Origin of the sequence: Sedimenticola hydrogenitrophicus (genome assembly GCF_029017505.1) — a bacterium.
Classification (GTDB): Bacteria; Pseudomonadota; Gammaproteobacteria; order Chromatiales; family Chromatiaceae; genus Sedimenticola; species Sedimenticola hydrogenitrophicus_A.
This window is the reverse complement of the sequence record NZ_JAQGEI010000008.1, coordinates 57,672-113,867: the sequence shown is the minus strand read 5'-3', so window position 1 is coordinate 113,867 and position 56,196 is coordinate 57,672. Positions and strand designations below refer to the sequence as shown.

57 protein-coding genes, 1 tRNA gene and 1 pseudogene (2 of these 59 running past the window's edge) are annotated in these 56,196 nt (G+C 61.2%); 17 read left to right on the top strand and 42 right to left on the bottom strand.

Features of this window, described 5'->3' with window-relative positions:
* The 3 genes from O9K64_RS06805 to O9K64_RS06795 form a co-directional block, all read right to left on the bottom strand.
* On the bottom strand, positions 1–76 hold the 5' end (the start) of the coding sequence (locus O9K64_RS06805) for a hypothetical protein (RefSeq protein ID WP_275097320.1). Its footprint begins 863 nt before the window's first position; the window shows 76 of its 939 coding nt (coding positions 1–76); it begins with the start codon at positions 74–76; its stop codon lies beyond the left edge, outside the window.
* Complete coding sequence (locus tag O9K64_RS06800) at positions 73–1,908, bottom strand: VWA domain-containing protein (protein WP_275097319.1); 1,836 nt, start codon at positions 1,906–1,908, stop codon at positions 73–75. Before O9K64_RS06800 ends, O9K64_RS06805 begins: the two co-directional genes overlap by 4 nt.
* 531 nt (positions 1,909–2,439) lie before the next feature.
* Positions 2,440–3,342: a lysophospholipid acyltransferase family protein gene (locus O9K64_RS06795; protein ID WP_275097318.1), complete on the bottom strand. Its 903-nt coding sequence runs from the start codon at positions 3,340–3,342 to the stop codon at positions 2,440–2,442.
* Between the two features lie 82 nt (positions 3,343–3,424).
* Between O9K64_RS06795 and O9K64_RS06790 the strand changes: the two genes are divergently transcribed.
* Complete coding sequence (locus tag O9K64_RS06790; protein ID WP_275097317.1) at positions 3,425–3,853, top strand: rhodanese-like domain-containing protein; 429 nt, start codon at positions 3,425–3,427, stop codon at positions 3,851–3,853.
* A 126-nt stretch (positions 3,854–3,979) separates the two neighbouring features.
* On the opposite strand, the gene rmuC is transcribed toward O9K64_RS06790, so the two are convergent.
* Positions 3,980–5,401 (bottom strand): DNA recombination protein RmuC, encoded by a 1,422-nt coding sequence (gene rmuC, locus O9K64_RS06785; RefSeq protein ID WP_275097316.1) that lies wholly within the window; start codon positions 5,399–5,401, stop codon positions 3,980–3,982.
* Between the two features lie 536 nt (positions 5,402–5,937).
* Between rmuC and mtaB the strand changes: the two genes are divergently transcribed.
* Complete coding sequence (gene mtaB / locus O9K64_RS06780) at positions 5,938–7,224, top strand: tRNA (N(6)-L-threonylcarbamoyladenosine(37)-C(2))-methylthiotransferase MtaB (RefSeq protein ID WP_275097315.1); 1,287 nt, start codon at positions 5,938–5,940, stop codon at positions 7,222–7,224.
* Positions 7,225–7,377: 153 nt separating this feature from the next.
* Entirely contained in the window at positions 7,378–8,109 is a 732-nt protein-coding gene (locus O9K64_RS06775) for a phosphatase PAP2 family protein (protein WP_275097314.1), read from the top strand.
* On the opposite strand, the gene O9K64_RS06770 is transcribed toward O9K64_RS06775, so the two are convergent.
* Together O9K64_RS06770 and xthA are read right to left on the bottom strand one after the other, a co-directional pair.
* Positions 8,102–8,470 carry a hypothetical protein gene (locus O9K64_RS06770; RefSeq protein WP_275097313.1) on the bottom strand — a complete coding sequence of 123 codons (369 nt, stop codon included), beginning with the start codon at positions 8,468–8,470 and terminating at the stop codon, positions 8,102–8,104. The genes O9K64_RS06775 and O9K64_RS06770 overlap by 8 nt on opposite strands.
* A gap of 6 nt (positions 8,471–8,476) precedes the next feature.
* On the bottom strand, positions 8,477–9,292 hold the full coding sequence (gene xthA / locus O9K64_RS06765; RefSeq protein ID WP_275097312.1) for an exodeoxyribonuclease III: 816 nt from the start codon (positions 9,290–9,292) through the stop codon (positions 8,477–8,479).
* A gap of 277 nt (positions 9,293–9,569) precedes the next feature.
* On the opposite strand from xthA, the gene O9K64_RS06760 reads away from it, so the two are divergent.
* Positions 9,570–10,367: a TatD family hydrolase gene (locus O9K64_RS06760; protein WP_335342248.1), complete on the top strand. Its 798-nt coding sequence runs from the start codon at positions 9,570–9,572 to the stop codon at positions 10,365–10,367.
* Here the strand turns inward: O9K64_RS06760 and O9K64_RS06755 are convergent.
* On the bottom strand, positions 10,351–10,698 hold the full coding sequence (locus O9K64_RS06755) for a hypothetical protein (RefSeq protein WP_275097311.1): 348 nt from the start codon (positions 10,696–10,698) through the stop codon (positions 10,351–10,353). The genes O9K64_RS06760 and O9K64_RS06755 overlap by 17 nt on opposite strands.
* Positions 10,699–10,847: 149 nt before the next feature.
* Here O9K64_RS06755 and O9K64_RS06750 point away from each other — a divergent pair, with 149 nt between their 5' ends.
* The 3 genes from O9K64_RS06750 (at position 10,848) to O9K64_RS06740 (ending at position 12,643) form a co-directional block, all read left to right on the top strand.
* On the top strand, positions 10,848–10,988 hold the full coding sequence (locus O9K64_RS06750) for a hypothetical protein (protein WP_275097310.1): 141 nt from the start codon (positions 10,848–10,850) through the stop codon (positions 10,986–10,988).
* Between the two features lie 233 nt (positions 10,989–11,221).
* Positions 11,222–11,710 (top strand): hypothetical protein, encoded by a 489-nt coding sequence (locus O9K64_RS06745; protein ID WP_275097309.1) that lies wholly within the window; start codon positions 11,222–11,224, stop codon positions 11,708–11,710.
* Positions 11,711–11,899: 189 nt separating this feature from the next.
* Positions 11,900–12,643 (top strand): Crp/Fnr family transcriptional regulator, encoded by a 744-nt coding sequence (locus O9K64_RS06740; RefSeq protein WP_275097308.1) that lies wholly within the window; start codon positions 11,900–11,902, stop codon positions 12,641–12,643.
* Between the two features lie 348 nt (positions 12,644–12,991).
* On the opposite strand, the gene O9K64_RS06735 is transcribed toward O9K64_RS06740, so the two are convergent.
* The 16 genes from O9K64_RS06735 to O9K64_RS06660 form a co-directional block, all read right to left on the bottom strand.
* Positions 12,992–13,067 (bottom strand) — tRNA-Lys (locus O9K64_RS06735).
* A 57-nt stretch (positions 13,068–13,124) separates the two neighbouring features.
* Positions 13,125–14,387 carry a YeeE/YedE family protein gene (locus O9K64_RS06730; RefSeq protein ID WP_275097307.1) on the bottom strand — a complete coding sequence of 421 codons (1,263 nt, stop codon included), beginning with the start codon at positions 14,385–14,387 and terminating at the stop codon, positions 13,125–13,127.
* A gap of 134 nt (positions 14,388–14,521) precedes the next feature.
* Complete coding sequence (gene queC / locus O9K64_RS06725) at positions 14,522–15,190, bottom strand: 7-cyano-7-deazaguanine synthase QueC (protein WP_275097306.1); 669 nt, start codon at positions 15,188–15,190, stop codon at positions 14,522–14,524.
* Positions 15,191–15,448: 258 nt separating this feature from the next.
* Positions 15,449–16,090, bottom strand: a complete 642-nt coding sequence (queE, locus tag O9K64_RS06720) for a 7-carboxy-7-deazaguanine synthase QueE (protein ID WP_275097305.1) — start codon at positions 16,088–16,090, stop codon at positions 15,449–15,451.
* 42 nt (positions 16,091–16,132) lie between these two features.
* Positions 16,133–17,038 (bottom strand): tol-pal system protein YbgF, encoded by a 906-nt coding sequence (ybgF, locus tag O9K64_RS06715; protein ID WP_275097304.1) that lies wholly within the window; start codon positions 17,036–17,038, stop codon positions 16,133–16,135.
* A 20-nt stretch (positions 17,039–17,058) separates the two neighbouring features.
* Positions 17,059–17,595 (bottom strand): peptidoglycan-associated lipoprotein Pal, encoded by a 537-nt coding sequence (gene pal / locus O9K64_RS06710; protein ID WP_275097303.1) that lies wholly within the window; start codon positions 17,593–17,595, stop codon positions 17,059–17,061.
* Entirely contained in the window at positions 17,592–18,920 is a 1,329-nt protein-coding gene (tolB, locus tag O9K64_RS06705; protein WP_275097358.1) for a Tol-Pal system beta propeller repeat protein TolB, read from the bottom strand. Before tolB ends, pal begins: the two co-directional genes overlap by 4 nt.
* 8 nt (positions 18,921–18,928) lie before the next feature.
* Positions 18,929–19,936, bottom strand: coding sequence for a cell envelope integrity protein TolA (tolA, locus tag O9K64_RS06700; protein WP_275097302.1), 1,008 nt, complete (start codon positions 19,934–19,936; stop codon positions 18,929–18,931).
* Between the two features lie 7 nt (positions 19,937–19,943).
* The gene (gene tolR, locus O9K64_RS06695; protein ID WP_275097301.1) at positions 19,944–20,369 is read right to left on the bottom strand and encodes a protein TolR; all 426 of its coding nucleotides are present in this window, start codon (positions 20,367–20,369) and stop codon (positions 19,944–19,946) included.
* Between the two features lie 33 nt (positions 20,370–20,402).
* The gene (gene tolQ, locus O9K64_RS06690) at positions 20,403–21,077 is read right to left on the bottom strand and encodes a protein TolQ (protein ID WP_260291366.1); all 675 of its coding nucleotides are present in this window, start codon (positions 21,075–21,077) and stop codon (positions 20,403–20,405) included.
* Positions 21,077–21,481 carry a tol-pal system-associated acyl-CoA thioesterase gene (gene ybgC, locus O9K64_RS06685; protein WP_275097300.1) on the bottom strand — a complete coding sequence of 135 codons (405 nt, stop codon included), beginning with the start codon at positions 21,479–21,481 and terminating at the stop codon, positions 21,077–21,079. The genes tolQ and ybgC overlap by 1 nt, the downstream gene beginning before the upstream one ends.
* Positions 21,482–21,560: 79 nt before the next feature.
* On the bottom strand, positions 21,561–22,601 hold the full coding sequence (gene ruvB, locus O9K64_RS06680) for a Holliday junction branch migration DNA helicase RuvB (RefSeq protein ID WP_275097299.1): 1,041 nt from the start codon (positions 22,599–22,601) through the stop codon (positions 21,561–21,563).
* Positions 22,602–22,603: 2 nt separating this feature from the next.
* Positions 22,604–23,212 carry a Holliday junction branch migration protein RuvA gene (ruvA, locus tag O9K64_RS06675; RefSeq protein ID WP_275097298.1) on the bottom strand — a complete coding sequence of 203 codons (609 nt, stop codon included), beginning with the start codon at positions 23,210–23,212 and terminating at the stop codon, positions 22,604–22,606.
* Positions 23,209–23,727: a crossover junction endodeoxyribonuclease RuvC gene (ruvC, locus tag O9K64_RS06670; protein ID WP_275097297.1), complete on the bottom strand. Its 519-nt coding sequence runs from the start codon at positions 23,725–23,727 to the stop codon at positions 23,209–23,211. Before ruvC ends, ruvA begins: the two co-directional genes overlap by 4 nt.
* A 109-nt stretch (positions 23,728–23,836) precedes the next feature.
* Positions 23,837–24,583 carry a YebC/PmpR family DNA-binding transcriptional regulator gene (locus O9K64_RS06665; RefSeq protein WP_275097296.1) on the bottom strand — a complete coding sequence of 249 codons (747 nt, stop codon included), beginning with the start codon at positions 24,581–24,583 and terminating at the stop codon, positions 23,837–23,839.
* A gap of 364 nt (positions 24,584–24,947) precedes the next feature.
* Positions 24,948–25,595, bottom strand: a complete 648-nt coding sequence (locus tag O9K64_RS06660; RefSeq protein ID WP_275097295.1) for an alpha/beta fold hydrolase — start codon at positions 25,593–25,595, stop codon at positions 24,948–24,950.
* A gap of 428 nt (positions 25,596–26,023) precedes the next feature.
* On the opposite strand from O9K64_RS06660, the gene O9K64_RS06655 reads away from it, so the two are divergent.
* The 4 genes and pseudogenes from O9K64_RS06655 to O9K64_RS23650 all read left to right on the top strand — a co-directional run bounded on the left by O9K64_RS06655 (position 26,024) and on the right by O9K64_RS23650 (position 28,847).
* On the top strand, positions 26,024–27,448 hold the full coding sequence (locus O9K64_RS06655) for an HDOD domain-containing protein (RefSeq protein WP_275097294.1): 1,425 nt from the start codon (positions 26,024–26,026) through the stop codon (positions 27,446–27,448).
* Between the two features lie 77 nt (positions 27,449–27,525).
* Positions 27,526–28,128 (top strand): TatD family nuclease-associated radical SAM protein, encoded by a 603-nt coding sequence (locus tag O9K64_RS06650; protein WP_275097293.1) that lies wholly within the window; start codon positions 27,526–27,528, stop codon positions 28,126–28,128.
* An 80-nt stretch (positions 28,129–28,208) separates the two neighbouring features.
* Positions 28,209–28,550 (top strand): annotated as a pseudogene (locus O9K64_RS23655) (gamma-butyrobetaine hydroxylase-like domain-containing protein); the annotation flags it as partial.
* Positions 28,530–28,847: a MoaD/ThiS family protein gene (locus O9K64_RS23650; RefSeq protein ID WP_335342250.1), complete on the top strand. Its 318-nt coding sequence runs from the start codon at positions 28,530–28,532 to the stop codon at positions 28,845–28,847. The pseudogene O9K64_RS23655 and the gene O9K64_RS23650, both read left to right, overlap by 21 nt.
* A 217-nt stretch (positions 28,848–29,064) precedes the next feature.
* Here O9K64_RS23650 and O9K64_RS06640 read toward each other — a convergent pair whose 3' ends face one another.
* The gene (locus O9K64_RS06640) at positions 29,065–29,688 is read right to left on the bottom strand and encodes a response regulator transcription factor (RefSeq protein WP_275097291.1); all 624 of its coding nucleotides are present in this window, start codon (positions 29,686–29,688) and stop codon (positions 29,065–29,067) included.
* Between the two features lie 32 nt (positions 29,689–29,720).
* On the bottom strand, positions 29,721–32,267 hold the full coding sequence (locus O9K64_RS06635) for a PAS domain-containing sensor histidine kinase (RefSeq protein ID WP_275097290.1): 2,547 nt from the start codon (positions 32,265–32,267) through the stop codon (positions 29,721–29,723).
* A 243-nt stretch (positions 32,268–32,510) separates the two neighbouring features.
* On the opposite strand from O9K64_RS06635, the gene O9K64_RS06630 reads away from it, so the two are divergent.
* The 5 genes from O9K64_RS06630 (at position 32,511) to O9K64_RS06610 (ending at position 39,571) form a co-directional block, all read left to right on the top strand.
* On the top strand, positions 32,511–32,924 hold the full coding sequence (locus O9K64_RS06630) for a hypothetical protein (RefSeq protein ID WP_275097289.1): 414 nt from the start codon (positions 32,511–32,513) through the stop codon (positions 32,922–32,924).
* Positions 32,921–34,576, top strand: a complete 1,656-nt coding sequence (locus tag O9K64_RS06625; protein WP_275097288.1) for a methyl-accepting chemotaxis protein — start codon at positions 32,921–32,923, stop codon at positions 34,574–34,576. Before O9K64_RS06630 ends, O9K64_RS06625 begins: the two co-directional genes overlap by 4 nt.
* Positions 34,577–34,639: 63 nt before the next feature.
* Complete coding sequence (locus tag O9K64_RS06620; RefSeq protein ID WP_275097287.1) at positions 34,640–35,092, top strand: hypothetical protein; 453 nt, start codon at positions 34,640–34,642, stop codon at positions 35,090–35,092.
* Positions 35,093–35,246: 154 nt separating this feature from the next.
* Positions 35,247–36,137, top strand: a complete 891-nt coding sequence (locus tag O9K64_RS06615) for an ethylbenzene dehydrogenase-related protein (RefSeq protein WP_275097286.1) — start codon at positions 35,247–35,249, stop codon at positions 36,135–36,137.
* Between the two features lie 206 nt (positions 36,138–36,343).
* Complete coding sequence (locus O9K64_RS06610) at positions 36,344–39,571, top strand: EAL domain-containing protein (RefSeq protein WP_275097285.1); 3,228 nt, start codon at positions 36,344–36,346, stop codon at positions 39,569–39,571.
* Between the two features lie 74 nt (positions 39,572–39,645).
* Here the strand turns inward: O9K64_RS06610 and O9K64_RS06605 are convergent, their stop codons facing one another.
* From O9K64_RS06605 to O9K64_RS06595, 3 genes are all read right to left on the bottom strand, one after another.
* The gene (locus tag O9K64_RS06605) at positions 39,646–41,289 is read right to left on the bottom strand and encodes a diguanylate cyclase (protein ID WP_275097284.1); all 1,644 of its coding nucleotides are present in this window, start codon (positions 41,287–41,289) and stop codon (positions 39,646–39,648) included.
* A 34-nt stretch (positions 41,290–41,323) separates the two neighbouring features.
* Positions 41,324–41,878 carry a heme NO-binding domain-containing protein gene (locus tag O9K64_RS06600; protein WP_275097283.1) on the bottom strand — a complete coding sequence of 185 codons (555 nt, stop codon included), beginning with the start codon at positions 41,876–41,878 and terminating at the stop codon, positions 41,324–41,326.
* A gap of 135 nt (positions 41,879–42,013) precedes the next feature.
* Positions 42,014–42,496, bottom strand: coding sequence for a bacteriohemerythrin (locus tag O9K64_RS06595; protein WP_275097282.1), 483 nt, complete (start codon positions 42,494–42,496; stop codon positions 42,014–42,016).
* 161 nt (positions 42,497–42,657) lie between these two features.
* Here O9K64_RS06595 and O9K64_RS06590 point away from each other — a divergent pair, with 161 nt between their 5' ends.
* Complete coding sequence (locus O9K64_RS06590) at positions 42,658–42,903, top strand: hypothetical protein (RefSeq protein ID WP_275097281.1); 246 nt, start codon at positions 42,658–42,660, stop codon at positions 42,901–42,903.
* A gap of 126 nt (positions 42,904–43,029) precedes the next feature.
* Here the strand turns inward: O9K64_RS06590 and O9K64_RS06585 are convergent, their stop codons facing one another.
* From O9K64_RS06585 to O9K64_RS06520, 14 genes are all read right to left on the bottom strand, one after another.
* Positions 43,030–43,608 (bottom strand): hypothetical protein, encoded by a 579-nt coding sequence (locus O9K64_RS06585; RefSeq protein ID WP_275097280.1) that lies wholly within the window; start codon positions 43,606–43,608, stop codon positions 43,030–43,032.
* Positions 43,605–44,390, bottom strand: a complete 786-nt coding sequence (locus O9K64_RS06580; protein ID WP_275097279.1) for a cytochrome c3 family protein — start codon at positions 44,388–44,390, stop codon at positions 43,605–43,607. The genes O9K64_RS06585 and O9K64_RS06580 overlap by 4 nt, the downstream gene beginning before the upstream one ends.
* Before the next feature lie 30 nt (positions 44,391–44,420).
* Entirely contained in the window at positions 44,421–44,954 is a 534-nt protein-coding gene (locus O9K64_RS06575) for a hypothetical protein (RefSeq protein WP_275097278.1), read from the bottom strand.
* Between the two features lie 83 nt (positions 44,955–45,037).
* Positions 45,038–45,520: a bacteriohemerythrin gene (locus O9K64_RS06570; RefSeq protein WP_275097277.1), complete on the bottom strand. Its 483-nt coding sequence runs from the start codon at positions 45,518–45,520 to the stop codon at positions 45,038–45,040.
* A gap of 168 nt (positions 45,521–45,688) precedes the next feature.
* Complete coding sequence (locus O9K64_RS06565) at positions 45,689–46,888, bottom strand: ligand-binding sensor domain-containing protein (RefSeq protein WP_275097276.1); 1,200 nt, start codon at positions 46,886–46,888, stop codon at positions 45,689–45,691.
* 3 nt (positions 46,889–46,891) lie between these two features.
* The gene (locus O9K64_RS06560; RefSeq protein ID WP_275097275.1) at positions 46,892–48,043 is read right to left on the bottom strand and encodes a ligand-binding sensor domain-containing protein; all 1,152 of its coding nucleotides are present in this window, start codon (positions 48,041–48,043) and stop codon (positions 46,892–46,894) included.
* Positions 48,043–48,564, bottom strand: coding sequence for a tetratricopeptide repeat protein (locus O9K64_RS06555; RefSeq protein WP_275097274.1), 522 nt, complete (start codon positions 48,562–48,564; stop codon positions 48,043–48,045). Before O9K64_RS06555 ends, O9K64_RS06560 begins: the two co-directional genes overlap by 1 nt.
* A gap of 58 nt (positions 48,565–48,622) precedes the next feature.
* Entirely contained in the window at positions 48,623–49,996 is a 1,374-nt protein-coding gene (locus O9K64_RS06550) for a sigma-54-dependent transcriptional regulator (protein WP_275097273.1), read from the bottom strand.
* A gap of 2 nt (positions 49,997–49,998) precedes the next feature.
* Positions 49,999–52,272: a PAS domain-containing sensor histidine kinase gene (locus O9K64_RS06545; protein ID WP_275097272.1), complete on the bottom strand. Its 2,274-nt coding sequence runs from the start codon at positions 52,270–52,272 to the stop codon at positions 49,999–50,001.
* A gap of 3 nt (positions 52,273–52,275) precedes the next feature.
* Positions 52,276–52,812 (bottom strand): TlpA family protein disulfide reductase, encoded by a 537-nt coding sequence (locus O9K64_RS06540; RefSeq protein ID WP_275097271.1) that lies wholly within the window; start codon positions 52,810–52,812, stop codon positions 52,276–52,278.
* A 1-nt stretch (position 52,813) separates the two neighbouring features.
* The gene (locus tag O9K64_RS06535; RefSeq protein WP_275097270.1) at positions 52,814–53,440 is read right to left on the bottom strand and encodes a tetratricopeptide repeat protein; all 627 of its coding nucleotides are present in this window, start codon (positions 53,438–53,440) and stop codon (positions 52,814–52,816) included.
* Positions 53,433–54,761, bottom strand: coding sequence for a hypothetical protein (locus O9K64_RS06530; protein WP_275097269.1), 1,329 nt, complete (start codon positions 54,759–54,761; stop codon positions 53,433–53,435). Before O9K64_RS06530 ends, O9K64_RS06535 begins: the two co-directional genes overlap by 8 nt.
* On the bottom strand, positions 54,761–55,570 hold the full coding sequence (locus tag O9K64_RS06525) for a cytochrome c biogenesis protein (RefSeq protein WP_275097268.1): 810 nt from the start codon (positions 55,568–55,570) through the stop codon (positions 54,761–54,763). Before O9K64_RS06525 ends, O9K64_RS06530 begins: the two co-directional genes overlap by 1 nt.
* A gap of 1 nt (position 55,571) precedes the next feature.
* Positions 55,572–56,196 carry the 3' portion of a cytochrome c biogenesis protein ResB gene (locus O9K64_RS06520; RefSeq protein WP_275097267.1) on the bottom strand. The gene runs 410 nt beyond the window's last position, so 625 of the gene's 1,035 nt are visible here — the last part of the coding sequence; its start codon lies off the right edge, out of view; it ends in the stop codon at positions 55,572–55,574.

Sequence of the window (56,196 nt, the reverse complement as noted above, 5' to 3'; positions counted from 1 at the left end):
TGCCGACGGCATAGAGAACGCTCAACAGGAGCAGCTCGCCCATTACCAGCAACAGCAGTTTACTCACCTCGATCATTGAGCCGATTCCTCCGCAACCGCCTGATCATCCTCCTCAACCAACTGAAACTCAGCCTCTTTTTTACCTCGCCGCACGATCCATACGGCAACCCCGACCAGGATGATCAGTACCAGGTTGATAACCCCGAATACCGCCACCTGAAACGTAAACGCTTCTTCTTGCGGCTTGGGCTGGTGCGGCACGGGGGTCCGCGACACCGGCGCCTCCTGCTCGGCCGGCGGTTCGACAACCGGTTTGGCCGGCGCCGGGGGGGGAGTCGCCGTGCCCCGCACCGCCACGGTGTCGAGTGTCAGGTCGAGCTCAGAGCCGGCATGGGTTTTTCCGCTGACCGAAACCGACAGGCTCCAGTCACCCTGCAGCTCCTGTGTGGCGATCCGCGCCTCCCGCACCCCCGCTTCCACACCGGGCAGCAGCATCACCGGCTGCTCTTCACCCGACTGTGAAACCAGGTTCGCCTTGAACTCCAGTGTCTCCAGGTCCACCAGTTCGCCGTCCGGCTGCACCTGCACCCGCAACTCCGCGCCCTCCTGGCCCGTCTCAACCTGCAGGCTTACCGGATCGGCCAGCTCGAAGGTCTGACGCTGTTCACGCTGGAAGGTTTTACCCTGGGCCAGGATCACCAGTTCAACCTGGCCGGCGGCCAGGCCCGGGCCGACCTGGAGCGTGAACTCGCCGTCTCCCGCCGTCTCGTCCCCATCCTGGCCATTATCGAATAGCGGCCGCGGTTCACCGCTACCGTTGCTATCCGTGTGGCCGCTCTGCAGATTCACCACGTCGAGAAAATCCTGGCGGATGATCTGTTTTCCCTGGTTGGTGAACAAGACCGTCACCGGCAGCACCTCACCCAGGACAAAGCGACTGGGCAATTGGCTGCTGCGCATTTTCAGGTCCGTCACCACGATGACCCGGTTATCCGGGTCCATCGCGGCCTGGATACGCCACTCACCGGTCTCCGGGTGGGAGACGGTCAACAGGTCATAGCCGATATCCCGATGCCAGCTGACATTCGATGGCGCGCTCTTGGCGTCAAACTGCGCCCCGGAGGGCGTGATGACACGGGTCGGTTCAGCTTCCTCCTTGCGAAACACCAGCAGGGTCACCTCCTGGATGCTGCTGTCGACCAGGAACTTGTTGTCTTTCAGCGGCACGGTATCCGGGCGCCCCACCTTTTCGAAAATGCGCAGGAACACCCGCTGCAGCTGTTCGGCGTCACCGACCTGCTCGTACCAGCCGCCGGTCTCCCGGGAGAGGGTCTGCATCAGCTCGTGGTCGGCCCGTGCGGAGAGTGCGATGGTATGCACCTGGGCGGCGCGGGCCTGCAGTTGCGGGAGCAGCTGCTCGAGTATTCGCTGGCGTGAAGCGACGTTCTGTTTTGGATTCTTGCTGATGTCGACCATGCCGTCGGTGAGCAGGATCAGATGACGCTGATACGGCCCGGGCGGTCCTTCCCAATCGGCGATGGAACGTTTGATGACATCCTCAATATTGGTGAACTGCCCGGGGGAGGCAATCTGGTCCGCCTCGGCCCGCGCCTTCTCTTTCCAGGCGGTATCGACCTGGCCAAGCGGGATGAGCATGTTGACGTATTGACCGAAAGTCCAGACCCCGGCCCTGGCATCCTCGGGCAGCAGCCCCACCAGCATGCGCAGGGCCGGCCGGCGCAGGTTTTGCGGATCGTTTTGCTTCATGCTGCCCGAGATATCGATCAGCACCCGGGCATCCGCCTTCTCGGCCGAGGCCGGCGCCGCCTGTGCACTGCAGGCGGCGACCAGCAGCAGCCCGGCAACCAGCCGCAGCAACCCGATTTGCACACCTTTTCTCTTCACCATCAATGGTCTCTCACCTCTGGACGGCAACCGTCCGCCTGCCGTAACGTCAACCAGCACTGTCCTGTTAACGGCAAGCCGGAAACAACACTTTAGGATATTGATAAAAAAAGGAAGTCATCCTATTGAAGGCAACCGGATTTCGGCCGTTAACTACCACTGGCAAAGCCGGGGGCTTATTGGATGAGCGTATCAAAGGTGCCGCAACACCCCCGCGATACCCCCAGGCCACCCATGGCGGCCGAACAACCTTTTGTTCCCGCGACGCCTTCCCGGTCCCGTATTGGTAAAGGGTTATTACTCTCGCCAAGACGCCAAGCACGCCAAAGAAAACCGATTTCTGCCTTTAAACTTTGCGCTCTTGGCGTCTTGGCGAGAGTTCAATTGCCGTTTGTCATACAGAGACGCGCGGTCCATGGATAGGTCAGACCTGACGAGTCCCGGCGGAGCCGGGGATTACCCCGGCATTCATATACCGGCCGGGAACGGTGTGCCACCGGTTGCCGACAGCCACCTCGCCGGCGCGACACGGGTTTACGAGACCGCTTTGGAATACGGGGAAATCACCCCGTCCGGCTGGCTGGCGAAGCGCTTATAGCTCCAGAGATACTGCGCGGGCGCCTTGCGGATACAGGCCTCCAGGCCCCGGTTGAGCGCCGCGGCGGTAATCTCCGGGTCGGCGCTGTAGATCTCGGCCGGCGCTTCGAACCAGTGCATCCGGTAACCGGCGGCCCGCGGCAACCGCTCGGCGAACCAGAACAGCACCGGCGCACCGGTCTTGCGCGCCAGACGCCCGATCAGCACCATGGTCAGCGCCGGGTGGCCGAAAAAGGGGGCATAGACACCGCCCTGGCGCCCTGCGGCTTTCGGCTGCTGGTCCGCCAGCAACGCCATCATCTCCCCCCGGTTGAGCGCGCCATACAGCGCTTTCACGCCTTGAGGGGTGGCCGGCACCAGGGTGGCGCCACCCTTGCTTCTGCCCTGTTTGAGCAGGTCGTCCAGCCCCGCCTGCCGGGGCGGCCGGTAGATCGCCGTCACCTTGGCCAGTGACGTGAGATAGTGCAACCCGACTTCCCAGTTGCCGAGATGGGGACCGACGGCAATCACCCCCTTTCCCTGGTGCAGGGCCGCCTCTAGCAGCCCGGCCCCCGCACCGGCCTGCATCCGCTCGATCCAGCGACTGGGGGGCGATGCCCAGACCACGGGCATCTCCACCAGGCCCTTGGCGGCCTCGATCAGGCTCTCCCGGAGCAACGCCTGGCGCTGTGCCGGCGCCAGCTCGGGAAGGCAGGTAGCGAGGTTGATCCCGGCTATCTGCCGCTCCTTGTTGGGAATCCAGTAGGCAACACGGCCGATCACTCCCCCCAACCCCTGTGCCATGGCGAGCGGCAAACGGGAAAAAAGGGCTAAAATGGCAAGTATAATCTTGTCGCGCATAAGACATATTTATAAAAAGCCTGGATTGCCGGTATTATACCCCCGGCCCCAGGCATACCGAAATCAAACCAGGAGTAGAGAGATGAGTGACGCTGAACCGATTCCGCTGAACCCGAAACAGGCTTACCAGATGCTGGAAGACGACCCCCGGGCGATCCTGGTGGATATCCGCTCCAGCATGGAGTATCTGTTTGTCGGTCATGCCAAGGGGGCGGTCCACGTACCCTGGATTGATGAACCCGACTGGACCGTCAACCCCCACTTCGTCACCGACATCCGCAAACTGGTACTGGGCGGGGCGGTCTGCAGTGAGGATGAAGGTTGCTCACCGGTCATTCTGATCTGCCGTAGCGGCAAGCGTTCCCTGGAGGCCGGCAAGGCGCTGTTGCACGCAGACTTCCATCGGGTATTCCATGTCGACGAGGGGTTTGAGGGAGAACTCAACGATCACCACCAGCGCAGCACCCTCAACGGCTGGCGATTCCAGGGACTGCCCTGGGAACAGTGCTGACCACCGGGAGCGGATCTGGACGGCCGCAGGCCGGCCCGGAGGGTGGACTCCAGGGATGGAGTCGACAGCGCCGACAGCGGGGGTCCAGGGGCGACCGAATACAGGAGCTTGTTCTTGCGCGGGTCCTTAGCCGTCAGCCTCTTCCAGGCCCTCCGGCACGGGCAGGTCGGCCAGCTCGACCCGCTCGATCTGGCCGAAGCGCTTGCTGATCTTCTGGGCCGAGATACTCACATCCTTCACGTCGTCATGGGCCTGGCGGATATGCACCGCGAGCTTGTCCATGCGTCCGCGGAAACGGCCGAAATCCTTGGACAGCAGGTGCAGATGGTGCTGGATCAGGTGCAGCTGTTCACGGGTATCGGCATCCTTGAGCACGGCCCGCGCGGTGGTCAGTATCGCCATCAGGGTGGTGGGGGAGACCAGCCAGACGCGCCGCCGGCAAGCCGCCTCCACCAGATCGGGGTAGTGGCCGTGGATCTCGGCAAAGACCGCCTCGGCGGGGATAAACATCACCGCCCCGTCGGCGGTCTCCCCGGGGAGGATATACTTGTCAGCGATGTCGTCGATATGTTTGCGGATATCCTGGCGGAACTGGCTGGCGGCGCGGTTCCGCTCCGCGTCCGGGGCCTGGATGTCGGTCATGCGCCGATAACTCTCCAGGGGAAATTTCGCATCGATGGCGATATGACCGCTGGGCTCGGGCAGAAACAGCATGCAGTCCACCCGGGTCTGGTTGCCGAGGGTATATTGCAGCGCATAGCTGTTCTCCGGCATCAGGTTGGCCACCAGTGCGTTCAGCTGCACTTCGCCGAAGGCCCCGCGCGAGCGCTTGTCGGCCAGCACCTCCTGCAGGCTGACCACGTTGGATGAGAGCTCGGTGATCCGCTTCTGCGCCTCGTCGATCCGGGAGAGGTGCTGCAGCACCCGGTTGAAGGTCTCGTTGCTCTTCTCGAAGCCCTCGCTGAGGCGTTTTTCAACCAGGCCGCCGATCTCCTTCAGCCGCTGATCGGTGCTTTCGGTCAGCCGGGCAACCTGGGCGTTCAGCGACTCGGTGGTGCGGGAAAGTCCCTCCATCAGCTGGCGCCCGAGTCCTTCAAGCCCCTGCGCCAACCCCTCCTGCTGGGCGATCCGGCCCTCGGCGAGGGACTGGGCGAGACGCTGCTGCAACTGCTCGAAGCGTTCCGTCAGTTTGACCTTGAGGTGACCGCTGTCCTGAAGCAGCGCCTGCTGCAACTCCCCCAGCCGCCGCTCCAGGGCCTGGTGGGAGTGGGCCGTCTGGCGCTGCAGCTGCTGTTGCAGCCGATGGGCCACTTCCCCTTGCCGATCCCGGTCGTCCAGCAACAGCTGGGTGAGCTGGCGCCCCTGCTCGCGCACCAGCGCTTCAAGACGCTCGGCATCGGCCTGGGTGCGCAGCCCCTGCCCCTCCAGTCGCGCGGAGAGTGCCGCTTGCCGTCGCCACAGCCCCCCGCCCAGCAGCAGGAGCAGCAGCGCCCCGAGCAGCAGGATGGCATCACGGTAATACATCACTTGTTGTATCAGCGGATCCATTGTCACACATCCCTTGCGGTTGTGCCGCGACTCCCCGGGAGCGCGGCTGACCGTCACTTTTTCAAATACCAACAGTATGTTACATCAATAACATGGACCATTCCCATAGCTTAGTACTACATTGTCAAATTGATTCGGATCGGCATTTTCAGGGCTTTCGGGTGGGAGGATTTCAAGACCGTCGGCGGCAGGAGAAGTGGTACAGGGATGTACTGTTTACGGAGCCGAGGATGCCATGCCGCCGTCGAGCCCCCAGGGGTGAGCTGCGCAGCAGCGAACGCCCACCCATGGATGGGTGGGCCGGACTTTCATGTGAAGCAGGATGCGTAGCATGAAAGGGTTAACGGCGTGTCTTGGAATCCTTTCACCCGGAAGCTCTCCGCACTGCACCAGAATATGACGAAGTAGAATTAGAACTCGGTACCGGCTCATCCTGTGAGCCTCTGCCCAATGAGATAAATGTCGCCGATCGCTTGCATCCCCCGCAGACAACCGTAAACTTGCCCGGATTCTGCACAGTAATACCGAACACACCGATGCGCATACACCTGAAAACCCTGGGCTGTCGTCTCAACGAAGCGGAGCTGGAGAGCTGGTCCCGCGATTTCGAAACCCGCGGCCACCAGATCACCCCCAGACTGGCTGACGCCGATCTGGTGGTGGTCAATACCTGCGCAGTGACGGGCGAGGCGGTACGCAAATCGCGCAAGCTGCTGAGCCGCGCGCGGCGCCGCAACCCCCGCGCCAAGCTGGTGGTCAGTGGCTGTTACGCCACGCTGGACCCGGCAGAGAGCACCCAGAGCCTCGGGGTGGACCTGGTGGTGGACAACCGGGACAAGGAGCGCCTGGTGGAGATCACCAGCCGGGAACTGGATCTGCACGCCATGCCGCAGCAGGCCACGGCGCCGGGCGAATCCGGTCTGCTCGGCCACGGGCGGCAGCGCGCCTTCGTCAAGATCCAGGATGGCTGCCGCTACCAGTGTACCTTCTGCATCGTCACCGTGGCCCGGGGCGCAGAGCGCTCGGTGCCCGTTGATCAAGTGGTGGCGGAGATCAACGAGCAGGTAAGGCAGGGAATCCACGAGGTGGTGCTGACGGGCGTGCATATCGGCGGTTACGGCAGCGATAACGGCAGCGACCTCTATCAGCTGATCCGGGCGGTGCTGGAGCGCACCCGCATCCCGCGCCTGCGGCTGGGGGCGGTGGAACCCTGGGATCTGCCGGAAAACTTCTGGGACCTGTTCGCAAATCCCCGGTTGATGCCCCACCTGCACCTGCCGATCCAGAGCGGGTCCGATTCGGTACTGAAACGCATGGCCAGACGCTGCAAGAGCGGCGAGTTCCAGCGGCTGGCCGAACAGGCCCGCCAACGGGTGCCAGACCTCAACCTGACCACCGACATCATCGTCGGCTTCCCCGGCGAAAACAACCGGGAGTGGCAACAGACCCTGGCACTTGTCGAGCGGATCGGTTTCGGCCATCTGCATATCTTCGCCTACTCACCGCGCCCCGGCACCCGGGCCGCGGAACTCCCCAACCCGGTGCCGCGGGAGCTGATACGCCAGCGCAGCGAAACGCTCCACCAGCTCGGCGAACAACTGAACCGGGAGACCCTGGAACGTTTTGTGGGACGCCGCTTTCCGGTCCTGGTGGAGAGCGCGCCAACGGACACCACCGCCGGTTGGAGCGGCTATACGCCCAACTTTCTGCGGGTAAACATCGCGCAATCGCCCGGCGACAACCTGGAGAACCGTATCGTTGAGGCGCAGCTGCAACGGCTTGCCGATGCGGGCGACGCCCTGACCGCAACCCTTGTACAGTAGTTCTTTGTCAATATGATAATTACGGATTCGGCGCCCATGGACGGCGTTGCGCCTCTTGCCAAGAGAACCGACCATTGCCGGCGAGGCGCGCCTTGCCATGAACGCTGACAAACTCACTGAACTCGCAACTATCACATTGACGGAGCACTAGACTTGCATAACAAGATGGATGCCGGATGGCACAAGACCCCGCTGATGCTGGCCAACCTGCTGGCACTGCTGTTGCTGTTCAGCTGGCTGATCGAGCCCACCCGCGCGCTCTGGCTGGCCCTGGATGAGCAGCTGTTCTGGGCGATGAACCGTTCCCTGAACTGGGGTGAGGGGTGGCGGCGTCTCTGGGCGATCGCCAACCACCGGGCCTTCGATCTGGCCGCCGCGCTGGCCATGCTGTTGCTGTTTGCCCACCAGGCACTGCTGCGCGACCGGAAACGCCTGCCACACTATATCGCCGTGGGTTTGATGATGTTTATCACCCTGCTGCTGACGCTGGCCATCAGCAAGGAGCTGCCGATCGAGCGGCCAAGCGCCACCGCCCACTTTCCCGAGGCGTTGCGCCTGACCCAACTGGTGCCCGACATCGCCACCAAGGACTTCTCATCCGACAGTTTTCCCGGTGACCACGGGCTGGTGTTGCTGTTGTGCGCCGGATTCGCCCTCGCCTACCTGCCGCGAGTCCACGGCCTGCTGGCGCTGCTGTTTATGGTGCTGTTCACCCTGCCCCGCCTGATGAGTGGTGCGCACTGGGTCACGGACGAGATAGTCGGTGCGGTGAGTCTCGGCCTGATCACCCTGAGCTGGCTGTTCGCCACGCCGCTGCACCGGCGGCTGCTGGGCTGGTTTGAGCGTCGGGTGACACGCTTGTTTCAGCGGCTGGGTTTCAACTGAAGCCGTTCGCTTTCAGTTCCGCCAGCAGAAAGCGGAGTTCGTCGGCGAACAGGTTTTTGCCGTCGGTGCGCAACCCCAGGCGTCCCTTCTCCAGCCGGAACTCCAGCGCCATCAGTAGCGTCTCCTCCGGTTCCCACTGACCATCCATACAGTCGCTGGAGTCGTGGCTGGCATTCACCTCATAGAGTGCCCTGCCCTGGCGGAACAGTACAAACGCCTCGCCGCAGAAGGCATCACGCGAGTAGGAGGCCAGCAGCAGGTTGATTCCGGTCAGACGGCTGTCAGTGAGATTGAAGGCGCGCTTGATCACCTCAACTCCTCCATTTTCCCAGTCGTTAAGAAACAGCGTCTGTGATTCCATAGCGTATCAGATCGAAAATTCAGCCCACACCGGACAGTGATCGGAAGGTTTCTCCATTTCCCTTATATCATAGGCGATTCCTGCGTCCGTGCAGCAGTTTTGCAGCATCGGGCTGGCCAGGATAAGGTCGATGCGCAAGCCCCGTTTCGGCTCCCGGTCAAAACCGCGGCTGCGATAATCAAACCAGCTGAAACGGTCGGCGGTCTCGGGATAAAGCGCGCGATAGGTGTCTGACAGACCCCACCCCAACAGGCCCTCCATCCACGCCCGCTCCTCGGGCAGGAAACTGCACTTGCCGCTCTTCAGCCAGCGTTTCGCGTTGTCCTCGCCGATACCGACATCCCGGTCGAGCGGGGCAATGTTCATGTCACCGATCACCAGCACCGGTTCATCCGCCGAGAACGTCTCCCGCAGATAGCGCATCAGGTCGGCGTAGAACTGGCGCTTGGCGGGAAACTTGACCAGGTGATCCCGGCTCTCGCCCTGGGGAAAATAACCATTGATCACCTTGATCGACCGACCGGAGGCGGTGGCGTATTCGCCGCAGATGATGCGACGCTGCGCGTCCGGTGTATCGAACGGATAACCCTTCTGGATCACCAGCGGCTCCTGCTTGGAGAGCAGTGCCACCCCATAATGTCCTTTCTGGCCATAAAAGTGTGCGTGATAGCCCAGGGACTCGATCATCCCGAGGGGGAATTCAGCATCCTGCACCTTGGTCTCCTGGATGCCGATGACATCCGGATCATAACGCTCCTTCAGTCTCGCCAGCTGATGTTCGCGGACACGGATGCCGTTGGTATTAAACGAGACAACCTTCATAACCACCCTCGCTTGCCAGTCAGTCGACAGAGTATAGCGGCAGCCGTTGACCCGTCGCCACCAAACCTTAGGGCCCGCGCAAGAATAATTCCGTAGTACCGAGGGCGTTCCTGGGCCCCGCTGGCAAGGCACGCTTTGCAGGCAATGGCTGTTCCCTTGCCAAAAAGCGTAACGCCGCCAGCGGGGTCCAGGGGCGACCGAATACAGGAACTTATTCTTGCGCGGGCCCTTAGCATGTCCGTGCCGCTTGCACAGCCGCTGCCACGCGATCCCGCGGTTGTTTATACTACCTGGCATGGAACTCATCGATACCCATACCCATCTGGATGATCCCAGCTTCACTCCCGACTTTGAACAGGTGCTGGCGCGGGCCGCAAAGGCCGGGGTCGGCACCTTGATCGTACCGGCGATCCAGGCCTCGGGCTGGGCGGCGCTACGTCAGCTCTGTCAACAGCATCCCCAGCTGCGCCCGGCCTACGGCCTGCACCCGATGTTCATGCCGCGGCACAGCGAGCGGGAGCTGAGCGCACTGGCCGGCTGGCTGGAGCAGGGCGATGCGGTAGCCGTCGGCGAATGCGGACTGGATTTCCATATCCCGGACCCCGACCGGAAGCGGCAGCAGCAGTTCTTTGAGGCGCAGCTCGAATTGGCCCGGAATCACCACCTGCCGGTGATTGTGCACGCCCGCAAGGCGGTTGAGCAGGTGATCCTGACACTCCGCCGTTTCCCCGGGATCAAGGGCGTCCTGCACAGTTTTTCCGGCAGCCGGCAGCAGGCCGAGCGGCTGATCGACATGGGCTTTATGATGGGCTTCGGGGGACCGGCCACCTATGCCAACGCCCACCGCCTGCACGGCCTGATCGCCTGGCTGCCGGTCGGCTCGTTGCTGCTGGAGACCGACTCCCCCGATCAGCCCGCCGCGCCACATCGAGGGGAGCGCAACGAACCGGCCTATCTGCCCGAAGTGCTGCTCGCCATAGGCAACCTGAAGGGGATTGCGGCGGAACAGCTGGCGCAGCAGACCAGCGCCAACGCCCGCTCATTATTCAATCTGCCGGCTACTTCAGTCCACTGAGTATGCGGATCAGATCCATGGAGGCGGTGAAGAAATCATCCGTCGGATGTTCATCGCAATAGACCTGAATCCGGCGCATGGCCCCCTTGATCTCGACCCCTTTCAGCACATCACTCCCGGTGGCCAGTGAAAGCCCGGTCACCAGTCCGGTCAGCCAGTCGCGATAGTGGATATACTCCGCTATGTGGTCGCCTTGCCCGTTCTCCCAACCCTCGAACACCAGGTTATAGTGATCGCAGCCCTTCACCCCGTAGCCCAGCACCTGGGGTCTCTGCTGTGCCTGCAGCGGCAACGCGGCCAGCAGCAAGCCGAGAAATAAATATCGCACCATCAATAGAAACTCCTTCCCTGTCGATGACAGGCTCCATCAAATATTCTTGGGCAGCATAAAATAATTGAATTCAACAAAGCGGGATTATGCCCGTCATATATATTAGTATTTAATCATCCTCTTAAGCAGCAATCCTGAGGCAATCCACCATGATCTTCGACAACCTGACATTCGCCGCCCTGGCCCTGTTCGTGCTGATCTCCGCTTTTCTCATCGGGACAAAAAATCGCAGCCGCCGCGAGGATAACAAATCATGCCAGGACCCGGCTGAAAAGCATACCGAGCAGTAGACCCCACTGGATTTAAATCCCGCGATCCCGGCGCCTGCCTGCCACTGTCGCCGGAGCGTGAACCCTATCCCACAAAATACGGCACCATGCACGGCACACCCGCCGCCCCTGTCACAGAAAATGAATAATCCCCATCCACATTGATGCAGTTCACGTACCGCCACCCGGAGAGCGGCTAGCTTACAAGCTACCGAAAACCGATATCCGTATTTCATTTTCCTGGAAATGTCGCTGTGCAAGGATATCCCGTTCATGAGGGTATCAACATGTACGCACCCCACGGCCAACACCCCATCCGGCTTGCTCGGCTCAGCCTGCTGATCTGCTTCCTGTCGCCGGCGGTGCTGGCCACCCAGCTGGACGACGGCAGCGCTGCATGGATGGCAAACCGAAGCCTGGAAGCGGCCGGCAATGGACTCATCTACTCATTGACGGTGATCGACCGGCAACAGCTGATCAAGGACATCCAGGCCCTCAGCCAACAGTTGAAACAGCGTCAGGAAGATCTCAGCGATACGATCCAGAAGAACAGTTTTACCGCTACCGACGCCCTCATTGTCGCGGCCATGCCCGGCGGCCTTATCTACGCCGCAGTGAAACGGCAACGCTCACGGCAGGCGGAAAAGGAGCTGGACCAGGTCAACAGTCAGCTGGACAACCTGGCGGGGTTCGGTCCGATGAAAACGCCGTCCGCCCAACAGGCGATGCTGGCGCTGCGATAATTCATGTGCAAGCCCTAAACCCTGTGTTGGGGTGACGCTCGTTACGCGATCCAACCCTGCCACGACACCCACTCGACCGGCGCAAATACCTGATGGATAAAGAGGGTGTAATCACCCGGGCATCCGCTATGCTTAAACACACAGCAGGATGGCAATACCATCGGCGACAAGATCACCCCGGAGCGATGGATGGCACAAAAAAAAAGCGGCACCTGTGGTCTGCATCTGATCAACAACGATCGGGACTGCAACTCCTGCTCGCTGCCCAGGAAGTGTATCGGCACCAACCTGGATAGGAGCCAGACCGACAGTATCACCGGCATCATCCGTAAACGCGGTCCCTACAAACCCGGTGAAACCATCTTCCGGATGGAAGACCCGTTCAAGTCCATCTTCGCCATCCAGTCCGGCTCGGTGAAACTCGAATCCTCCCTGGATGACGGCACACCGGTGATCCACGGTTTCTATTTCAGCGGTGAACTGATCGGCATCGAGGCGGTGGGTGATGTCCAATATCAGAATGATGCCGTGGCACTGGAGAACACCTGGATCTGCGAACTGCCGTTTCAACAGATCGAGACGCTCTGCAGCCAGATCCCCGAGCTCCAGCATGAAATACTGGAACTGCTGGGCAAACGCATCCGCTACACCAACCGGACCATCGTGCAGGGACGCTATCTCAGCGCGGACCGGCGCTTTCTGCTGTTCCTGAACGATCTCTACCAACGCAAGGGCATCATGACCAGCGACGGCAGAAGAACCGTCACCCTGCCCATGACCAAGGGTGATATCGCCATCCATCTCGGTCTGCGGCCGGAATCCCTCAGCCGGGCCCTCTCCAGGCTGCAGGAGGCGGGGATTATCCGTAACCGCTCCCGGGAGATCGAGATCCAGGGTAACGAAGAGGTGTTGCTCTCCGCTCTCTGGGTTTGACGTCGCAGGTTCGAATTGCGTTTTCGGAAACAAAAAACCCGGACGCGGGGTCCGGGTTTCGAATAAGAGTGGTGGGCGGGATGATTCGGTCGCTGCGCGCCCTCACGCAGCTCCGCTGTCGAACCTGGCTGTTTGAAGTCGCAGGTTCGAATCGCGTTGTCGGAAACAAAAAAACCCGGACGCGGGGTCCGGGCTTCGAATGAGAATGGTGGGCCGTGTAGGATGATTCGGTCGCTGCGCGCCCTCATGCAGCTCCGCTGTCGAACCTGGCTGTTTGAAGTCGTAGGCTTGAATCGCGTTGTCGGAAACAAAAAAACCCGGACGCGGGGTCCGGGCTTCGAATGAGAATGGTGGGCCGTGTAGGATTCGAACCTACGACCAATGGATTAAAAATCCACTGCTCTACCGACTGAGCTAACGGCCCCAACAAAGCGCGGGATTATACATTACCCGTTGAACCAGTCAACGGGTAATGCCCGGCTCAGACGGCTTCCAGCTTGCGCAGGCGCTCCGGCAGCAGTTTAAGGTCCACCAGGCCGGTCAGCAGCGCCTTGAGGAAGCTGGCCTCATCCTCATACACCAGCTTGTAATACTGCACCTTCATGGTCAGGGCACTGCCCAGGATAATGGAGCCCAGCGCCAGGAACGAGCCGATCGCCAGGGTGGAGGTCCCGGTGATGCCCTGGCCGATGGTGCAACCCATGGCCAGTACGCCGCCAAAGCCCATCAGGATGGCGCCGATGACATGGGTGGTGAAATCCTTGAAGTCGACGAACCACTCGATGCGGAAACTGCGGCTGATCAGGGACCAGAGCAGCGAGCCGGCCATCACCCCCAACAGCGCCATGACCCCGAAGGTCAGCAGATTGGACTTGAAGCCGGCGGCGGCGTAACCCAGGGTCTGCCCCATGGGATTGATGAAGGTGAAGGACTGGGTACTCAACGGACGGCTGTCGGCGGGTTTACCTGCGGCGGAGTCGGCCAGGAAATCCCACTGCTGCACATAGCCACTGAGGGAATGCAGCTCACCGTCCAGATCGATCTTCACGTTGGCGCTGACGTACCAGGCTGCCAGCACCGCCAGCCCCACGATCAGCCCCCCCAGGATATTGTCGAAGTTGCCGCGGAAATCGGCCGACTTGAAGACATAGACCAGCAACAGCAGGCCCAGCCCCAGGCCGATCCCCAGGCGTGCGCCGGCGGCGTCCTTACCCATCACCACCGAGCCCAGATCCTGGGGTGTGCTGAGCGTCACCGAGAGGGGACGGATCCAGTCATAGAACAGCACCGACATCAGGGTCTGGTCCGAGCCCGGGAAGGGATTGACCATGAAGAAGGCGATCACACCGATAATCAGCAACACCACGACCGATTTCAGGTTGCCGCCGCCGATGCGGACCAGGGTCTTGTTGCCGCAACCGGAGGCCAGGGTCATGCCGATGCCGAACGTCAGGCCGCCGAGGATGTTCTCGGCCCAGATCAGCTGATTCGCCCGGTAAGGGGGGAAAGAGCCGCCCGGGTTGAGCAACCCCAGGTATTCGAGCACGGCAACGCCGACCATGGCCACGGCAATGGCCAGGAACCAGGCGCGCATGCGGCCCGTATCGCCCATGTTGACCGCGTCGGAAACCGCGCCCATGGTGCAGAAGTTGGTCTTGTTGACCACCACGCCCATGATCAGGGCGATGATGAATGTCGCCCACAGCAGGAACGACTGGGCCGCAAAAAAGGACTCGAAAGCCATGATGTACCTCCTCAAACCTCGGTGTCGGCATCTTGGGATGCCTGTCATTTTATTAGGCCGGCGACGGCCGGAGGGGCAAGATTAGCCTATAAGTGAAAGATGATCTACTGGGGTTTATAGCAATAGGGCCGGGTTTATTGGTAAGGCGTCGGGTCGGCCACCCCGGCCTCGCGAAAACCCTGGGCGCGCAACCGGCAGGAGTCGCAGCGGCCACAGGCGACACCGGCGGCATCCGCCTGATAGCAGGAGATGGTGAGGCCATAATCCACGCCCAGTCGGCTGCCGGTCTGGATGATTTCCGCTTTTGTCATGTCAATCAGCGGGGCATGAATCCGGAACGGCTGCCCCTCCACACCGGCCTTGGTGGCCAGGTTGGCCAGTTTTTCAAACGCCTCGATGAACGCGGGGCGGCAATCGGGATAGCCCGAGTAGTCCACCGCATTGACCCCGAGAAACAGGTCGCGGGCGCCCAGCACCTCGGCCCAGCCCAGGGCCAGGGAGAGAAAGATCGTGTTGCGGGCCGGCACATAGGTGACCGGGATGCCCTCGCCCTCCGTCTCCGGCACCGCGATCGCACGGTCGGTCAGGGCCGAGCCACCGAAGGAGTCCAGGGCAATGGGGATCACCTTGTGTTCCACCACCCCCAGGGCATCGGCCACACGCCCGGCCGCCTCCAGCTCCACGGCATGGCGTTGACCATAGGCCAGGCTCAAGGCATGGCAGGCATAACCCTGCGCGCGGGCGATGGCCAGGGCGGTGGCGGAATCGAGCCCGCCGGAGAGTAGGATTACCGCTTTTTTCATCACGTCACTTCAATCGGTCAAGCTGGAATGCGTCAGGTTGGGATTATTGTAACAACTCACTCGGTCTGTAAGTGATTGGCCTGTCTTGCCGGCCTCACACGATGGCTTGTCTCCTCGAATCCGGCCCCTTTTTCAGCGCCTGCCCAAACTCGCTTCGCTCAAACAAGGGCAGGCTTCAATCTGAAAAAGGGGCCGGATTCGAGGCGCCACCAAGATCGGCCAACAAGGCAGGCCAATCACCCCATGAGTAGTTACGGATTATTTACCGGCAACATCGCCCCACAGGTATTTGTGCAGCTGGATCTGGAAACGCACGTTCAACCGGTCCCGCAGGATCCACTCCGCCAGTTGCGTGGCGTCCTGCAGGCCGAGTGCCGGCGAGAACAGCACCTCGCAGCGGTTGTCGAGATCCCAACTGCGCAGCTGTTCGCAGGCCCAGGCATAATCGCCCGCATCACAGATGACGAACTTGACCTGATCCTCCGGTTTCAGCCACTCGATATTGCTGAACAGGTTCTTTTCCGCCTCGCCGGAACCCGGGGTCTTCAGGTCCATCACGTTCACCACCCGGGGATCGACCCGGGCGATATCCAGCGCACCGCTGGTCTCCAGCGATACCCGGTAACCGGCATCGCAGAGCGCCGTAAGCAGCTCCAGGCATGCCGCCTGGGCCAGCGGCTCGCCCCCGGTCACGGTCACATAATGGGGCGCATAGGCGGCCACCTGTTCCAGCACCTGCTCAAGCGTCAGCCATTCGCCCCCCTTGAAGGCGTAGCTGGTGTCACAGTAACCACAGCGCAGGGGACAGCCGGTCAGGCGCACGAACACCGTGGGAAGACCCACGCTGTTCGACTCACCCTGCAGGGAATAGAAAATCTCGGTGATGCGCAGTTGCGCCATGTAAAGCCGTCCGCCAAGCGTGATCTAACCAGTATAAATCGTTCAGTGTCCCTCCGCCTGCATGCGGTCGAGGCGCTGCGTGGCCAGGCGGCTGGCGGTGGAGCTGGGATAGAGCGTCACCAGGCGCTGCAGGATATCACGCGCCTCGCTCCACTGCTGTTTCTCGTAATGGATAAAGCTGCTCTTCAGCATCGCATCCGGCACCTTGCTGCTGTTGGGATACTCATTGACCACCTTCTGAAACCCCTCCAGGGCCACATCGAAGTCCCGGGTCACATAGCTCGCCTCGGCCAGCCAGTACTGGGCATTATCGGCATAGCCGCCGGCACCGTAACGGGCGAGAAACGCCTGAAAGGCACTGCGCGCCTCGTCATAGCGACGCTGCATCAGCAGACTGAATGCCGCCTTGTAATCCCGCTCTTCGGCGACCGTATCGATCGGGGCGGCCAGTGCCGGTTGCGGGGCAGGCACCTCGCCCGTGTCGGCTGTGGCGACAGGAGGAGGTTCGGCCGCCGGCGGCGGCGCGCTCCCCGATTCGGCATCGGTCCCCGGTGCGCCGGGTGGCGTCTCGGCCGCTACCACCGCCCCGGCGTCCGGAGGTGTCGCGGCCGGCGGCGCCATCCCGGTCGTCGGGGCGCTGCCGTGGGCCAGCTGGTTGATCCGCTGATCCACATCCAGGTAGAGATCGCGCTGCCGCTTCTTGAGGGCATCCATGGCGTGATTCTGCACCTCGATCTCGCCACGCAGCTGCTGCACCTCACGTTGCAGGGCATCCACCCGCAGGACCAGATCCGCCATCGCCGCCAGTTTGCGCTCCAGCAGCTCTATTTGCCGTGCCTGGGCCTGCTGCGGGGTCAGTTTCTCTGCCCGCTGTTGTGCCAGTGCCGGTTGCATGACACCGATCAGAAACAGCGCGACCAACAGGCCGAACGGGGTTCTGGTCACCATTTTTCTCCCAATAGGCATCATCAATAGACGAATTCAGCGCGCCGGTTGAGTTCCCAGGAGGTCTCGCCGGAGCCCATGGCGGCGGGTCGCTCCTCGCCATAGCTGATGGTGATGATCTGGTTTTCCGCCGCTCCCTGCGCCATCAGCAGCCGCTTGACGCCGTTGGCGCGACGTTCGCCCAGGGCGATGTTGTACTCCCGGGAACCGCGCTCGTCGGCGTGTCCCTCAATGGTGACGGTCACGGCCGGATTGGCGGCCAGGTAGTCGCCATGGGCGGCCACCACATCACGGTAATCGGCGCGCACCTCGTCCACATCGTAATCGAAATAGATGGTCTTGGTGTAGAGCAGGCTGTCGGGATTCTCCAGCGGGCTGCCGCTCCAGGCACCACCCTCCTGTGCACCGGAAGTCTGGGCACCATCGGCTGAGCCATCCTGCCCCCCTTCGGTAATGGGGGCTCCGTCTTGGGCCTGTTCGCTGCCCGTCATACCGGCACAACCGGCCAGCAGCAGCGATAGAGCCAGTAAGGGGGCAAACTTGAGCGCTTTCAGTTTCATGGGTTTCTCCTGTTGGTTTTGGTATAGGGTGACCAGACCGGCTCACGGACATCCCCCTCCTGGAGGGCCAGCCGTTGGCGGATGCGGCCATCCACCGAGACCGCGGCGAGTTCTCCCTTGCCGTTGATCTTGGTGGCGTAAATTATCATGCTGCCGTTCGGGGCAAAACTGGGGGACTCGTCCAGCCGTCCCTCGCTCAGCACCTGCAGGGCGCTGTTGGCCAGATTCAGCACCGCCACGCGGAAGTCACCTCCCTGCCGGGTCACCAGGGCGACGGACGCGCCATCCGGGGCGTAGGAGGCGCGGGCGTTATAGTCCCCTTCAAAGGTGACCCGGCTGACCTTGCCACCGAAGGCGGGAACCCGGTAGATCTGGGGCTTCCCCCCGCGATCCGAGGTGAAGATGATGAAGCGCCCATCCGGTGACCAGGCCGGCTCCGTATCGATGGCGTAGTGGTTGGTCAGACGGGTCAGGGCATTGGTGTTGATGTTCAACACATAGATTTCCGGATTGCCGTCCCGGGAGAGGGTCAGCGCCAGCTTGCGGCCATCCGGCGACCAGGCCGGCGCGCCGTTGATCCCCTTGAACGAGGCGACCTTCTGGCGCTGGCCGGTGAACACCTCCTGGACGTAGATGGAGGCCTTTTTCTGCTCGAACGATACATAGGCGAGACGCCGCCCGTCCGGCGCCCAGGCGGGGGACATCAGCGGTTCGGACGAGGTGACTATGGTCTGGGGGTCGAAGCCGTCGGCATCCGCCACCTTCAGCGACACCTCCTGGGAACCGTCCGCCTTGTTGCTGGAGACCACGTAGGCGATGCGCGTATCGAAGGCGCCGGGCTGCCCGGTGAGCTTCTCGTAGATGATATCGGCGATGCGGTGCGCGGTGGAGCGCAGGTCGCGGCTGGTGGTGGGGAAGTTGTAGCCGGCCAACTGCTCGCCCTTGAACACATCGAACAGCTGGAAGCGCACCAGGTAGCCGCCCTGGCCGTTTGGCCGCACCTGGCCCACCACCAGGTTGTCCATGCCGAGCACCTTCCAGTCGCGGAACTCCACATCGCTATCCGACTGCGGGCGGGCCAGCATATCCTTCACCGGCAGGGCGGAGAAACGACCGCTGCGTTGCAAGTCGTTGCGTACGATCTCGGCGATCGCACCGCCGACATCGGCGGCGCCAGGTCCGGCGCCGGGACCGGCCCAGGCGAACGGCACCACAGCAATCGGCAGCGCCCCTTCGGCGCCCTCGGTGATCTCGATGGTGAGGGGTGCCGCGCCGGCGTTGACAGCCCAGCACAGCAGCAGGATTAAACTCAGAAATCTTTTCATCATAGTCATTACTTGTTCGGATCAAATTCAAAGTTGATGTCCCGGAACTGCTCAAACAACGTCCCGGTGGGAACCGGCAGCGGATCCGCCTTGAGTACCGCCGCCTCGGCCGAGCGGTCAAAGGCGCCGTTGCCGCTGCCGCGGATCACGCTCACCGCGAGCACGCTGCCGCCCGGGGCCAGGCGCACCCGCAGGGTGCACTTGAGGCCCTCACTGAAACCGGCGGGACGCAGCCAGGCGCGCACCACCTTCTGCGATATCTGGAGGATGTAGCGATCCCTTTCCCGTGCATTGTGCTCCGCCTCCATGGCCGCCAGCAACTCCGTCTCCCGCGCCTTCTGCGCCGCCTCCGCCTGGCGTTTCTTCTCCGCCTCGGCCTTGAGTCGGGCCTCTTCGGCCTTGCGCTGCTTCTCCGCCTCGGCCTGGCGTCGCTGCTCTTCCGCCGCCTTTTTAGCTTCCGCCTCCTGGCGTTTTTTCTGTTCCGCTACCCGCTTGGCTTCCGCCTCCTGGCGCTTCTTCTGCTCCGCTACCCGCTTGGCTTCCGCCTCCTTGCGCGCCTGCGCTTCCGCCTGGCGTTTAAGCTCGGCGGCCTTATGCTCCTTCTCGGCCTGCAGACGCTTCTGTTCCGCGGTTTTCTTCCGCTGCTCCTCTTCCAGCCGCTGCTTTTTCGCCACCTCGCGTTTGCGATCCTCGGCCTGCCGCTGCTTCTCCAGTTCCGCCAGATGCTGCCGCTCCTGTGCCTGCTGGCGCTTCAGCTCCGCCAGCCGCTGCTCTTCCTGTTCCCGCGCGGCCCGCTTGGCCTCCGCCTGGCGCGCTTCATCCTGCTGTAGCCGCTGCACCTGCTCACGCACCTTGGTTTCGTCGATCACCCGCGCCTGTACCACCTGCACGGTGGACGGGGGCTGCACCGGTTTCTCCAGCCAGTCGACCCCCACCACCATGAACAGGAGTATCGCCAGATGCATCAGCAGGGCGATCACCGCCGCCAACGGATTGCGCTTGAGAATCTGCAGCATACCTGGGTTATCGCTCCGGATTCTCGGTGATCAGGCCGACATTGGGCACACCGGCCTGCTGTATCAGTACCATCGCCTCCACCACCCGGCCATAGTCGACGTTGCGGTCGCCCTTGACCATGATCGGGGTCTTCGGCTTGTAGCTGATGATGGCGGCGATGCGGGTGACCAGGGTTTCCGGGTCCACCGGCTGCTCCTTGGCCTCGCCGACATCGATGAACATCTCGCCCTGGCTGTTCACCGACACCACCACCGGGTCATCCACCTCGGCCGGCAGCGGCTCCGACTCCGCCTGGGGCAGATCCACCTTGACCCCCTGGGTCAGCAGCGGGGCGGTGATCATGAAGATCACCAGCAGTACCAGCATCACGTCGATATAGGGGACCACGTTGATCTCCGCCATGGGCCGGCGGCTCTTTTTCTGCCGGCTCATCGCCCGTCCCCCCTTCCGCGAGCGCGATCAGAATCAAACATGGGCCTGGCGCTGCAGAATGGTGGTGAACTCATCGAGGAAATCCTCGTAGCGTCCGTTCAGCCGCTCCACATCATTGGAGTAACGGTTGTAGGCGACCACCGCCGGAATCGCGGCGAACAGGCCCATGGCGGTGGCGATCAGCGCCTCGGCAATACCGGGCGCCACCAGGGAGAGGGTCGCCTGCTTGACATTGCCCAAGGCATGGAACGAGTTCATGATGCCCCAGACGGTGCCGAACAGGCCGACATAGGGGCTGGTGGAGCCGACCGTGGCGAGAAATGTCAGATTATTCTCCAGGCCATCCATCTCCCGGTTCATCGCCACGTGCATGGTGCGGCGTGCCCCCTCCACCACCGCCATCGGCTCGATTTCGGGATTCTTTTTCAGCCGAGCAAACTCGCGAAAACCGGCATGGAAGATGGTCGCCATGCCGGTGGCCAGGGCGTCCTCCCGGTCCAGCTCCCGGTACAGCTCGCCGAGATCCCCACCGGACCAGAAGCGCCGTTCAAACGCCTCCGCGGCCCGCCGGGCGCGCTTCAGCACCCGGGAACGGTCGAATATCATGGTCCAGGAGATGAGCGAGGCGAGCAGCAGCGCCGCCATCACCAGCTGCACCAGCGGACTGGCACCCGCCACCAGGGAGAGAAAAGAGAGATCTGTTGCCATTATCCTGAGATCACCGATAGAAGGACTTGGGGGATAGGGGTCGGACGAAAGCTGCGCGCGTCAACGCAGGCGACCTTGATCTCACCATCACACAGCACCCTGCCGTCGACTGCCGATCGGATCTCCTGCCGGAACACCAAACTCGCCTTTCCCCTGGAAAAAAGTTGCACACTTACCTGTAGCGCATCGTTGAAACGGGCGGGTGACCGGTACTCGATACCGACTTGGCGCACCGCGAACAGGACGCCCTCTTTTTCGCGCAGCGCATCCTGTTCAAAACCCAGGCTGCGCAGCCATTCGGTGCGACCCCGCTCCATATATTTCAGGTAGTTGGCATAGTAAACCACACCACCCGAATCCGTGTCTTCGTAGTAGACCCTAACCGGCCAGAGAAATTCCTTCACGCCTGTCACAATTTAACCAAATACCGAAACTCCCGGCCATGCGGCGGGTATACATCGCTCGCCGGGACGCCGGGCATGCTCAAAACAGCGTGCCCAATTCGCCCGGAGCGGCCGCGTCGTCCCTCGGTTGGAGACCGAAATGGAGATAGGCGGCATTGGTTGCCACCCGGCCCCGTGGCGTGCGCATCATGAAGCCCTGCTGGATCAGGTAGGGCTCCAGCACGTCCTCGATGGTGCCGCGCTCCTCGCCGATGGCCGCCGCCAGGCTGTCCACCCCGACCGGGCCGCCGTCGAATTTGCTGATGATGGCGTTCAGCAGCTTGCGATCCATGATATCGAAGCCGTTGCCGTCCACCTTCAACATGCTCAGGGCGTCGTCGGCCACCGCGCTGGTCACCTTGCCCTGTGCCTTCACCTGGGCAAAATCCCGCACCCGGCGCAGCAGCCGGTTGGCGATGCGCGGCGTCCCCCGGGAGCGCCGGGCGATCTCGGCGGCACCGGCGGCATCGGTCTCTATATTCAGTATCCCCGCCGAGCGGCCGACGATATGGGTCAGATCGGCAGTGGAGTAGAACTCCAGCCGCTGCACAATACCAAATCGATCGCGTAGCGGCGAGGTCAGCAACCCGGCACGGGTGGTGGCGCCCACCAGGGTGAACGGCGGCAGCTCAAGTTTGATCGAGCGGGCGGCCGGCCCCTCGCCGATCATGATATCCAGCTGATAATCCTCCAGTGCCGGATAGAGTACCTCCTCCACCACCGGGCTGAGGCGGTGGATCTCATCCACGAACAGCACGTCGTGGGGTTCCAGATTGGTCAGCAGGGCCGCCAGGTCGCCCGGTTTTTCCAAAACCGGTCCCGAGGTCTGGCGCAGATTGACCCCCATCTCGTTGGCGATGATATGGGCCAGAGTGGTCTTCCCCAGCCCCGGCGGGCCAAATATCAGCACATGGTCCAGCGCTTCCTGACGCGCCCGGGCAGCCTGAATGAAAATCTCCATCTGCTCCCGGACCACCGGCTGGCCGACATAATCGGCCAGTAACCGGGGGCGGATGGCGCGGTCCAGGGCGGCGTCGTCCGCGCCCGCCTCGGCGCTGATAATCCGGGCATTCTCATTCATGGCTATTTTGTCACCACCGCTCGCAGGGCCAATCGGATGATCTCTTCGCTGGAGAGTGCCTCGCACTCCACCGAACGTATCATACGGCTGGCGTCGTTGGGTTTATACCCCAGGGCGATCAGGGCGCCGATGGCATCCGACACCGGGGTCTCCACCGCGCCGCCGGCGGGACGCGCCCGGGACAGCGCCACCGCCCCGGTGGTTGCGATCCGGTCCAGGCGGTCGCGCATCTCGACGATCAGCCGTTCGGCCGTCTTCTTGCCGATCCCCGGCAGGCGCACCAGGGCGGCGGTATCGTCGCGCTGGATACAGAGGGCGAACTCATCGGCGCTCATCCCCGAGAGTATGGCCAGCGCCATCTTGGCCCCGACCCCGCTCACCTTCAGCAGGCTGCGGAACAGGGTGCGCTCGGATTCGCTGGCAAAGCCGTACAGCACATGGGCATCGTCGCGGATCGCCAGGTGGGTGAACAGGGTTACCGGCTCCCCCTGCGGCGGCAGATCGTAGAAGGTAGACATGGGCGCCTCCAGCTCATAGCCCACCCCACTCACGTCCACCATCAGAAACGGCGGCTGTTTGTAGACCAGTGCACCACGCAGCCGGCCGATCATCGCCACCCTCCCCGTTTGGAGCGGCCGATCAACTGCAGCGTGCTGTTGGCATGGGCGTGACTGATGGCCACCGCCAGGGCATCCGACTGATCCGCCGTCAGCGGCCCGTCGAGCTGCAGGATATGTTTTATCATGTGTTGCACCTGATCCTTGTCCGCCCCGCCGGAGCCCACCACCGCCTGCTTGATCGCCCGGGGGGCGTATTCAAATACCGGCAGCCCGGCCACCACACAGGCGCAGATGGCGGCCCCGCGCGCCTGTCCGAGCTTGAGTGCCGAGGCGGCATTCTTGGCCATAAAGACCTGTTCAATGGCCATCTCCGCCGGCTGATAAGTGGCCACCAGGTCGCTCAGCCGACGATAGATCTCACCCAGACGCTCGGGAAACTGTTCATGGGCGATGCGGATACAGCCGCTGGCCACATGGGCGCTTCTGATACCGTCACTCTCGATGATGCCATAGCCGGTGATGCGGGAACCGGGGTCTATCCCCAGGATGCGCCGTTTGCGGCCCAACGCCCCGCTCTGCGCGGTACTGTGATTTGTGCTTTTGATAGGCGCTTCCGGTAGTTGTCAGCGGCCGCGTTCGCGGCCGCCGGAGGGACAATCCCTCTCACTCCATGGCTCACTCCATGGTGGCCATTATCTCGTCCGAGATATCGGCGTTGGTATAGACATCCTGCACATCATCCAAATCTTCCAGGTGATCGACCAGCTTCATCAGCTTCTCCGCCGCCTCCTGGTCCAGCTCCGCCAGGGTGGAGGCGCTGAAGGTCACCTCGGCGTTGTCCGGCGTCAGTCCGCTCGCCACGATGGCATCATTCACTGCGGAAAACGCCTCCGGGGTGGTCATGATGTCGATGGAGCCGTCGTCATTGGTCACCACATCCTCCGCACCGGCTTCGAGCGCCGCCTCCATGATGGCGTCCTCATCGGCACCGGGGGCAAAACTGATGATCCCCTGCTTGTTGAACATGTAGGCCACCGAGCCGTCGGTGCCGAGGTTGCCGCCGTGTTTGGTGAAGGCGTGGCGCACTTCCGAAGCGGTACGGTTACGGTTGTCGGTCATGCAGTCGACAATGACCGCCGCCCCGCCCGGGCCGTACCCTTCATAGCGCAGCTCGTCGTAATTATCTGTATCCTCGCCACCGGCGCCGCGCTTGACCGCCCGCTCGATGGTATCGCGCGGCACATTGGCGCCGTTGGCCTTGTCCACCGCCAGGCGCAGCCGCGGATTGGTCTCCAACTCACCACCACCCGCCTTGGCGGCAACGGTCACTTCACGCAGCAGCTTGGTCCATATCTTGCCCCGTTTCTTGTCGTTGGCCGCCTTCTTGTGCTTGATGTTGGCCCATTTACTGTGTCCAGCCATAACACTCCTCTCAATATTCGGTCAGGCGGGAGTTTACCATCACCCGGGGCAGGCAGAAATAACAGGGCGGTGATTTCTCCCACAAACGCCCATAAAGAACTCGACCTCTATCCGGAATGGCACTTAACTTAAGCCAAGAACCACCGTCATCCCGGCGCAGGCCGGAGGAGTGGTGCAGGGATGCACCGTTTACGGACCTAAGGATGGCATCCAGACTGCTTAATGGCGGCGGTATTCCTGGATTATTCGCTTCGCTCACCCTTCGGCCGACTTTCAGTCGTTCAACGCGCTTCGCGCTTTTGTCCGGCCTGCGCCGGAATGACGAAAATCCTGCAATTCGCCTTAAGTTAAGTGCCATTCACCTCTATCCGGGAAAACGGCCATGACGCAGGAATTCAGCCACATCCGCCGCCACCGCGGCGGAAAACAGCATGCTCATATGACCGGTCGCGTGCAGTCGCCGGTCCGAGGCGGCGGGAATAACGGTCTCTTTCACCATGACCGTGCCGTCACTCACATCGTCAATGCCGCCCAGCAGGCGGCCAATGCCGAGCCCACTGGTGCCGGCGACCACCCCCAGCTCCCGCCCCCCGTTCCAGGGCGGCGCCCCTTCCACCAGCCCGCGCTCGCCGGCGCGTCCGATCAGATGCCGTCCCCAGGGGTGGTGCGCCAGGCGGCGCGCCACCACGCTGCCCTGCACCGGCGCCCCGAGCAGCACCACCCGTCCGGGGGGCTGATCAGGATAGCGGTCGAACAGGTTGAGCAGCACCAGCCCCCCCAGGCTGTGGGCCACCAGGTGCAGGCAGTCGTAACCGCGCTGGCGGATAAACCGGTTCAGCCGCTCCGCCCCCTCGGCCGGGGTCTGCCGCAGGGAGCGGTAGCGGAAGCGGTCCACTGCGAATCCATTAGCGGACAGGCGACGCCCCAGCCACGCCAATTCGATCCCGGTCATCCAGATCCCATGTACCAGTAAAATCCTGCTACAATCGCCCTCGCCACGCGTGTTACTCATCTCAATTCGGCATCCCTTGTTGCACCCGGGTCGTTCCGACGGCAGTTTAGCAGCAGGCCGGGCTCCCGGGGAGCGAATTTCCTGAAGGGACGTGGATGGGTCGGCGGCATATTGATTTGAATATTGAGCGTAACTACTCACGGGGTGATTGGCCTGCCTTGTTGGCCGATCTTGATGGCGCCTCGAATCCGGCCCTTTTTTCAGATTCAAGCCTGCCATTGTTTGAGCGAAGCGAGTTTGGGCAGGCGCTGAAAAAGGGGCCGGATTCGAGGAGATAAGCCATCGTGTGAGGCCGGCAAGGCAGGCCAATCACTTACAGACCGGGTGAGTAGTTACTATTGAGCGTTGTGGTTCACTATATCGACTCAATCTGACTCCGCCCCCGGTGCATCCGCCGGCACAGACAACCGATTTCCCGACAGGCGCTTATGGAAGCTGTATCCACGGACAACACACTGAACGGCTGGGTTGAGCGGCTGGGTCCGCTGGCGCTACCGGCAATGGCACTGACGCGGCAGCGGGTCATGCAACTGCTGGACAGCCCCAATACCACCCACGCCGATCTGCAGCGCATCCTCTCCCGGGACCCGGGATTTACCCTGGCCATTTTCCGCCTGTTCAACGCCCTGCCACAACCGCCCAGGGAACCGGTCAGCAACCTGGCACATGCCATCGCCCTGCTCGGCATCGAACCCACATCCCAGGCCGACCGGGCACTGCCGGACCTCCACAAACAGCTGTCGGCAGGGGCGCGTGCCGCCCTCTATGATTGCTATTCCCGGGCCGGGCACGCCGCCTGGTACGCCTACAGCTGGGGACACGACCTGCGCCTCGGCAATCCCGAAGAGATGGCCATCGCCGCCCTCCTGCACGAATTGGCCGAGATGCTGCTCTGGACATACGCCGACCGGCAGATGGGACAGCTAACCGCGCTGATCAGGCGCGGCATGCCGCAGACCGACGCCGAAGAGCAGGTGTTCGGCTTCAGCCTTCGGCACCTCAGCCTGCAGCTGGCCGAACAGTGGCATCTGCCGCCCCTGACCGCCCAGGCGCTGCAGCCGGTCGGCGCCTTTCAAGCCCGCTCCCTGGCCGTGATGCTGGCCTCGGCCCTGGCCAGGGAGACAAGTCACGACTGGCACAGCGAACAGAGCGGTGATTTGATCGAGCTGGCCGCCACCTTCAATCGGCTGGAACCCGACCCGGGGCGCGCCTATATCCACAGCCTGGCCGCGGGTGTGGCGAGAAACCTGAGCGGACTGCCGCTACCGTTGACCGTCTACGCCTTGCTGTCACCCCCACCCGCGGGACCATCCGGGCAGGCCGCCGCGAGCGCCCCCGCCGCCGCCCCGAAACCGGCAGCCCCGGCGAAACGCCCGGAAAAACCCCTGGCGCCGCCCACGTCCGGCGCCAGCCCGCTGCAGGAGCGCCTGTCCCGCATCTTCCGTGAGTTGCGCCGGACCGCCGGGGTCGAACGGGCGATGTTCGCCATGCTCACCCCGGATCGCAAGGCACTCAAGGTCAAATTCATCGTCGGGGCGGAGCCCGCCTCGCCCCTGAGAGAGTTCCACCATCCCCTGGTCGAACGGCATCTGCTGACCCTGCTACTGAGGAAAAACCAGTCTATCTGGCTGCACCAGAGCAATCGTGAAAAGCTGCTCCCCCTGATGGATAAGGCGCTGCAGACAACCCTCGACACCAGGGGCTTTTTCATGAGTTCCCTGGTTATCAAGAACCGTCCAATCGGCATCCTCTACGCCGACAGGGCCGACGATATACCGCTTGATATTCAAGGTTTTAACCATTTCAAGAGTTTGACCCAACGGCTCTGTAATGAACTCTCCCGGAAAACCTAGTCTAACAGGCGTACCTCCCTTCTTACCGGTCGTGGGGTAGTGTAGAATCCCTGTTTTTCGCAACAACCCGAGTGCCCGTGGACAATCAACAGCTCAGCTATGTCATCGGCGACAGCCTCTATCTGAATATCACCGATCGCTGCACCCTGGAGTGCACCTTCTGCCCCAAGACCCAGGGCATACTGCAGGTGCACGAGTATGACCTGACCCTGGACCACCGCCCCTCCAGCCAGGAGATCATCGCCGCCATCGATGACCCCGCCGCCTACCAGGAGGTAGTGTTCTGCGGCTATGGCGAGCCGACCCTGCGCCTGAAAGTGCTGCTGGAGGTGGCGAAGTACATCAAGGCCCACGGCGGCCGGGTCCGGGTCAATACCGACGGGCTGGCCAACCTGGCCAACAAGCGCAACGTATTGCCGGAGATGGCCGAGTGCGTCGATGCCCTCTCCATCTCCCTGAATGCGCAGAGTGCCGAGGTGTATGACCGCCACTGCCAGCCGGCGCTGGCCGGCTCCTTCGAGCAGATGCTCGATTTTGTCGCCGAGGCGCCACACTACATCGCCGACGTCACCGCCACCGCCATCGACGGCCTGGAGGGGGTGGATATCGCCGCGTGCCGTGAACTGGCCGAGGCACGCGGCGTCAAGTTCCGGCGCCGCGTGCTGGACGAGGTCGGTTGAGGGGCGATTGAACCGGACCCCGGCACGTGCCACCATGCCCGCCAGTGATTTCAGCCAGCAATTTCCGACAGAGTAGTACCATGAGCGACAAGCATCCGACCCCCACCGCCATCAACCTGCACAGCAAGTCCCGGCTGCTGGCCATCGAGTTTTCCGACGGCGCCAGCTTCCGGCTGCCCTGCGAATACCTGCGGGTGTTCGCCAAGGCCGGGGAGGGGCACGCCCTGGCGAGCCCGGTTACCGGCAAGGAGTCGGTCAATATTACCGGCATCGAGCCCCAGGGGCAGTATGCGATCCGCCTCACCTTCGATGACGGACATGACAGCAGTATCTACTCCTGGGACACCCTCTACGAACTGGGGGTCAACCAGGAGCAGAACTGGCGGGCCTACCAGGAGAGCCTGCAAAAGGCCGGCTACCAGCCGGGCGGGACGGTCGCTGGCGAGGGTCCGCGACGCATCCGCCTGCTCTACTTCACCTACCTGGTGAAGCAGCTGCAGAAAGAGGCCGAAGAGGTGGAGATTCCCCCCTCGGTCAGCGACGTCACCAGCCTGTGCGAGTGGCTGCGCCGGCGCAATCCGGACCAGGCCCACCTGTTCCAGGCGGGGAGTTTCCAGGTGACGGTGAACAAGCAGTTTTGCGAGCCGTTCACCCGCATCGAGGCCGGTGACGAAGTGGCCCTGATACCGACCTCACCCAACGTCCCGGTGAAAAAGTAGCGGGTGTAAAACCGTTCCAGATTTCCCATCCAATCCGGACGTACCCTTGAGAACCACGGATTCACACAGATAAACACGGATTCAGAATTCTGATCTGCTATCTGTGTAAATCCGTGTCCATCCGTGGTTCCTTATTAACCGGATTGGGATAAGTAAACGGCTACGGAAAGATTGCAGGTCGAATTGCGCAGCGCCCGGGCGCCGCGTAACCCAGCGCTCAATGGTCGCCGTAGAGATTGGCCGCGATCACCATCTTCACCAGGCCGGCCAGCGAGGTCGCCTCCATCTTCTCCATCACCCGGGCACGGTGCGCCTCCACGGTCTTGGCGCTGACCCCCAGGGCGCTGGCGATCTCCTTGTTGGCCTTGCCGTTGGTGACCATCTCCATCACCTCATGCTCGCGCGGCGTCAGCTGGGCCAGCCGGGCGGCGATCTCCGCCCGCTCCGCCTGCAGCGAGCGTTGATCCTGGTCGATCACCATGGCGTTGCGGATACTCTCCAGCAGCAGTTCATCATTGAACGGTTTTTCAATGAAGTCCACCGCTCCGGCTTTCATCGCCCGCACCGACATCGGCACATCCCCATGCCCGGTGATGATGATGACCGGAATATGGATGCTCTGCCGGACAAAATACTCCTGCAGCTCCAGCCCGCTCATCCCCGGCATGCGCACGTCCAGCAGCAGACAGCCGGCGCGCCCGGGATAGTAGGACTTGATGAACTCTTCCGCCGAGGCGAAGGTTTCCACTTTCATCCCCACCGTCTCGATCAGCCACTTCAACGAATTACGCATCGCCGAGTCATCATCAACTACAAATACGGTGGCATTAGTACTGTTCATCTCTGTTCCTGTTTGCTGGTACTCCGTCAATATCACCTTGACAGAGTACTGGGCAGCAGGATGGAAAAACAGGTTCCTCCCTCCGCCCGTTGCTCGGCCGTGATTGTGCCGTTGTGGTCTTCGATAATAGTCCGGCTGATCACCAACCCCATACCCATGCCGCTCTCCTTGGTGGTATAGAAGGGCTCAAACAAGCGGTCCATATCCGCATCCCGGATCCCCGCTCCGGAGTCCAGCACCCGGATCAGCACCCACTCGCCCTCCCGGCAACTGGTCTGTATCACCAGACTACGCTCATCTTCCGGTATCTCCAGCAGCGCATCAAGGGCATTTCGGATCAGATTGAGCAATACCTGCTCGATCTGCACCACATCGATCTTCACCGGCAGGGTGCCGAGACTGAACTCCTGCTCGATTACCACCCCCGCCTTGCGCGCGGCAAACTCGACAAAGCTGCACACCTCGCGCGCCACCTCGTTGATGTCGGCGATCCGCCGCACCGGGGTCTGTTTCCCCACCAGGGCACGCAACCGTTTGATGATCTCCCCGGCGCGGTCCGCCTGCGCGGTAATCTGCCCCAGGGCGTAGAGGATATCCTCCGCCCCCCGGTCACTCGCCTGCAACCGGCGCACCGAGCCGTTGGCATAGTTGGCGATGGCCGAGAGCGGCTGATTCAGTTCGTGGGCCAGCCCGGTCGCCATCTCCCCCATGGTACTGAGGCGTGACACATGGATCAGCTCCTGCTGATGCTCCCTTGCCTGGCGTTCCGCTTCCCGTTCCGCGGTGATATCCCGTCCGTAGATATTGACATAGCCCAGATCGACCACCGGGGTGAGCAGCAGCGAATAGACCCAGGTGGCGCCGATCACCTGGGTCTGCCAGTCCTCGCCGCTGCCCAGGATATCCGTCACCCGGTGGCGCCAGTAAAGCGGCAGGGTCTGGGCGCGCTCGCAACCCCAGTAGGAGAGCAACTGGTCGCTGGCCCCGTTGGCGTAGAGGATCACCCCGCGCCGGTTCACGCGCAGGATCGGGCTGGGACTTTCGGAAGCGAACTTGGCGAGACTGCGGATCTCCAGCTCGATGCGCCGGCGGTTAGAGATATCGTGCATATAGATGGTAAAGGCGAGACGGTTCTTCAACCGGATCGGCTTGATCGCCAACTCCACCGGGAACACCGCACCGTCGCGCTTCACCGCGGTCAGTTCATGGCGCATCTCATCGGGAAGCCGATCCCGCGAACTGAGCACGTCCGCCAGCAGCAGAATGAACCGGGGACGACTCTCGCCGTTGAAGATCAGCTCCGCGAACACCTTGCCCAGGGCCTCCTCCCGACAGTGACCGAAGGTCTGTTCCGCCGTGGGATTGTATTCGATGATCACCCCCTGACGGTCGATGGTGATGATCGAATCCAGGGCGGTCTCCATGATCGCCTGCTTGAGCATCTCCGACTCGTGCATTTCGGTCTCGTGCTGCTGGCGCATCTCCTCCCGGGTATCCCGCACCAGCTGGATGAACTGGTGTATCCAGTCCTCCAGTACAAACAGTTGATTGCCACGCTCGATCACCGGCTGTTTGGAGCCCAGCGCCCGTTGCGAAAAGCGCGAGACACGCTGCAGGATCTTGTTTAACCGTGCCGATAACAGGAAAAAGACCAGGGTGAACACACTGACGAAGGTAAAGGCGGCCACCAGCCGCTGACGCCGCTCCAAGCCGGCCACCCGATCCCGCATCGCCTCCACCACGGAGCGTGGCACCAGGGTGGCGAACTGCAGATTGAGGGTCGACCCCTCATATTCGGAGAAGGATTGCGCGGTCACCAGAAAATCGCTCTCCGCCGCCGACAACCGCTGCTGCGGGGGCAGCCGGAACTGGTCGCTGCTGGCGAGAAAACGCTGCTCGTCCGCCTCCAGAATCCCCACCAGCACGCCGTTGGGGGATACCCCCTGCTGGGATGCCGCCAGGAACTGCGCATCGATCGGCGCCACCAGCATCAGAAAACCCATCTCGGTGCCGGTGGCATCTTCGGCGGTTTCCGAGATCAGCAGATAGGGAAGGTCTCCCAGGGTGGTGAGGTTGGCCTGGACCCGCTGCTCGCTGAGCAGCAGTTCAGTGGCCCCGGCCAGTTCGGCCGGCAGCGGCCGCTCCCCGAGCTGATAGATCTCACGGATACCACCATCGTTGTCCAGCAGCAGGATATGACTCGGCCGCACCAGCGACTGCCACAGCGTCGATCGCGGCAGCCAGGGGGGGGTGGAACGATACTGTTTAGGCCGATCCGTATCCCCCTTGAACCAGTAGACCGGCTCCAGGTAGTTGGCCAGTTGACGGTGATTGGCCAGCAACCGGGCAGTCGAGGTGTGGGCCAGCACGTAATTGTCGAAGCGGATCAGGGTTTCGCGCGCCTGCTGGTCGAGCCGGGTCTCCAGCTCTTGGTTAAAAATGCTCCGCAGCGCCTGGGGCTGTACCTGGTCCAGCAGCGCCCACACCAGCAGGCCGCAGAACAGGCCGATCATGACCGACATCAGCGGCATCGGAATGCGCCGGGACAGCGAGAGCTTGTGGGGTCTTTTCAGGGGCAACGGCATATCGGGATGATTTCAAACCTCATGGGCCGGGGACTCGTCCCGCCCGGCCAGGAACCGGCTTCAGCCCATCATTATGCCTTGATGGACGGCCATTACAAACCTGCGGCCGCGGTGCGGCGCCCTGCGGCCCCCTGGACCCTTGCCCAGGAGACAGTCACAACCACTGGTATGAAACCTGCTTAACAATGCTGAATAGAGGGTATTTGATGCGTCCAGGGAGGTGATGCCGGATTTCGGGTGGCAAAAATTGTGATGAGACTTTGTACTTTGGGGACAGCGGAGCGGCCGGTCTACAGCGCTCTTTTCGGTACCCTGCCGGCCCTGACACAGAGTATCGGCACAATACTGCCCACTCGAAACCACCAGCCGGGCTTCCCCGGCACCATCAACCATCAGCATGCCAGGTATTTCATGGCGTTTCCCATTATCGGGAAACGCTATTCCCGAATCTGTGATTACCCGATGGGTAAAAAGCCTCAATTCCGCCCTCAGGCGCGGCGTTTTTCCGTGCCAGCCATGATCAACCGTGGCCGTAACATCAATCCGCGTCTGGACACACCGGTAACGGCAGATGAGAGGGTGAGGAATATGGCCCCGGGCACCTGCTTTAGCGGCCGAATCGACTCCTCGCCGGATAGCTTTCGCTTATGAATAGGCATATCGGTTACAAGATCCTCGCCAGTGTGGTCTCCTGCCTGCTGCTGGCGATGTCCGCCATCGCCTTCTATTTCACCCAGGAGCAGGAGCGCAGCATTCTGGCGCAGAACCAACGGCAGCTGTTACACCTTACGGAGACCACCAGCCAGAGCGTGCAGACCATCATGCTGGCCGGTTATGCCGATATCGCCCTGGAGCTGGCCAAAAATCTGAAAAAGGTGGATGGCGTTACCGATTTCCGCATTCTGCACCGTGACGGCTACGAGGCCTTCCAGCAGAATGCCACCATCGACGTGGTCAACCGCCGCATTGGTGAAGAGGAGTTCATCCCCCGGGACCAGGAGCAGCGGGTGGACATCCTGGACAAGGAGCATCCCAGCTTCAAGGCGGCGCTGGAGACCCTGCAAACCCAGAGCTACCAGGAGACGGGCCCAGACGGCGAACCCCTGCTGACCTTCCTCACCCCGGTTGAGAACCGCGCGGAGTGCCATAACTGTCACGGCTCCGACCACACAGTGCGCGGAGTGATTAAACTGACCACCTCGCTGGCACCGGTACATGAGGAGATTCGGCATACCTGGATTGCCCTGGCGGTGGGAATCGGGCTGATCACCCTGGTGGTGATTGGCATGATGGGCGTGCTGATACGGCGCATCTCCCTGCCGATCCTTGGCGCCGCCCAGCAGATGCAGAACATTGCCACCGGCGAGGGTGACCTCACCGTGTCGCTGCCGGTCAGAGGCCGTGACGAAGTGGCCCAACTGGCCAGTGGTTTCAATACCTTTGTCAGCAAGATCCGCCAGACCATCAGCGAGGTGGCCGGCTGGGCCGCCTCGCTCAACACCCTGGCCGACCAGGTCAAGTCGATCTCCTCCGATACCCAGGCCGCCACCGAACAGCAGCGCAATCAGATCGAGCGGGCGGTTTTCTCGATGACCGAAATGGCCGCCACGGTGGAGGAGGTGACCACCAGCGCCGAGCGCGCCATGGAGGAGGCCCGCCGGGTGGATAGCATCGCCGAGACGGGGCGGAGCGATGTGGATCAGACCATTCAGGCGATTCATCACCTCAAGGAGAAGATCGCGACCGCCAACACCGCCATGTCGAACCTGGGCGGGGACGTGGATCATATCGGCAGCATCCTGACCATGATTCAGGGCATCGCCGACCAGACCAACCTGCTGGCGCTCAATGCCAGTATCGAGGCGGCGCGGGCCGGCGAGCATGGCCGTGGCTTTGCCGTGGTGGCCGACGAGGTGCGGAACCTGGCGGGACGGACGCGCAAATCCACCATTGATATACAGGGTTTTATCGAGCGGCTGCAGGGTAATAGCGGCGCCGTCGGCGTGCTCATGCAGGAGTGTCTGCAGGAGGCCGACGCCAGCATGACCAAGGCCGATCGCTCCGGTGAGTCGCTGGTGAGTATCACCAGTGCGGCGCACCAGATTGTGCAGATCAACACCGTCATCGCCCAGGCGATGGAGGAGAATTCGCGGGTGACCGAGGAGATCAACCAGGCGGTGGTCAGCATCAGCCGGGAAGCCGAGGTCACCACCGGACAGGCCGAGTCGGCCTACGAGCGCAGCGCCGAGCTGGCTCGACTGGTCGATCAGCTGGAACGGCTGGTGGGTCAGTTTCGACTATGAACGGGTCCGGCTGCAAGCCAGGCCACCAAGCAGTGATCAAACCTTTACCTTTGGGAGCAAATGATGAACAAGAGATTGACTAAACTGGCCGTGGCCCTGGTGATTTCCGGCGCCAGCCTGACAGCGGTCGCCGAGTCGGCGAAAGAGTACCAGGAGATGGTCAAGAACGCCGACTGGGATGCGATGAAGACCGTCACCGTCAACATCGATGAGTTCTCCTACGACGCCAACCTGACACTGCAGGCAGGCCAGACCTACAAGCTGGAGATGAAAAACATCGGCGAGAAGAAGCACTACTTCACCGCCCCCGAATTCTTTAAGAACATCGCCACCCGCAAGGCCCAGGTCAATGGCCAGGCCGAGATCAAGGCCGATTACTTCAACGCCTTCGAGATCCTCCCCGGCGGCCAGCTGGATCTCTATTTTGTCGCGCACAACAAGGGCGAGTTCCCGGTCTACTGCACCATCGACAACCATCGCGAAGAAGGCATGGATGACCTGATCGTGGTTAACTAAGGGGCACGTCATGCAGCGACTTAGGGCCTGCGCAAGAATAATTCCGTGGCACCGAGGGCGTCCCTGGGCCATGTCCGCAAGGCGCGCTTCGCCGGCAATGGCCGTTCCCTTGCCAAGAAGTGCAACGCCGCGGGCGTGGTCCAGGGGCGGCCGAATGCAGGAACTTATTCTTGCGCGGGTCCTTAGGACAACACTTCTGGTCGCCACCGTCGCCACCATGGGCCTGACCGCTCCCGCTTCCCTGGCCGGGGAAACGGTGGTGGTCAGTGCCCTGTCGGCGGCACCTGCTGTCGATGGGGATCTCTCCGACTGGGGGAATAACTGGCACCAGCTGCAGGTCAAGCCGGCGATGGAGGGTGACGACAATAACCGCACCGGCACCCTGACTATCGAGGTTCAGGCGGGGGTTGCCGGCGACGCGGTATATTTCGCCGCGCGCTGGCCCGATGCCAAGGCCGATGTGGAGTACAAGCCCTGGGAGTGGAAACGTAACAAGTATCAGCGCGGCAAGGACCGCGATGACATGTTCGCGCTGCGCTTCGACATGGCCGGGGACTTCAATAGCTGCATGATCGCGGATGCCGATTACGACGTGGATGTCTGGTTGTGGTCGGCCGGGCGCAGTAATCTGCGGGACTACGCCACCGACATGTGGCACAAGATCACCCTGAGCCGGCTGGAGAATGCCGCCGAGTACAAGACCCCCGGCGGCGCGACGGTCTACATCCAGAAATCCCCGGACGCCGGACTGGCCGGGTTTGAAAACACCCGGCCCAACCGGAACCAGCGCCAGGAAGACCGGCTTCCCGGTATCGCGTTCACGGACGGCCCCAGCGGCAGCATCGGTGACGTGGCGGCCAAGGGGGTATGGCGGGATGGCCACTGGCAGCTGGAGCTCAAGCGCAAACTGGATACCGGCCATGGCGATGATGTGGTCTTCAAACCGGGGACGACCATCAAAGGCCAGATCGGCATCTTCAACGAGGGGTACGCCGAGCACAAAAGCGTGACCGATGTGCTGCTGTTCGATTTCTCGGCGCTCTAGTGCAAACCGGGGGCCTGCACAATTGGTATGAGACTTGCGACACCGCACTCCATATGGGGTATTTTTTGCATCCAGGGAGGTGATGCCAGAGGTTTCAGGTAATAAGAATTGTGGCCAGACTCTCCGCTTCCGTGACAACCAGCCGGCCGGTTTACCGTGCGCTTTCGCGCACACTCCTGGTCCTGTTTCTTACCGAATGGGCCATTATGAGCCTGCGCCCAAACTTTGAGTTCTATACATCGGGCTGGCTTGAGGTACTGACCGATGCCTCACTGCTGACCCTCTTCTCCTCACCACTCATCTACTCCTGGTCCCTGGCCCCGTTGCGCGGTGACCAGGAGGTGACCATCTGGGGTCTGACACCCGCCCTGAAGAGTGTGCGTGATGCCGTGGACTGGTCGGTGCATGGCCGGAGAAATGATCTCTCGCTGGGCATAGTGGTGGCCATATTCGGCATCGGCATCTTCTCGATAGAAAGTGCCATCATGCTGATTTTTCAGTTAGTTAACGTTGAGAGCATCAAGCTTCAACCCCTATTGGACGCGACGCTCATCTGCCTGGCGGCCACCCCCTTGCTCTATCTCCTGCTGCGGCAATATGCAGCCTCCGGGGAAGACGATAAGCCGCTGCGGGACTCCACCCTACGGCGCTTCCTGCGCCTGTTCATACCGCTGTTTGTGTTGGTGGGTGGTCTCGGCCTGTTGATGCTCGCCTCGGAGCTGGAACAGCGTCGTAGCGACCAGGTCCAGACCAACCTGGGACTCCTGGACCATGTCGGTCAGGATATCAATACGCTGATACAGGAGGCGGCTGCCACACTGGTGACCCTGAGCCAGCATCCGCGCCTGACCGGTCTCATCGATGAGCACAGGGAGTTCCGGCTCCTGAGTGATTTTGACGGCCTTCTCAGTATCGGGAAGCGCTATTCCCGAATCTGTTATTATCGGATCGACGGCAACCCGGAATTCTGTCTGCAGGTAGATCCGCCAGAGACCCGGCAGCTCGACATAGCGCCCTCCCCGCTGTCCGTCGGTGAGTCGCAACCACTCCCATCCGCCGGGGTACGGCTGTTCTCCCCGAAAGATTCAAGCAACCGGGGGCACAATCTCGCACTGCGCCTGGGCACCAGGGTGGCGGACGCGGAGGGAAACAGCCTGGGAATCCTGATGCTGGAACTGCGCGGCGCCAGCCTGGCGGAACGGCTGCTTCGACACCACAACGGGCAGACGGGAACGGTACTGTTGATTACCCCACGCGGCACTGTCCTGAGCGCGCCGAACTCCGCACTTTCCAGCGCGCCCAGCCTGATCAAACTGCTGACACAAACCGCCCTCAATGGCGGTTTTTCCAGCCGGATAACCCGCCGCGAGAATGACACCTTCCTCTCTCACCGTGCGCTGACTCTGGTACCGCACCCCGCGCTTGACCAAACCACCCAGGGTTGGGGAATCGCTGTCTACAGCCCCTCGATCTGGAATGACCCCACGCTACGCCACTTCATCTCGAACCTGATGCTTTTGTTGATTTTCATCACGCCGCTGCTGGCCGGTGGCTGTGGCGTATTGGCGCAGGCGCAGATAGCCCGCCGCCTGGCCAGCCGCAGCCTGTGGAAGAAACAGAGCCAGTTGATGGAAACCATCCATGCCATGGAACAGGAGATCGAAGCCCGTGAACGGGCGGAAAGGCAACTGGACCTTGCCGACGAGGTGTTTCAAAGCAGTGCGGAGGGGATCGCCGTCACCGATCCGGATGGCAACATCTGTTCGGTTAATCCGGCGTTCAGCCAGATCACCGGCTACAGTCGCGGGGAGGCCGTCGGCAACAACCTGCGCATGTTGAGCTCAGGGCGTCAGGAGCGCATGTTCTACCAGAACCTGTGGAGCTGCCTGACCACATCCGGGCACTGGCAGGGCGAGATTCTGAACCGCAGGAAGGACGGCACCATTTACCCGCAACAGGGCAGTATCACCTGTGTGCGCAATAACCATGGCAACATCCGACATTACATCTATATCTTTACCGATGTCAGCGAGCTGCGCAATTCCGCCCACTCGCTGGAAAGAATGATGCACTATGACCGTCTGACCGGTCTGCCAAATCGCCTGCTGCTGATCGACCGTCTGCGTCGTGCCTGCGTAAGATCAAAGGTGACTGAACACTCCACCGGCATACTCCACATCGATCTCTACCTGTTCAAACGGATCAATGACACGTTCGGTTTCGATGCCGGTGATGAGGTGATCAAACAACTGAGCCAGCGGTTGGAATCGATACAGCCCCCGGAAAGCACCCTCGCACGTCTCAGGGATGATGAGTTTGTTCTGGTACTGGATCAGGTCCGGGGAAGTGAGGATTTGCAACGTTTCAGTGAAAAGATCATTTCGACGATCGGTGAAACACTGACCATTCAGGGCCAGAAGATGAAGCTGACATCGAACATTGGCATCACCCTGTTCCCGGAGGACAGCAGCAGTGAATCGGAGCTGATCAACAATGCCGGTACCGCTCTGATCAAGGCGAAAAAACGCGGCCCAAACCAATATGAATTTTTTACCGAGGAGATGAGTCACGACTCTTCACGGCAACTGGCCATGGAGAACAATCTCAGGCGCGCCATCGAGGAGCGGGAATTCACGCTTCATTACCAGCCCCAGGTCTCGGTACTCGATGGCACGATCATTGGCGCCGAGGCACTGCTGAGATGGCGCGACAGCGTCAGCGGCCGCATGATAAGTCCGGGGGAGTTCATTCCCTTCGCCGAACAGAGCGGTCTGATCATCCCCCTCGGCGAATGGATACTGAAAACCGCCTGTGAGCAGATCGCGACCTGGGCAAAGCAGGGGTTTGGGGACCTGCGCGTCGCGGTGAACCTGTCTCCGATCCAGTTCCGTAACGGCAATATCGTCAAGACGGTACGCGACTGCCTGGAAGCCACCGGCATCAATCCCCGGCAATTGGATATAGAACTCACCGAAGGCGCCATCATGGATGAGGCGTTCAATGCCTCACAACGTGTTTCCGAGTTGAATGATCTTGGCGTGGTACTGTCGATTGATGATTTCGGTACCGGCTACTCGTCGCTCTCCTATCTCAAACGGTTCCCCATCCACATGCTGAAGATCGACCGCTCCTTCATCCATTCGATCCAGCGGGATCACGCGGATCTCGCAATTACCGAATCGATCAACCAGTTAGGTAAAAATCTCGGGAAACTGGTCATCGCGGAGGGAGTGGAGAACTGGGCGCAGTTCGAAATGCTCAGAGCGCTCGGTTGCGACATGATCCAGGGCTTTCTTTTCAGCAAACCCCTACCCGTGGATGGGATGACGGAACTGCTGGAACGCAATGCGCAAAACCGCTTGAGCTGGACAAACCGGATCTGTTGGCGAGAGCCCTACCCGGGGCAAGATGCGCAGCCCAATGTGATGCGCTAAAACCACCAAAGCAATCGGCGGGCAGTAACCATCACTCGGGAAAAAGAAGGCATGGGCGGACGCGGGTAACGGCACTACGCCTGGTAGCATACCACCCGATTCCTGCCGGCGGACTTGGCGCGATAAAGTGCCGCATCGGCGCATATGAGCAGATCATCCTGGGCATCGGCATGAGCAGGATATAGTCCAACGCCCATGGATACGGTCAGGGCCGGCACCCCGTCCACCCCCAACCCGAACTCGCCTTGCGCGATCTCGTAACAGAGACGCTCCGCCCGTCGTATCAGGTCATCCAGACCCACCCCCGGCAGGATCAGTACAAACTCTTCGCCGCCGAAGCGGCAGGCCACATCATCACCGCGAATGCGCTGTTTCAGAAAAACACCCAGGCACTTGAGAACCCGGTCACCGGTCTCGTGGCCATGCTGATCATTGATCCGCTTGAAGTGATCAATATCCAGAATCACCAGCCCCACGGTGGAGTCTTCGCGATCGGCACGCTGGATTTCCCGGTCAAGGGTGGCGCTCATGTAGCGGCGATTATACAGTCCGGTCAGAGAATCCTGCACCGCCTGTTGACGCAGGGTTTCCTGAAGCCGAAGGTTGGCCAGTGCCAGGGAGATATGCTCACCGGCCGTGTAGATCAACTGGAGCCGGGCCTGAAAACCCAGGTCACTACCAGGTTCCCGATCCCGATCCCGATCATGATCGAAGCACTGCAGTGACAGCAGTCCGAAACACCGGCCATTCGCCAGCAGCGGCATGCACACGGAATCACATTCCGGAGCGCCCTGCAGATGAGAACAGCGGGGCAGATCCCCGCCACTGCGGTAGAGAACGGCCTCACCGGTCTGCAATGCCTGGCAATCAGCGGCTACTTCCTGCAGCGCCCGCTGCTGGGAGAGTCCCCCCCAGGTTATGGACAATTCCGGCTGACCCGTTGCATCGGCGTGTAATTGGAGAAACCCACTGGCGTGGGGAAGCAGGCGACCGAGAGAGTAACTGATGACATCCAGACTCTCTTCCAGCGACCCACATCCCTGCAGCATCTCGCCCATCTTATTGAGTACACGCAACTCCCGGTTGTTCTCTTCAAGCAGCGTCAGACTCTTCCCCAGCCGTTGATTCGACCGCTTCAGTTCGCGGGTCCGCTCCACCACCCGCTGTTCCAGTTGCTCATTCAGTTCGTGCAGCGCCTGCTCCACCTTGCGGCGGGTCTCGACTTCCCGCTCAAGCAAGTCATGGATACGTTTGATATCCCGAATGGTATTGTTTTTCGCCTGTAGAACCAGCAGCAGATCTATGACTGAATCATGGATGGCAAAATCCTTCAATGAGAGTCCCCAGCGGGAAATATCACTCATCTCCCGCACCACCGGGGTGCCGAGAAACAGCAGCAGTTCAGACTCATCATCGGAGCGGGGCAGCATCTGGCCACGCAGGAGATTTTCGGTGCCGAGTATCCTGATGAAAAACGTGGTAAACAACTGCCCCATGATGCGGTCGAAACCGAACCCGATCGACGGTGTCACCAGTTCAAACTGTGTTTCGAAGTCACTGCCCGGCTTCAGCGCACCGCACAACTTCACCAGGCTGGGGCCGGCAGAGCGGATCCTTCCCTGCCGATCGAATGCGAGGAAAAACGGAAATACGGAGCAGAGCGAGCGATAGGGAAGAGAGATCTCCCGCCACTGTCCGTCAAGTTTGAGCACGGGCATTTTGCAACGTACCTGAATGCGCGATGATTATGTCTCAATTGCCCTCATGTCTACTGTATTCAACCTGAAAACAATCATGATCCAGGCCCTCTGCCTTGCCTTCAAGATAAGTGAGGGAGACCCTGGTTGCGAAACGCCTGCCCAGCCCTTGAAACAGCCCAGGAATCATCGCTTGCATCCCATTCCTCCGCGAATGGTAATGCAGCACAAAGCGACCCTCCTGCTCATCACTAATCGAGAATCCGGGCGCCTGGAGCTCCGGCATCATCTGCGCGACACGGGTATGCAGACTATTCAGGTTCTTTACAAAAGTGACAAAATCTCCACCCGCTATAGCAAACAGTTCCCGGTAGTTCTTGGCGACATACTCGATCCAATATTCACCGAAGGCCTGCAGCACGGCATCGGCCTCGGTACCCTGCAGCTTGCATACCGCCTCCACCAGGCTGAAAGTCAGCTCGTCGGGATACTGTTGCATGGTAAGAAACAGCTCCTCCGCCCCCGTGAGGGCGCGGATATCAGCCCAGGCCTCCGCCCCAAACCGCTCCACAACCATGTCACGAATCGCCTGATTGACTAAACCGTACATAGGCTCACTCCCCTTGGCTTACACGCCCCCGCACCCGGGTTCACTCCGGTTTTTGAGAAATTGTGCGAGCGGATTCTCAAATTCAGGATAACCCCGGAGCGGGATAGGTCCATTCAGACCGTCGCATTGACACGCTTAATGGGTACGGAAGTCCCCGAGGAGCGGAGGGGTTTTCTCCCCCTGCCGCTTCTTCCCAAGCTGCCGACGGTAGTTAAGGATATGCTGTGAGAGCTCCCGGTCATCGTCGTCGAGGTGGTTGATAAACCAGCTCCTGAGAGAGCGCAGCACCCCAAGGTCAAAATGCTCCCGCTCACAGCGCACTTCGCGCAGGAAGTGCCGAAACACTTCAAGCAACCGATAATGTTCCATAAGATGCTCTTTTTCATGGGGATATCCCGTTTCCACCATCAGCTCCTCCTCCTTGTGGAGGTGCTCCCAAAGCTCAAAAAAGAGGTGCTCGGAAATTCGCGTCAGCGACGTCCGGTGGGTCAGGCGCCCCTGGTGATCCCGACAAAGACAAAACAGCCGATCCAGCTTGGCGGCAATGGACTGATGGGCCTCATCCATTTCCACAACACCCAGGTTCCAGTTCTTGTTCCAGTTCAGGTGGCCTTTCATGATTGACACTCCGAAGGTTTTATGTCTAATCCGGAGCAAGATGCAGGCCAGTTAAATATTATCCATTCAGCTGAAAAAAAACGCCGGGGCATGGAATAAAGGGGCAACGGCGGATGTTTGCAGTAGTGTGGTACAGATCAACCATTCGCAAGGAGAACCCAATGAAAATCCGTTACCTGCTACCCGCCATCGCCCTGCTGGCCAGCGCACCCGCGTTCGCGTCTCAGTGCCCGAAGGACATCAAACAGATCGACCAGGCCCTGGAACAGGAGCACGGCCTGACCGATGAACAGGTTTCACAAGTACGCCAGCTTCGGGATGAGGGTGAAAAGCTGCACCAGTCAGGCCAACACCAGCAGTCGGTCGATACCCTGGCCCAGGCCATCGCCCTCCTCGGGGAGAAGTAGCACACGCATCCTGGCTGTCTTGGCTTCCGTTGCCGCCGTGACTCGGACAGCATGCGGCAGCCTTGCACGGACAGCGTGGCGCAACCGATAGCCTGGATTGGCGGCCACTGCCCTCGGCCGTCGATATCAGCTACCGACCGCCGAATCCTGATCAGGCCGCGGCCCCACGGGTAACTGCTGCGCCAGCTGTTGAATCTGTTGGCGCAGCAGTCTCCGATCAAGCGGATAGTCCGGTTCATTCATGAGCGGGGCCAGTCCGGACCAGATTTTTTCCATCCGCTGCCGCTCACTGTTTCGCCACGACGCCAGGCGATCCAGGATTTGATGGGCGTCACGCTCAACCGCGTGGGCGCGCAGGTCAATATCTCGGGTGAGCCGCAATCCCCGCTCCAGCTCCCGGGTTACCGAACCCACATGGCCCCGCCACAGATGATCGGCCACAAACAGCGCCAGCAGATTGGTGAATGTCATCCCCGCCAGCACATAGCCAACCTGGGTAAAGAGGTCAACATAGAGGCCGTCGGCCGCCCTGTGCACCGAGTAGAATTGCTGTTCCAGTCGTTGATCAAACACCAGGTAGAGGTAACCGGTGCCCAACAGGGTGATGGCAACCTCCAGCAGCACCAGCGCGGCAATCAACCAGAACTGGATCCGGTAATCGAGGTACTTGATCCGGCGCTGCCGGTAGCGTGCGGGGTTGGTCATAGATCGTGACACTCGAAACAGAGCCTTCCGGACTCCACAATCAACTCGCCATGGGATTCGCTGTAGCCGAGATGACAGGAGACACAGGCCAGCTTGCCCTGGGGCAACAGTAACGCAGCGGGCAACAGGGTACCGGGGAGATAGCCCCCGAACTGCTCGGCCCGGCGATAGGAGACACCCACCGGGTGATTGACCGAACTGCCCATGTGACGGGCCACATTGCCGGTCAACCTGACGCTCAGTCCGGGCAGTGATGCCTGCTCGGCGTGACACTCCATGCATTTGAGGGAATAGGCATCCAGCTCTACCCCGGGGCGCTGATCCGCCGCGAAATGCCCCGAATCGAGCAGCGATTCGGCACCGTCCTTCATCCGCTCGAAAAAGTCCCGGACGTGGCAGGAGAGGCAAAAGTCACGGCCGGTCTCACGGCTTCGCAGGCGGTTGCGGGGTTTTTCGTGGACCACATGGCAACTGCTGCAGGTAAGATCCCCTTTCCAGTCGAGGGGGAACCCCGCCAGCAGCTCCCGGCTTACCGGGAAACCACTGGGATGACTGACCCGCATGGCCGATTCATGGCACTCCACACAGAGCTCCTCCTGGCTGCGGATCAATTGAGCGGCATTTTGTTTATTCACGGCGGCACCGGCAAGGTGGCACCCCCCGCAGTCGGCCTTTTCCGGATGCGGCAACCCCCGCTCACCGGTACCGACATGCGCTACCAGAACCAAACCCGCCCCCACCACCAGTGAGACCAGAATCGCGCCTACCCTGCCTGGCTTCATCCCTGATTCGCCCATTTTTTGTTTTGTTTTTTAATAACGCACTTCACCATGCAGTCTGTGCAGTTGTTCCCGGTACTGCCGCAGGACCTCGTCTGGCTCCATTGTGCCGCCCGCCAGATCCCTCTCCATTGCCATGAGTTGCCGGCCCAGGTCTTGGTAATGTTCGTTGAGCGCTGCCACCGCCTCCCTCAGCAACCGTCCATGGGTTTGCAATTGATCTTCCCTGCGTATCGGCATGGGCCGCTCCAGACTGTCCTGTTCCAGTTCCTGTTCCAGATTACGGGTGAGCCGGTAGAGTGGTCCGGCAATGCGAAAGCTGCTGTAGAGGGCGATCAACCAGGTAACAAAGGCGGAAACCGTCAACAGGAAGAGACCGGCGGCCAACACCAGCGGTATCAGGCGTTCCTGACTGATCTGCAATCGGCTCAGCGACTGCAGATAACCCTGCTGATCGGTCTGTCCCACCGCCAGCACGACAGACACCATGACCAATGCACCGAGGAGGGTTAACAGCGCGGCGATACGCAGCACGATCTTCAGATGGAACAGCGAGGCAGGCGTCACGCGAACTCCCGGTCTGGAATCAATCCTGACAGGCTCATTCCTGTCTAGAAACCAGGAATGATTCTCAGATTCAGGAACCGATGTTATGAACCTTCAGCGAATGGAGACTCCGCGCAGGGTGACCGATGCTCTTCCATGAGCCGGCTGTCGAACAGATCATGTTGTCTCAGAAAGTGGACAAACTCGCGGTCACTTTCGGTCACATGGGTAACCAACCAGCCCTTTAGTGCCATCAGCACCTCCAGGCTGATGCCATTGCCTCCGCACTTGATCTCCTTGATGTAATATTTGAGTTCGGCAAGCAACATGCTGTGCTCGCGCAAGTGGCTACGAAGCCCGGGATAGTTAAGGAATTCCATCCACTCCTCTTCATCCCGGAAGTGCACCTTGGCCTGTTCCAGAAGGCAGTCGCAATAGTCCGCCATCCGCTCAGGGGGAAGTGACGCGCCCTCTTCGGTATACTGCTGGAACAGGCCGGCCAGCCCGTGGGCCAATTGCAGATGGGCATCATCCATCCAACCGACGCCTATATTCCAGCTCTCCTTCCAATCAAATAGGTTTCTCATCATCCACTCCCTGCAGCCTCTGGAATAACCTTCGCAAATTGCGGGCCAAGTCAATCAGGCGTTGCCCCCTCCTTCAGCGCCGATAGGATATAAAAAACAGGGCCTTGTAGAGGCCCTGGCTGTTCGGCGCATGAGACAGGCGTTTCGCCGAGAATCCCGTCGGACGGCTCATTCTATCGAACCGAGCCCGATCAGCCGGCTCACCCCGCCGAATCCGCCGATCCACAGGCTGCCGTCCGGGGCATTGGCCATGGAGAAGATATTGTTGGTGTAGAGGCCGTCGTGCACGGTGAAGACGCGGAATTTCTCCCCATCCCAGCGCGCCAGCCCGTTACTGGTTCCCACCCAGATGCGCCCGTTCCGCTCATGGCCCAGCATGAAGATATGGTTCGAGGGGAGGCCATCCTCCCGGGTATAAGTCTTCCACTCGGTCCCGTCGAAACGGGATAGCCCGCCACCCCAGGTGCCGGCCCATACCGCGCCCTGCCGGTCCACCAGCAGGGATACGATGTAATTGGGGTTGTAGGCGACATCCACGTTGGTCAGTCCCATCTCCGCCTTCTGGCGTGCGTGATGGCTCGACTCCTTGGCCGGATCCCGGGTAAAGTCGATCTGGTCTTTGACCAACTCATAAGCGGCACCCAGCCCCTGCCCGTGCTTCCAGTTGCTCCACGCCCCCTCACTGAAACGGGCCAGCCCACCCTCGGTGGCCATCCAGACCTCGCCATTCTTGCCCTTGGCCAGACCATAGACCCAGTCATTCGGCAGACCGCCCTGGGTATTCTCCACGGTGTAGGTATCCCAGCTGCCGACGTCCTTCAGCCGGCCGCCCCGAACCCGGTTGGCCCCGGACCAGGTGGCGATCCAGATGTCGCCGTTGTCCAGGGTCAGCACGTCATAGATAAAGGCATCCGCCAGGCCGTCCTGAATGTTGTAGTTCTCCCAGGTACCGGTCGGCTCATCGAGGATCGACAACCCGCCGCCGTAGGTACCGACCAGCAGCCGGTCGCCCAGTTTACTCAGGTGAAAAATGCCGTTGGAGAGCAAGCCGGAGCGTACATCATAGAGCCGGTGTTGATCGCTGCGGGTGTCATAACGGATCACCCCCCCGGAGGTGCCGACCCAGACGAGCGGGCCATCCGCCAGCATCGCCTTGACATTGCGGTTACCCACCCGGAAATGGGCGAATTGGACACCGCTCGCCGCGCGGCTGAAGCCACTCCGCACCGTGCCGTCCGCGGGCACGGTTGCCGGCTGGCCCGGTGCGGCGGCGTCACCCCCGCCAGGCGTGCTGCTCTGGCTGAAGCTACCTGAACTTGCCACCGTCAGTACCAGGGCAATCAGCCCTTTTCGAATCATTGCCTTCATGGATCACTCTTTACTCTTGGGGGGTTGGATACCAATGCGCACCACAGCGGCCCGGGTACCGGCCCAGATATCTCCTGACGGGCTCTCCACCAGGGTATAAACATTGCTGTCCGGCAACCCGTCCGCCAGCCCGATGGTCTGCCAGTTTTTGCCATCGTAGCGGGATACACCGCCATTGGTGCCGAACCAGAATACACCTTCACTATCCTGCAGTACGTTGTAGACGATGTCGCCGGCCAGCCCGTCACGCGTGGTCAGATTATGCCATTTCTCGCCGTCAAACCGGCTCACGCCACCGCCCCAGGTCCCCGCCCATACCTGATCATCCTGGGCGACATGGATGGAGAAGACATAACTTGGATTATACGTGGCCTGCCCCCCGCTCAATACCCCCAGGTCATGGCGGGAGCGGGTGCCCAGGCCGGTATTGCGGCTGGGCGGCAGGCTGCTGCCATTTCCTGCCCCCAGCCCATCGGCATGGGACCAGGAGGTCCACTGCTTGCCGTCAAAGCGGCTGACACCGCCCTCGGTGCCGAACCAGACCCGGTCACTGGAATCCACCGCCAGGCCGTAGACCCACTCGTTGATCAGCTCCTTGACGTAGGTCTGGAACTGTCCGCTGAGGGGGTTCACCCGGTTGGCCCCGGCCCAGGTCCCGATCCAGAGCGTGCCGTCCTCCTGGGAGATAAAGGAGTAGACCCAGTAGTCGGCAAGCCCGTGCATGGGGAAAAAGGTCTGCCACTCGCCATCCCGGTAGCGGGAAGCACCGCCGCCATTGGTGCCAAACCATTTGTTGCCCTGCTTGTCGATACCGATGGCGAAGACATACTCGTTAGCCAGGCCATCCGTGCGGGTCAGGGTCTGGCGGATCTGCAGCGTATCCAGATCCACCTCGTGCACACCCACAGAGGTGCCCACCCACAGTGCGTTGGCCTGGGGCTCTATCGCCAGTGCCCGCACATAGACTGTGTCACCGACATTGAACAGGTCAAGTATTGCCGGCTTGGCGACTGGCTTGGCGGCCGGCTTGGCGGCCGGCTTGGCAATCGGCGTTTCGGCCGCCGCGGTAGCGGTTGCCGGCTTGGCGGCTTCCGGCGGTGGTGTATCGCCGCAGGCTGCAAGCAGCAGCGGTAGAAGAATCAGCAGTTTTTTCATTATTCCCCGGCTGTTGATGGTTTATGGTCTGTCGCGAGCAGTTTTTTCGCTTCGGCATCACCGGCGGCGGCGGCCTTTTCCAGCCAGTTACGCGCCTCGGCCCGATCCACCCGCTGCCCCATGGTGCCTTTGTCCAATGCCTGGTAGAGCTGCAGCATGGCGGGCACGTGACCCTGGTCGGCACTCTTCAGCAGCAGGGAAAACGCGCTGGCATTGTCCACTTCCACCCCCTCACCCGCCGCCAGCATCATCGCCAGTCCCATCTGCGCCTCGGCATCGCCCGTCGCTGCCGCCTTGCGGTAGAGTGCCAATGCCTGCTCGTTCTCCTCGGCCTTGTCCAGGATGTAGGCCAGCAGTACCTGGGCACGCACATGCCCCTGATCCGAAGCCTGCCCGAGATACTGCAGGGCGGTAACCAGATCCTCGTTGCGAAAGGCAGCGAACCCGGTTTCGTAATCGGATTGGCTGTCGGCCAGTAGCGGAGTACTGAGACAGACAAGTAGCAATAAAAGTCGTTTCATGGTCGGTTACTCGGTAGGGGCTCACCCGACAGTCAAAGCAATAAACATGCCGTTGAAATCATCCCTGCTCATCCTCCTCCAGCTTGCGGTAGAGGGTTGAGAGTCCGATACCCAGTTTTTTGGCCGCTTCCTGGCGATCCCCACTCACCTCGTCGATCACCTGCTGGATCACATCCGCCTCAAACTGCCGCACCCGCTCCTTGAGGGGACCGTCGGTGGAGCTGATGGTGATGCCGAGGCGCTCATCCGCCGCCGCCTGATGCAGTGTCTTCGGCGGCAGGTCATTGACCTGGATCTCCGTGTCCTCCGCCAGGATCAGGGTGCGTGCGATCGTGTTCTGCAACTCCCTCAGGTTACCCAGCCAATCGTGGTGCACCAGTATCCGCTCCGCCTCCGCCGATAGGGTGAACTCCGGCTCCAGCTCCAGGCGCTCCGCCTCCCGGGTGAGAAAATAACGTATCAGGTCAGGCAGGTCTTCCTGGCGCTTGCGCAGTGGCGGGAGGATCAGATTCAGCACGTTCAGCCGGTAGTAGAGATCCTCGCGAAAGGTACCACCCGCCACCATCGACTCGATATTCCGGTTGGTGGCCGCCAGGATGCGAACGTCCACCTTGCGGCTCACCTCGGTGCCGACCGCGCGAATCTCCTTTTCATCCAGGGCATGCAACAGTTTTACCTGCAGGCCCAGGGGCAGTTCGGAGATTTCATCCAGAAACAGGGTGCCGCCATCGGCCTCGAGAAACAGCCCTTTTTTGGCCCGTTCGGCACCGGTAAAGGCGCCCTTGGCGTGGCCAAAGAACTCGCTTTCCATCAGGTTGTCCGGGATCGCTCCACAGTTGACCGACACAAAACTGCGTTCCGCCCGCCCACTCATGTCATGAATGCGCCGGGCGATGAATGTCTTGCCGGTGCCACTCTCGCCGGTGATCAATACCGTTCCCGAGGTACGTGCCACCTTTTCGATCATGCGTTCGATCTGCACCATGGATGGCGCACGACTGACGAAACCACGCGGCGTCTGGCTCTTGATCATCTGCTTCAGCCGCAGGTTTTCCTCGCGCAGGCCCAACAGGTCGCCGATCTGTACCAGCCGGTGGATCACGTCCTCGTTACGCATCGGCTTCATCAGGTAGTCGTAGGCACCAAGCTTCATGGCGGTGATCGCGGTATTGACCGAGGCAAAAGCGGTCAGCATCAGAAAAACCGTATCGATACCCGATTTCCGCGCCTGCCGCAGCACCTCAATGCCATCGATATCGGGCAACCGAATGTCACAGACACAGACGTCGAACTGTTCGCTGTTGAGCCGTTCCAGCGCGGCATTACCATCACCCACATGGGAGACCTGGTGCCCAGCCTTCTTGATCTGGGAAGCCAGCACCTGCCGGATAGCGGTCTCGTCATCGACAACCAGTACATTCAGATTTGCCATACCTACTCCACAGCGGATTCAATCGGCTCTACCGGCAGATAGAGATGGATGCAGGTGCCCTGGCCAAGGTGGCTCTCCAGGGTGATAAAACCCTGATGTTTACTCACGATGGCACTGCACAGTGACAACCCCAGCCCAGTCCCCTTGCCGGCTGGCTTGGTGGTGTAGAAGGCGTCCATGGCCCGCGCCAGGGTCCCTTCGTCCATGCCACAGCCATTGTCCATCACCTGCAGGTGAATCCGCCCCTCTTCGAAAGCCGTCTGTATGCGGATGACCGGCTCCTTGACCTCGCCCATCTCACAGGCATCCACGGCATTGATCAGCAGATTCATTATCACCTGGATCAACTGGTCCGCCACTCCCTCCATGGCCGGCAACCCGCCGTCGAGATCCAGCTGCAGGTCGACATGACGGAACCGATTGTCGTAGCGCAACAGATTCGCCGTACCCTTGATCAGGCTGTTGAAATCCAGCAATTCCCGTTCGCCGGGACGAGGCGAGGCAAAATCGGCAATCTCCCGGGTGATGCCGGCCAGCCGATTGACCTGCTCCTCGATCAGCCCCAGATGCAATATCACATCCTTGCCCACCGGGCAGTGCTCCCCACTGCACGGCACTTCGTGGTAGACCGACTGAATCGTCTGCAGGGAACCGGAGATCGCCGCGATTGGATTTCCCACCTCATGGAGGATACCCGCCGCCAGCTGGCCGATGGCGGCCATCTTCTCCTGGTGGAAATATTGCTGGCGGGTGGCCTCCAGCTCGTGCTCGGCCTGTTTTCGCTCCCTGATGTCGTGAAATACGGCGATATAGCGTTTGCTGCCCTGGAATGAGAGCGTGCCTACCCAGAGATCAACCGGAAGCTCGTCTCCCTTGGCACTCCATACACTGCTCTCGCGTACCCCGTGGGAGACCAGCGGTCCGATGATGCACTGAACGCTGGCCGCCGGCGGGCCCGCCTTGCCGGGCGGCGTGAATAGCTGTATCGCGTCCATCGAGATCAATTGATCCCTGGTGTAATCAAACATCTTTTCGGCAGACCGGTTGCTGTCGCAGATGATGCCCTGCTGGTCGATGGTCAGTATGGCATCCTCGACCGTATCCATGACCGCGCGGATACGCGCCTCACTCTCTTTCAGGTGGTCCCGGGCTATCACCACTTCGGAGACATCGTGACTCACTTCGATGACCCCGACAATCTGATGTTCCGAGTCGCGCAACGGGGTTGAAACCACCTCGACGTAACGCGCTTCATTTTCACTGTTGTAGTGGATGTGCATCAGTTTGACGGTATCCCCCTTATCCAGTACCTGGACAAAGGAACAGGGGTGGTCCTCGCCCTCGCAGGGGGTGCTACGCCGATGGCTGATCTGGTAACAGTGGACATACTCCTCCGTATTGTCTTCGGGGACCAGCGCCCTGGCGGCCCGGTTCATCTCCGTCACCCGCAGGTCACGACCGATCACCATCACCGGATCGGCAATGCCATCGATGATCGACTGTAGAAAGGTCCGTGCATTCTCCAGTTCGCGGGTGCGTTCCCGCACCCTGACTTCCAGCTGGTCCTTGACCTCCTGGACCATTGCCAGGTGTCTTTCGCGGTTGGCCTCTTCTATTTTCAACGCCTTGTCGGTGTTATAGAAGAGCCCGAACAGCACCGCATAGGAGGCACCAAGCAACAGCACCACGCCGAAGATCATTCGGATACTCTGCCGATCCAGTTCCGCCAGCGCGCTGTTTACATCGGTATAGAGTTCGAAGGCGCCAAGTACGCGGCCAACACTGTTGTAAATCGGCACATAGCTTTCAAACAGATTGGCGTTGACGATCACCCGGTCCGAGCTGTTGAAGCTGTCCCGATAGATCAGCTTTGCGGAAGTCTTACCCGCCAGCGCCAGATTCAGTGACGTGTTGAAATGGGCATCCTGTCCGATCTCCCCGCGCTCGGTGGAGTAGACGGTCTGCATCTGCCGGTTGTAGACCTTGACCTTGGCGATCGGCAGGCCCTGGATGTGCTCGCTGATCGTCGCGTCGAACTCATGTGCATAAGCGGGAAACCGCCCCTCCTGCGGATTGGCTCCGTCCTGCAGAAGCCGCATCAATCCGTGATGGTCGAGTGAATTGGTGAATATGCTGGCCAATATCTGGTTGTGCTGCGTATTGTGTCGGAACAGCGCATCTTCCGAGAGATAGCGAAAAAAACCGATAAACAAAACGGTCAGCGCCAATGCGCCAAGCAGACTTACCAGGGCAAAACGTTTGAGACGCGTGGACATGGATCAGCCTCTCTCGCCGGCGCCGGTGGGGCGCATCAACTGTCTGAGATCCCTCAGGTTGTCCGGGCTGTCCCACTCCCGGGCGCCGACGATTCGGGCACGCAGGATGCCGTCGGGGTCGATCAGAAAAGTCTGTGGATAGGCGTTGACGGAATTGCGCAACTCCGCCAGCATGCCACCGGCATCAAAGTAATTGGGAAATTTCACCGCGTATTTGCGTAGAAACTCCTCTGCCGCAAAGCGATCCTCCAGGACCAGGCCTATCACCTTCAGCCGGCTATCCGCCATGTGGGTGACCAACCGGTCCAGACTCGGCATCTCGGCACGACAGGGGCCGCACCAGGGCGCCCAGATATTCAACAGGACGTAGTTACCTTTCAGCTGGACCAGATCCAACTCACCGCCGAACAATCCCTGGAGTTTGAGATCGCCAATCGGTTCTCCGACCTGGTAAGCAACTTCTTGCCGGCACCCGGCCAGTACCGGCAGCAGCAACAGATACAGCAGCAACAGGCGGCTGTTCCAGCGAATAGGCCTCATTTCAACCCTCATCATTGACCGTGGAACCAGGCATTGTCCCTGCGGCGGGTTCGTTGTTGATCGCGGCGCGATGTTGCTCCCACTCCCATAACGCCGCCCGTGCCTTGGACAGATAGGGGTCATCCTGATGGGTTCGGTGTATATAGGTGCGCATGGCGCCCATCGCCCCCTGCAGATCACCTTGCCGTTCAAACACCAGCGCCAACCCGTAATAGGCGTTGGGCAGGTCCGGTCGCAGTTCCGTAGCGTAACTGAAGGCCCGCTCCGCCTGGGCATATCGCTCCAACCCGAGCAGGGCGTAGCCCATGTTGACGTAGGCCTCCGGCAGCCTGGGGGCGATGTGCACCACCCGGTTAAAGGCGATCAGCGCGCCCTCATAGGCCCGCGCATGGAGCAGGGCGGCCCCCTCGGCAAAGGCCTGATCAAGTTGTCGCTTCAGCGCCAGTTTGGGTGGCTCATTCAGCCCGGCCTGCTCGGTCCCGACCGGCTCCCCGGAGAGGGTCAACGGCTGGCGATAATCCGGCAGCCAGGTGATCAACACACCCAGCCCCGCCACCATCAACAGCGTGAGCAAGAGCGCCACTGGCCGCCGGTCTCTGCGGGTGGGTCGGTCAATGCCTTCAGACATCGCCCGCCTCCGGTGCCAGCTGCGCGAGCTTGTCGTGGGCGCGGCGAACCCGCTGCTGAGCCACCAGGGCGACGAACAGCAGGCTGGCGATCAGTGCGCCACCACCGCCCGTCGCCATCAACAGCCGTCCCAGCGGCAACAGGTCGCCAGCCGCGACCAGACCCTTGCGCGGGATATCCGAGACAATCAGCCCGGCCATCAGCAGCAATATGCCTCCGCTATAGAGACCGGCCTGCCAGTTGAGCAGACGCTGCGCAATAGGCGTATGCCCGGGGATCCCCAGATGGCGATAGCAAACCCCCATGTAGCTGAGGGTGATGGCGCCAATCACCCCATGATAATGGGCCGGAACCCAGGCATTATTTTCCTCGATCAGCCACCCCAGGATAAACCCCAGCAGCAGAAGCCATAGCGGCAAACGGAGGAAAAACTGAAGCGCGGAACCGGCACCGGCGCTGCCCCTGTCCAGCAGCAGGCCAAGCAGCAGCGGCATCACCAACAAACCGTTCCACTCCATCTGCCAGGTAAAAAGCAGCGTGTCGTACGGCGCCGGCAGGTGTGGGAACAGGGGGGAAACCAGGACCGGCAACAGGATCAGCGGCACCTGAATCCTGATCAGGCGCGCCAGCCAACCAGGCGCTTGCGCTCCGCCCGACAACCACAGCCAGGCCTGCATCAGCAGCAGCAGATTGACCGTCTGCAGCAGGTGCCCAGGTCCCCAAAAAAGCCGTTGATAGCGGCCCAGCGCCGTTTCCGGCAGGGCGGAGGCCGCGGCCACTCCCAATTGCACGGCGGCCAGCAGCAGCACCAGGGCGGCGGCGCCGCAAAGCAGGCTTGCGCTGTCGGACCGACCGGCCAAAGCCCGCGGCAAACGGCTCAGGGAGAGCAGTGACACGACACTCACCGCCAGCACAAACAACCCGATCCCTGCCAGAAAAACGCCCTGATCGAGTACCGGCAGATAATCGCTCATGATCGGTGTCACCGCCCCCGCGAGGGGGGCGGCCGCCATCAGCAGGACACCCGCCAAGGCCGCGGCGACGGCAACATAGTTGACCCAGCGGCTCGCCCACTGACGGTTTCGGCTCCAGAAAAAGCCGCCCATTGACAGGAACCAGACCAGCAGCGAGAAATTCACATGCAGCACCAGGGCGCTGTGAAAACCGCGTTCGTTGTCGCCGAAAAGCGTCACCATGCCGCTCCTGGCCAGCACCAGCAGCAGGGCATAACCGACCGAGACCAGAAATGCCGTTACCGCGAGGGCGATCCAGGCCTGCGGAATGCGCTTGCAGTCAGCTTCTGGCAGTCTGTTGCGGACCATCAGACCATCCCCTTATGCGGCGCCTGGGTGATAAAGGGAATACCGAAAAAGGTGAGAAACCCCAGTGCAAACACGCCGACCACCAGCAGTGCCGAGACGGTATGCCGCGGCTTCAGGGTTAGCCGCAGGTGGATGGCCAGGGCGAGAAAGATCCAGGTCATCAGCGACCAGCTCTCCAGCGGGGCCCAACTCCAGTAGCGACCCCAGGCATCGCGAGCCCAGATGGCGCCGGCCATCAGCATCAGGGTATCGAAAATGAGACCCAGCATCAGGAAGCGGTAGGCCAACTCCTCCAGGCTGACATTGTCCGGCATGCGGGCAAACCGGGTACTCCCCGCCAGGGCGCGGCTCAGGATCACCCCGGCCAGACCCAGGGCCACCAGCACACTGCCGAAAAAGATCTTGCCGAAGCCGATGTGGATATAGAGCCAGACGGTATTGTAGGTCGACGGCAGCAACCCCCCGCCCGGATTGGTCATCATCATCCAGCCCATCATCAGAAACAGTACCGGCATCACCAGCGCCGCGGCAGGACGGATCTGCCGAATCCACAGACTGGCCAGGGTGTAGATCAGGGCCAGGCTCCAGATGTTGCTGGAGAGGATTTCGTACATGGTGACAAAGGGGCCGTGACCCAGTCGCTCCCAGCGCAATGCCAGTGCCAGGGTATGCAGCAGCAGCCCGAGTATCAGCAATGCCAGAACGCTCCGCTCCGGGCGCCGCTTCATCACCTGGGCGAAGATCGCAACGCAGCCGGCCCCGACATAGGCGACCAGTGCAATCCAAAGTATCAGCTGTTCCTGTTCCATATTACCCTCGGTTATCCGCACTGCTCAGCCAACTGCGCTGGCGGTATTTGCGCCACATGTGCCAAGCCAGGGAGCACACGGCCAGCAGCACCGCCGCCACCAGCCAGGGCTGGGTCCAGTCGTAGGCCACGTTGTAGCCCATCCAGGTGCGCAGCCCCTGATAACTGAGCAACCCCGCCTCACCCAGGCGCACCTGATCTCCGGGCTTCATCTCAAAACGCCGCTCACCCGAGCGCAGAATCAGGTGGTGTCGCGCCGGTGGTCGAAATACCGACGCCCGCTCTTCGGCCAGGATCGCCTCATCGAACTCCAGTTGCACCCAAACAGGCTCGGCCAGCCCCGGCAGGTTCCAGCTGGTATGCTGCCGTAGCGCCTCGCCCGGGAAGGGCGGCAACCGCACATCACCCGTTACCGGGCTGGACGCCGCGTCCGGCCGCCACTGGAACACCGGGGCATACCCCTTGTTGAAGGTGGTATAAAAACGGTAACCCCGCATGATCAGCGGGCGGTCGTCGCCGATCACCTGGACCCGTGACCCGCCCGCCTCATCAAACAGCCGGACCCGGTTCAGGGTGGTGGTGCGGCGCGGCCCCGGCGCATAGTTGATGGTAAACCGTTCATTGACG

Bases quoted from the DNA above. Each gene is read 5' to 3' on its own strand.
- O9K64_RS06800 (WP_275097319.1), bottom strand. From the start codon at position 1,908: ATGGTGAAGAGAAAAGGTGTGCAAATCGGGTTGCTGCGGCTGGTTGCC.
- O9K64_RS06795 (WP_275097318.1), bottom strand. From the start codon at position 3,342: ATGCGCGACAAGATTATACTTGCCATTTTAGCCCTTTTTTCCCGTTTG.
- O9K64_RS06790 (WP_275097317.1), top strand. From the start codon at position 3,425: ATGAGTGACGCTGAACCGATTCCGCTGAACCCGAAACAGGCTTACCAG.
- rmuC (WP_275097316.1), bottom strand. From the start codon at position 5,401: ATGGATCCGCTGATACAACAAGTGATGTATTACCGTGATGCCATCCTG.
- mtaB (WP_275097315.1), top strand. From the start codon at position 5,938: ATGCGCATACACCTGAAAACCCTGGGCTGTCGTCTCAACGAAGCGGAG.
- O9K64_RS06770 (WP_275097313.1), bottom strand. From the start codon at position 8,470: ATGGAATCACAGACGCTGTTTCTTAACGACTGGGAAAATGGAGGAGTT.
- xthA (WP_275097312.1), bottom strand. From the start codon at position 9,292: ATGAAGGTTGTCTCGTTTAATACCAACGGCATCCGTGTCCGCGAACAT.
- O9K64_RS06755 (WP_275097311.1), bottom strand. From the start codon at position 10,698: ATGGTGCGATATTTATTTCTCGGCTTGCTGCTGGCCGCGTTGCCGCTG.
- O9K64_RS06750 (WP_275097310.1), top strand. From the start codon at position 10,848: ATGATCTTCGACAACCTGACATTCGCCGCCCTGGCCCTGTTCGTGCTG.
- O9K64_RS06740 (WP_275097308.1), top strand. From the start codon at position 11,900: ATGGCACAAAAAAAAAGCGGCACCTGTGGTCTGCATCTGATCAACAAC.
- O9K64_RS06730 (WP_275097307.1), bottom strand. From the start codon at position 14,387: ATGGCTTTCGAGTCCTTTTTTGCGGCCCAGTCGTTCCTGCTGTGGGCG.
- queC (WP_275097306.1), bottom strand. From the start codon at position 15,190: ATGAAAAAAGCGGTAATCCTACTCTCCGGCGGGCTCGATTCCGCCACC.
- queE (WP_275097305.1), bottom strand. From the start codon at position 16,090: ATGGCGCAACTGCGCATCACCGAGATTTTCTATTCCCTGCAGGGTGAG.
- ybgF (WP_275097304.1), bottom strand. From the start codon at position 17,038: ATGGTGACCAGAACCCCGTTCGGCCTGTTGGTCGCGCTGTTTCTGATC.
- pal (WP_275097303.1), bottom strand. From the start codon at position 17,595: ATGAAACTGAAAGCGCTCAAGTTTGCCCCCTTACTGGCTCTATCGCTG.
- tolB (WP_275097358.1), bottom strand. From the start codon at position 18,920: ATGAAAAGATTTCTGAGTTTAATCCTGCTGCTGTGCTGGGCTGTCAAC.
- tolA (WP_275097302.1), bottom strand. From the start codon at position 19,936: ATGCTGCAGATTCTCAAGCGCAATCCGTTGGCGGCGGTGATCGCCCTG.
- tolR (WP_275097301.1), bottom strand. From the start codon at position 20,369: ATGAGCCGGCAGAAAAAGAGCCGCCGGCCCATGGCGGAGATCAACGTG.
- tolQ (WP_260291366.1), bottom strand. From the start codon at position 21,077: ATGGCAACAGATCTCTCTTTTCTCTCCCTGGTGGCGGGTGCCAGTCCG.
- ruvB (WP_275097299.1), bottom strand. From the start codon at position 22,601: ATGAATGAGAATGCCCGGATTATCAGCGCCGAGGCGGGCGCGGACGAC.
- ruvA (WP_275097298.1), bottom strand. From the start codon at position 23,212: ATGATCGGCCGGCTGCGTGGTGCACTGGTCTACAAACAGCCGCCGTTT.
- O9K64_RS06665 (WP_275097296.1), bottom strand. From the start codon at position 24,583: ATGGCTGGACACAGTAAATGGGCCAACATCAAGCACAAGAAGGCGGCC.
- O9K64_RS06660 (WP_275097295.1), bottom strand. From the start codon at position 25,595: ATGAGTAACACGCGTGGCGAGGGCGATTGTAGCAGGATTTTACTGGTA.
- O9K64_RS06655 (WP_275097294.1), top strand. From the start codon at position 26,024: ATGGAAGCTGTATCCACGGACAACACACTGAACGGCTGGGTTGAGCGG.
- O9K64_RS06640 (WP_275097291.1), bottom strand. From the start codon at position 29,688: ATGAACAGTACTAATGCCACCGTATTTGTAGTTGATGATGACTCGGCG.
- O9K64_RS06625 (WP_275097288.1), top strand. From the start codon at position 32,921: ATGAATAGGCATATCGGTTACAAGATCCTCGCCAGTGTGGTCTCCTGC.
- O9K64_RS06620 (WP_275097287.1), top strand. From the start codon at position 34,640: ATGAACAAGAGATTGACTAAACTGGCCGTGGCCCTGGTGATTTCCGGC.
- O9K64_RS06615 (WP_275097286.1), top strand. From the start codon at position 35,247: ATGCAGGAACTTATTCTTGCGCGGGTCCTTAGGACAACACTTCTGGTC.
- O9K64_RS06610 (WP_275097285.1), top strand. From the start codon at position 36,344: ATGAGCCTGCGCCCAAACTTTGAGTTCTATACATCGGGCTGGCTTGAG.
- O9K64_RS06605 (WP_275097284.1), bottom strand. From the start codon at position 41,289: ATGCCCGTGCTCAAACTTGACGGACAGTGGCGGGAGATCTCTCTTCCC.
- O9K64_RS06600 (WP_275097283.1), bottom strand. From the start codon at position 41,878: ATGTACGGTTTAGTCAATCAGGCGATTCGTGACATGGTTGTGGAGCGG.
- O9K64_RS06595 (WP_275097282.1), bottom strand. From the start codon at position 42,496: ATGAAAGGCCACCTGAACTGGAACAAGAACTGGAACCTGGGTGTTGTG.
- O9K64_RS06590 (WP_275097281.1), top strand. From the start codon at position 42,658: ATGAAAATCCGTTACCTGCTACCCGCCATCGCCCTGCTGGCCAGCGCA.
- O9K64_RS06585 (WP_275097280.1), bottom strand. From the start codon at position 43,608: ATGACCAACCCCGCACGCTACCGGCAGCGCCGGATCAAGTACCTCGAT.
- O9K64_RS06580 (WP_275097279.1), bottom strand. From the start codon at position 44,390: ATGAAGCCAGGCAGGGTAGGCGCGATTCTGGTCTCACTGGTGGTGGGG.
- O9K64_RS06570 (WP_275097277.1), bottom strand. From the start codon at position 45,520: ATGAGAAACCTATTTGATTGGAAGGAGAGCTGGAATATAGGCGTCGGT.
- O9K64_RS06565 (WP_275097276.1), bottom strand. From the start codon at position 46,888: ATGAAGGCAATGATTCGAAAAGGGCTGATTGCCCTGGTACTGACGGTG.
- O9K64_RS06560 (WP_275097275.1), bottom strand. From the start codon at position 48,043: ATGAAAAAACTGCTGATTCTTCTACCGCTGCTGCTTGCAGCCTGCGGC.
- O9K64_RS06555 (WP_275097274.1), bottom strand. From the start codon at position 48,564: ATGAAACGACTTTTATTGCTACTTGTCTGTCTCAGTACTCCGCTACTG.
- O9K64_RS06550 (WP_275097273.1), bottom strand. From the start codon at position 49,996: ATGGCAAATCTGAATGTACTGGTTGTCGATGACGAGACCGCTATCCGG.
- O9K64_RS06545 (WP_275097272.1), bottom strand. From the start codon at position 52,272: ATGTCCACGCGTCTCAAACGTTTTGCCCTGGTAAGTCTGCTTGGCGCA.
- O9K64_RS06540 (WP_275097271.1), bottom strand. From the start codon at position 52,812: ATGAGGCCTATTCGCTGGAACAGCCGCCTGTTGCTGCTGTATCTGTTG.
- O9K64_RS06535 (WP_275097270.1), bottom strand. From the start codon at position 53,440: ATGTCTGAAGGCATTGACCGACCCACCCGCAGAGACCGGCGGCCAGTG.
- O9K64_RS06530 (WP_275097269.1), bottom strand. From the start codon at position 54,761: ATGGTCCGCAACAGACTGCCAGAAGCTGACTGCAAGCGCATTCCGCAG.
- O9K64_RS06525 (WP_275097268.1), bottom strand. From the start codon at position 55,570: ATGGAACAGGAACAGCTGATACTTTGGATTGCACTGGTCGCCTATGTC.